Below are 41,078 nucleotides of genomic sequence, written 5' to 3' on the forward strand. Positions count from 1 at the left end.
ATGGTTAAGGTTCCCGGGAGCGGTCTGTTCAGTGCATAGCGGAAGACAACGTCCAACGTGACATGCGCCATCATGCTGGCTACCCCGAACCCTCCGATCAACGCAGATGACCAGACTAGCCAACCGACAATGCGATCGAACCTTTCCATTGGCTTCCCCATTTCTTGAAAGAACACAGGGCAGAGCATCACCTGCTCTGCCCTGCAGAACTCAGCTACCGTGCGCTTCTACGTCGATCTTGGAATACAGTTCATCCCAGTAGAGCTCGGAAAGCGCATCTGCATCCGAAACATTTTGCGTCAAGTTAACCCATTTCTCGAGAATATTGGAAAACTCTGCGATCATTTCCGACCCTCGGCTCACGCCCTTCTCGGCATAGAGAGAAATCAGCGCTTCCTTGTCAACCTCGACAAATTCTGCCGTCTTTTCTTGCACGGCGGCATCCGCCTCGTGCACTTCAACACCGGCAGCTTTGACTTTCTCGAGCACAGCCTCGTGTCCCGATTGGTAAGCCCAAGAGCTTACCGCAGCGGCCTTGGCAGCTGCTTTCATGACCGCTGTTCTTTCGGTCGCAGAAAGCTCCATCCAAGTATTTCGGTTCATATTGGACAATGATGCGACGTAGACACCGCCAGGTGCCCCTAGGGTAATGTGCTTGACGGACTCGCCCATTCCAAAGTTCTGCACATCAGGAACAGAAAGAATAATGCAGTCCAGAACGCCTTGTGCCAGCGCCTCAAGCATTTCATTGCCGGACATTGTTACTGGTGTTGCCCCTACGGCATTCGACCAACGCGCCCAGTTTGCCCCGCCTATCCGCAGCCTTGCTCCTTGCAGGTCTTCCATAGTCACAACGGGCTTGGTGCAGTTAAGCGCGTATCCTGGCGTTCCTGCCGCGCCTGTATAAACTTGGTTTTGAGCTGCGAACTCCTGATTGCATTCTGGACACTTGGTCAGAATGAACTCAGCCATCGCAGCAGAATATGCCAGCCCTGCAACTGACTTCGCCTCGTCACCCATAGTGTTGAGCAACATCGACGCATCGAGGATCATGTTCGTGTGCGGATATTCGGCCGCAAAGTATGTCGACATAACTGCGCCGATATCCGCCAAGCCCTCGCGCAGGCCAGCAGAAGTCTCAGCCATGCTTAGAAGCGACATCGGAAAAACCTTTGCGGTCAGTTCGCCATTCGTTTCCTCTGCCAAAACTTCTGAGAAAGCTTCGCCACCAGCGATCAAGTAACTTCCCGGCGGATGCCCAATCGCGAAAGTTAGTTCTCGTGCTGTCCCTGAAGTCGCAACCGCCGAAAGTAGGGCTGCACCGCCAATTGCGGAAAACAAGTTATTCAGTTTCATTTCTTCCTCCCTGAGTTTGGCGAAAATCGCCGGTTTAATTCATCCAGAATCCGGATGATGTGCTGCGATACCCGAGTGTACGGTAGGTCGCGTCGACCAGCGACTGCCCCCGCGAATTGAGTAGTAGGCCCGGTCCTTGCCTGTTCATCGTGTAGGCGAAACCGAGTTGTGCCTCGGGATCTGCGAAGCCCACGGAACCTCCCGCTCCAACGTGGCCGAAGGCATTCCTTCCAATGATTAGGCTTTCGCCACCACGGTTCTCATGACGGTTGTCCATTCCGAGCATAAAACCCGGTCCGAACCGAGTTGGTATCTGAAGAGTTGCGTCCCTGTTCGTGGCGCTCGACGCCACCGAAAACGACGCGACTTTCGACGGGTTCAGCCCCAGTTCATCGCCGCCGTTTGCGAGTGCTCCAAACAGTCTGGCAAGAGCCCTTGCATTGCCAATTCCGTTTGCTGCACCAATTTCGGCCACGCGACCGGACCGTGTATTCAGGCCACGAACAGCCCAATCGCCGGAATTGAAAACGAATAAGTTCGCTATCGTTCCCTTTTGCTTTGCGGCTTTCATAAAGGCCGTCTCGGAGTCATTTGAACCAGGCCGCCAAACCTCTATTGGAGCCACGCGAGGCTCATGTTCTTCCGAAAGCCCAATATGAAAGTCGATGCCAAGGGCCTTGGCCACACGCTCTTTGAAAACCTGCCCCAGCGACGCTCCGGTCACTCGGCGCACGACTTCGCTTGCCAGAAAACCAAAAGTCAAAGCGTGGTAACCCACCCTCGATCCAGGTTCCCAAAATGGTTCTTGCTGCTCGAGCGCTTTCCGCATCCAATCAGGATCGATCAGCGCGTTCGATGGGGCAGGCACGGTTACGGCAGGCAGCCCGATACTGTGGTCAAGTATCATCCTGACCGTGGCGCGATCACCAGCCGCAAGGAGCTCTGGCCACAAAGCGCTTAGGGGCGAATCCAGATCAAGAAGGCCGTCATTTTCCAGAATATGCAGCACGAGCGCCGTTGCTGCCTTCGTGCAGGAAAAAAGTATGTGTATCGTATCGGAGGACCATGACGGTCCACCCGGCGTCTGTCGACCACCCCAGAGATCCACAACTCGCTGCCCGCCGACCTCAACAGATACCGACGCACCGAGCTCGCCGCGCTCCTCGAAATTCCTTTTGAAGACGTCTGCGACCAGTTCGAACCCGGGGGCACAATAGCCTCCTATTCCGCCCTCAACGCGGCTTGTATCAAGCGCAGTTTCCACGCGCATATCCTCCCATGGCGGCCTTCGATGGTCGCTTTCGATCACGGGTTGACAGGTTTAATCGCTTGTCTAAACCTATCGACTTAAATGATCGTTTTAGTTACGCTAGACATAATGTCGCACCTGGTCAAGGGCTGTGAAGCAAAGGTTCCAGGGCACTCAAAGAAGGCGAAAGAGAGGAAGACATGGACTCAAAAACTGAGGCCAAACCGGTAGCGATTGATCAAGAACTCCTCGCGGAAGCCGTTGAAATAGCTAATATTCCCACGCTGCTTATGCTTCTTGTGCAGATGACCGGCGACTTGGGTTGGCTGCAAGAGCCCTACAAACCGCGTCGTGCGCGGGGCCTCGAAGACAATGATACTGGCAGCCTCCCAGTGACCATACAGGACGAGATTCGTGGGGCCGCTCTGCGAGCAATTTTGGAGTGGTCAGAAGGCAAACCACTTGCGATCGCAAAGCCAGATCCGAAGCTCTTGGTTCAGATGCTTGAAACTGCAATGGATGAACCTGTCCCTGAAGACTACGGCGAGAATATCGCTGCCGGCCTCGGTCTTGAACCATATGCTCGCGAGTTGAAGCCGATAAAAATCCCTCAAGGCTTCAAGGCCATAATCGTTGGTGCTGGGGTATCTGGAATCTGCGCTGCTGTCCGCTTTCAAGCGGCAGGGATTCCTTACACAATTATTGAAAAGAACCCTTCAGTCGGAGGGACTTGGTTTGAGAATCAATACCCAGGCTGCGGAGTAGATACTCCCAATCACCTCTACTCATTCTCATTTGCTCCAAACGACTGGGAGCATTACTTCGCGCTCCGCGATGAGCTTTTTGACTATTTCAGGAGGGTGGCCGAAGACTTCAACATTCCACGCCAAACGATGTTCGAGACCAAGGTCGAGCGCGCAACTTGGGATAAGGAAAAAAAGCAATGGCATGTCGAAACTCATGGACCGAATGGTCGCGAGACTCTTGAAGCCAACATCTTGATCAGCGGCGTTGGAATTCTGAACACGCCGCTTGTCCCGAAGATCGATGGACTGGCAACCTTTGACGGCCCCGCTTTCCACACCGCTTACTGGCCAGAAGATTTGGACATGGCGGGGAAAAAGGTTGCGATCGTCGGCAATGGTGCGACTGCCATGCAGATCGTTCCTGCAATTGTTGACGACGTCGCGCATCTGACTGTTTTCGCAAGGTCAAAGCAGTGGGCCGCGCCTTTCCCACAATTCAGAAAGGAAGTGCCCGACCCCGTGCGCTACCTGTTGAAGACCGTTCCGTTGTATCAAGCATGGTATCGGCAGCGGCTGGCATGGACATTCAACGACAGGATTCACCCGGCTCTGCAAAGAGACCCGAGTTGGCCCGATCCCGAGCACTCTCTGAACGCAACTAACGACTCTCACCGCAGACAGTTCACCGAGTATGTCAAAGCTGAATTAGGCGACCGCCAGGATCTTTTGGAGAAGGTCCTGCCAGACTATCCACCCTTCGGGAAACGGATGCTTCTGGATAACGGCTGGTATCGCACCGTCGCCAGGGACAACGTAACATTGGTCACGGAACGGCTGTCGCAAGTCGACGGTTCGACGCTGACGGCCTCTGACGGCTCGACTCATCAAGCGGACATTTTGATCCTAGCGACAGGCTTCAAGGCAACTTCAGTTCTTTCGTCCATGGAAGTAGTCGGAAGCGCCGGCATTCCTGTTGCGGAAATCTGGAACGGTGATGATGCGCGAGCTTATCTTGGAACGACTGTTCCCGGATTCCCGAACATGTTCACCCTTCTTGGCCCGAATGTCGGTCTTGGACATGGCGGTAGTATTATCTCCAACATCGAGAACCAGATGGACTACGTGATGAGCATCATCGAACAAATGCTCGAAAAAGACGCCTTGGCTATCGAAGTGCGACAGGATGTGCACGACCAATACAACGAGAAGGTCGACGCTGCGCACGAAAAAATGGTTTGGACACACCCCGGCATGGACAACTGGTATCGGAACTCCAAGGGGCGTGTCGTGGCGATAACGCCTTGGAGGAACGATGATTTTTGGCGCATGACCCGCAAGGCAGACCTCAAAGAATACCGCTTACTCACCACCACCGTTGAAAAGAGCGAAATCGCCTAATGCCGATCCAGTGATCGCCATGGCGCTGGCTGACAGGGAAAGCCAGTTAAAACGATATAGGGAGGAAACTATGTTCAAAGTCGCCGCGAGCCCAGAAAGGCCTGAAACTCAAGATCCGCGCGTCCCATCGCGGGACAAAGTGGTTACGCGATACCTGATAGATCGGTTGGCAAACGAACAGCCAGATAAGGTTCTGGTGAAGTTCGACGACAATGGCGAAGAATGGACCTATGCAGCCTTCAGAGAAAAAATTCTGAGGACCTCCATCGGCCTTCAAAGCCAAGGAGTTTCGCAAGGCGATCATGTGCTGGTTTTCGCACCAAATAGCCGCGAACAAGTGCTCGTCTTTTTTGCTCTGAACTACATTGGTGCGGTCTACGTCCCGATCAACACTGCCTATAAAGGCAGCCTGCTTTCGCATGTGATCAACATTTCGGACGCCAAAGTCGCTTTCGTCCACGCAAGCTTGGTCGATCGCCTCGAAGGCATCGACACGCACAATCTCGAGAAGCTGATCGTTGTTGGCGGTAAACCAGCGTCAACCGTGCTACCTTCGGTGACCTATGAGACAGCGCTGCTCCCGGAGAACGGCGAACTCGCCCCTCTCGCGCGACCGATCGAGCCTTGGGACCCGATGTCGATTATTTTCACGTCCGGCACGACCGGTCCGTCAAAAGGCGTGCTGTCCTCTTACCTTCACCTTTTCACGAACGCCGGGCCCGAAAGCTGGCCATTCGTCACATCAGAAGATCGGTATCTTATCAACAGCCCGATGTTTCACATTGGGGGAATGGGGCCGATGTTCTGCATGCTCGCCAGAGGGGCGTCTTTTGCTATGGTTGAGCGGTTCGACACCACAACCTACTGGGACTCTGTTCGGAACACGGAAGTAACGGTAGCATTCCTGCTCGGCGTCATGGCGACATTCCTGGAGAAACTCCCTGAAAAGGATGACGACAAGGACAACCCGCTTCGATTGGTTCTCATGGTTCCTCTGGCGTCGAACGCGGAAAGCTTCTCAAAGAGGTTTGGTGTGGATGTCTACACCATTTTCAACATGACGGAGATTTCCACTCCAATCGTCTCGGAGCCAAACCCGAAAGTGCGAGGGACATGTGGCAAGGCTCGGGACGGTGTTGAAGTTCGCCTCGTGGATGAAAACGATTGTGAGGTGCCCCTTGGGGCAGTCGGCGAAATGCTTGTTCGCACGGATCGTCCTTGGGGTATGAACAGCGGCTACCATAAGAACCCTGAGGCAACTGCAAAGGCCTGGCGCAATGGCTGGTTCCATACCGGCGACGCTTTTACCCAGGATGCTGATGGCAACTTCTTCTTTGTAGACAGGATGAAAGACGCAATTCGCAGACGTGGCGAAAACATTTCTTCCTTTGAAGTTGAAGCTGAGGTCTGTGCTCACCCTGCAGTTCGTGAGGCGGCCGCAGTTGCCGTGCCATCGGAACTCGGTGAAGACGACGTTCTTGTTTGCGTGGCCCCCGTTGAAGGAAACGAAATCAATCCAGCCGAATTGATTGAGTTCCTGCGCGAGAGAATGGCGTATTTTATGATACCCCGATACATTCGCGTTTTGCCGGATTTGCCGAAAACCCCAAGCGCAAAAGTGCTGAAGCACGAACTGCGAGCCGAAGGCGTTACCCAAGATACATGGGATCGTGAAGAAGCAGGCATCAAGGTCAAGGGTGAGAGGTTTACAAAAGCCAGCTGACCGTTCAGTGCCAAAGTGAAAAACGGTCGGCTTTTTGTCGAGCCGACCGTTTTGCTGTCGAGTTTCCGAATATCCGTTCGGAGACGTATGCAATCGCACTTTAGCTTCCTGGTAGAAGGCTGTCAGCAATACTACCAAACTTGCTTTGACCGCCACGGAACGGCAGCCTTTAATGCAAGACGCACACAGAACGCGACAAGCAGCAAGCGGGCATCAAATAGGTAAGTCATGACAAACATATCTACTGGAGGCTGTCTATGCGGCGCTGTGAGCTTTCAAATTATGGGAGAGTTTGAGAGTTTTTTTCTCTGTCACTGCTCTCGCTGCCGCAAGGACAGCGGCTCGGCACACTCAGCGAACTTGTTCTCCTCTCAAGCGGAGGTCAAATGGCTGTCAGGTCAAGAACGCGTAAAGACCTTCACGCTTGCAGGATCCGAGCACTCCAAGAGTTTTTGCGCGGAATGCGGATCTGCCCTCCCAATTTTTCAAGAAAAGAACAACCTACTTGTCGTGCCGGCTGGCTCACTGGAAAGCCAGGTGAAAATAAGACCCAACGCGCATATTTGCTTCTCCAGCCGAGCGGACTGGGACAACCAATTAGCCGATTTGGTCAAGCTTGACGGAGTTCCAAGCTGACAGACTTGGAAGAGAGGCATCACTCCAAAGGATCAGCATCAAAGAATCTTGGACTTGTCTGCCATGAAAATCATTCTTGCAGCGATTGTTTTTGTTGGTTTGTCGCTCACTTCTCTGACGGCGCTTCGTCTGTTAGACCTGCGAGCCGATCAAACTGAGTGGGATAGGCTGGCTGCGCTTCAGCCCAAGGAACTGGAAGCCTTCGATCCTACCTTGGTTGCCGACCTGCCAGAAGCTGCGCGGCGCTACTTCAACTTTACAATTCGGCCGGGCACCCCACTCTTGCCGGTGGCAGAGATCGATATGCGTGGAGAATTCAGCCTCGGTTCGAAGGAGGCCCCCAGCTATCAGCCAATGGAGGCACACCAAATCCTTGCCGCACCGGAAGGATTTGTCTGGTCGATGCGCACGTTTGGCGGCGTGCCCGTGTCCGGATCAGACTCAGCAAGGTGGACCCGATTTTGGATAATGGGCCTGATACCCGTTGCTCGGCTCGGCGGTGATCCTGATCATACCCGGTCCGCTTTCGGCCGTTATGTGGCCGAAGCGGTTTTTTGGACGCCGGCAGCTCTATTGCCGGGTGCCGGTGCAACATGGGAAGCTGTCAACGAGAACACGGCTCGCGTAACCGTCCAACACGGCGCGCTTGAGCAAGAAGTCGAAGTCACCGTCGATGCGGAGGGACGGCCCGTGCAAGTCTCTTTCATGCGTTGGAGCGATGCCAATCCCGACAAAGTGCATCGGCTGCAACCCTTCGGCGGATATATGTCGGATTTCCGCGATGTGGGCGGATATCGACTGCCGTTTCGGATCGAAGCGGGCAATATGTTTGGCACCGACGACTACTTTGCCTTTTTCCTTGCCGAGGTCACTGAAATCAGGTTTCCGGGAGCACCACTGTGACCCTCATGATCTTAATATTCCAGATCGCAATTCCGATGATGCTGATTGGTTGGCTGGCCTTTCTGCCGGCGGCGAGCCTCGTCGGACTCATGTTGCAAGCAATGGGCACAGGTGCATTTCTCTTTGCCCTTGCACGGGTAGCGCAATGGGCGGTTCCGGTCTGGTGGTTCCCTTGGCTGTATGGAGGGCTTTGGCTGGTTTCTTTCGTCATTTCGCTCTCGCGGGTCAGATCGCCCCTATTATTGCCCCTGTTTCCAGATAAACCTCTCGAATGGGCTTTGTTTGCGCTGTCGATTGTTCTCTTGGGTGTCGGAAGCTGGTATGGCGCACGTGCGCTTGCAGGGCGGCACCTTCCACCCGTGGACATCGTGGATATCGCTAATCCGTTCGGACCAGGTCGATTTCTCGTCGGACACGGCGGCTCGAACAAACTTGTCAATGGGCATTTGCGAACTCTCGACCCGGAAGTTGAGCGATTTCGGCCGTGGCGTGGGCAATCCTATGCCGTGGATTTCTTCGGCTTGGGCCCATGGGGATTGCGTGCGGCCGGGTGGCGGCCTAGAGACCCCAATGCCTATGCGGTTTTCGGAGCAGAACTGAAAGCGCCCTGCAATGGCACAATCGTCAGGGCGGAAGACACGCTGCCTGACTTCGAGATTCCTGATCAAGATACGGTTAACCGACTTGGCAACCATGTCATCCTACGCTGCAGTGAAGCAGAGATCGTCTTTGCCCACATGCGGCAGGACAGCCTGAGCGTTGCCCCAGGTGACGACGTCGTGGTGGGGCAGCGTCTGGGAGCGGTGGGAAATTCTGGCGCATCCACCGAGCCGCATTTGCACATTCACGCGCAACGCCCTGCACCAGAAGCTGCGCCACCAATATCAGGCGAACCTCTGGCGCTTCGTATCGATGGACGCTTCCTTGTGCGCGGCGATCGCTTGAATGGAGCAACCAATTAAGTCGAACTTCTATGGCAATGCAATTTCATGAGTGGACGATTTGCTAACCCTATGAGCGAAAAGCTCGCCCTCCTCAGCGCGGCTATTGCCCTGCAGAACTCGTAAGCACACCACTCCCACGGTAAATAGGCTGAGTAGCTATTTCTTGATCGATAAGTTCTGCTTTGAGCCTCTCGGAAGCAGAACCAGCGAAACAAGGCCTGTGCCTGCCAAGATCGATGCAGCGCCAAGCCACGGCCAAAGGCCCGGAAGGATTGAGAACAGGAACAAATAGTCTTGTGCAAATGCCCATATCGGCCAAATCGTCAGTGGAACAGCGATAATACCGGCACTGACTTTCACGACAGCTGGGCACGTCTTCACACGAAACGCGAGCCATACAGAAAGCGCGGCAATAGCGACGGCAAGTGCGATGAACCCGCGCGCTATAATCTCAGCCCATAGGACACGCGCCATACCGACTGGTGCGATGTCGAGGCTATTCGACCAGTCGCGCAGGATCGTTGCGAACAGAGGCCAGGCGCGCTGGCTGTTCGACAGAATAACGATGCCATCACCAGTCTCAGGGATAAGGTGCATATGGCTCATCCAGCCATATCCCTGACCACCGTGCCAAACGGCCTCACGGCCATCCGAGAGTGCCTCGATGAAATGGCCAAGCCCGTAGCTATCGGCGGCGAAGCCAAATAGACCTTTTACTTTCACAACCGGCCGATACAGCGCTGCCCTGCTTTCTGCCGACAGGACGGATTGATCCGAGCCGTTCATGCTCGCAGCGGCGAAGCGTGCGATGTCACTAGCCGTGGTATACAGCCCGCCCGATGCCCGACCGGGGTAGACATAAGGGATTACTTGGCGCCCATGAAGGTCATGCCCAAGAGGCATCGGGGCCCCGGTCCAGTCAAAGCTTGCTGCAGTCATTTCGAGAGGCTTCAGAATCTCGCGGATCATCAGGGCACCGAAATCCTCGTTCGTGCAGTCCTCAATCGCGAGTTCCAAAAGATTGAACCCTGTATCGGAATAGGAAAACCCTGACCCAGGCGGGGCGATAAGCGCGAAGGTCTGCTCGAGGTGCTCGGGCAATGAGGGCCTGGATGCCTCGGGCGGAAAACGCGAAGTGAAGTCACCAAGGCCAACGCCAGCGCTATGACTCAAGAGCAGGCGCGGAGTGATCTGCTCCACGGCTGCTGGCAAACGCCATCGCTTCAGGCATTCATCAATTGGCGCATCGAGATCGAACAGTCCTTTCTCGGCCAGCCGCATGGCACCCCAAGCGGTAACGGGCTTGGCGATGGACTCCACTCGAAACAGCGCATCGGCGCTCATAAGCCGACCAGTCGTTGGATCGGCCATTCCAAAAGCCTTGGTCCAGACAGGATTGCCGTCCTCGATCAGCACCATGACCGCTCCCGCAACATCGTCCCGCTCCATGCGCTGCGGAACGACCTGTGTCAGACGTTCAACAAGCCCTTTATGCTCATCGGCATGCGGCAATGTCGGCTGCGAAACGCTCGCGGCGACAGTCAGAACCACAAAGCCTGCAGCTATGAACGAGTTGCGCATTGGATCACCGGCTCAAGGAAATCGCCAGGTCGGCAAGTGCTGCCTCAATTTCGGTCACGAGATCGCTGGTATCGTCCACAATGCCGATATCGCTATTGATCTGGAAGGCGACAGTCACTCCATGCTCAGGGTAATGACGCAAGCTGGACACATAGCCAGGGATCCAGCCACCATGCCCCCAAACCGGCCCTCTCGGAGTTTGCGGGTATATCGCGATGCCAGCACCATAGAGAATGCCCCGCGAGCTCTGATCGACTTGCACACCATCAAGCAACCTGTCGAGATAGGGAAAGCCCATCGCGTCCCCGTTAAAAAGCACATGCCCCCAGCGCGCGAGGTCAACCGATGTGGAAACAAAGCCTCCACCTGCGAACTCCACTGCCGGATTCCAAAGTAGCCGACCATCAGCGTCGGCAGTGCGTTCCGGCAGGCCGAGCGGGTTTTCGGGATAGGTGTAGCCTACTGCCAGGCCGGGCAGATTCGGGCCATCCGAAGGTTTTGTTCCAGTCAGTTTGAGCGGCGAAAGGAAACGTTCGTAAACAGAGCTCTGCCAGGGCTTCCCGGTTGTTTCCTCAATCACGAGGCCGAGTAGGACATAGCCCGTGTCACTATACGCCCAACCCGTGCCAGCTTCGAAAAGCGGGTCCAAGCCAGCCACGTAGCCGACAAGCTGTTCAGGAATAAGCTCGTTTTCTTCTGAATTAAATTGCGCGAAGGCTTCTTGGAAATCCGGCAGGTGCACGTGATCCGGCAAGCCAGCCGTGTGGTGCAGCAACTGATCAATCGTGATGCTTTCCGCGTTTGGAAGTGCGCCGAACCATGGCCGATCTCCCAGATAGGAAGAGAGACGATCTTTGCGCGATAGGTGCCCTTCATTTTCCAAAGCCAACACAGTTGCGGCAACGAAGCTCTTGCCAATGCTCGCGGCCAGCATTGGCGTGTCCGGGGTCATGACGCGTCCTTGCTCGATATCGGCCAAGCCGGTGGCTGCCGCCGTTATTCTGCCATCCGGGGAAACCACCGCCGCGGTGGCCCCAGGAAATCCATACCGCCTTTGAAAGTCTTCGAGACTTTCAGTCAGGCGGCTCGAGACAGACAGATCCTGCTGCGCCATCGAAGCCGAGGCCATGGAGGCAAATAACAGGGAGAAGAAAAGAGCTATACGCGTGAACATCTGCTTACCCGTCGGCTTGCTTGTCGTGCACAAGCCCAATCGGCAGAACATGAGTGATCGCATCGTCACGCGTGAACATTGCGCGTCGGTTCCACCAGACGACAACCACTGCCAGGACCACCAAAATCCATGTGTCCCAAGGCTGCGCATCAGCCCAGAACGGATTGATCAGTTGCCAGTGGAACAACATCGGCCAGAGAAGGCTACCCCTCGAAGAGTTGAAAATCGGCGTGACCAGAACAGCCAAAGTTACGTTTCCAATGAAAAATGGCACGAAGTTCCAGTCAGCGAAGACGACCCCAGCAAGGTAAAAGGCTGGAAGGTGCCAAAGTCCCCATGTCGCGCCAATCAAAATACCAGCCCAGAATGGCGCCATATGGCGTTGCAGCAAAGGTTGCATGATACCACGCCAACCGAACTCCTCGATCGGTCCAAGAAAGAGCATCATGAACATGACAGCCACAACGGCACCTAGCCCCTCGGGCGGAACAGGCGCCAAAACCGGCCCACCTTTGGCAAGTGACCCAAGGGAGAAAACGAGCGGCAAGACGACTAGGATAAACGCAGCCCAACCCCATTTCCCACGCCACAATAACAGCCTTGAGAGAAACGCACGGACACCCGAAACCCCACCGTGGACAAAGACGACGACGAAGGCTGCTATCGCGGGCGACCACGTCGCAAGGAAAAAGAATGGGTGTGACCCACTGATTGCGCCAAACGCTTCGGCGGCCGTCTCTGGTTTTATGACATAAATTCCGATCAAACCCCAGGTAACGAGGAACGTCACCGTCAGATACAAAACGAGGGCCGAGCTTGGAATCGTCTTTGAATAAAGCCTGGCCTTGATTGGCATCCGAAAGGTTCCGCAGCGTTGTCTTCGTTACGGTAGCTGCATCACATGATACGCGGACATTATGCGATGATCTGCATCAAGCTTTAGTTGTCCAACTTTGCCAGTCTGACGGATCGCATCAAAGCGGGGCACATCCTGCCCAATCAGAACCTCATATTGCCGTCACTCATAGACAACCTCTTCGGCTTCGATCGCTGTTTTCCATCCTTGGTAAGCCGTTTTCTTGACATAACGGAGGACCAATTCCGTTGGGGGGCATCAGTCACCAAACTGGATCAAACGGGCATTCGTTCCCGAACGAGCGTCGTCCAATATGAGCATCCCCATGCAATGACATCATCATTGAAGTCATACTCGGGATGGTGGAGGCCTGCAGACGGTCCGTTACCGATATTGATCATCGCACCGGGGACTTCGTTCAACATGAATGAGAAGTCCTCGCCACCAAGCGTCGGCGGCATGTCGGTTGTAACGTTCTCCTGACCGGCAACAATGCGAGCAGCGGCGGCAGCCAGTTCGACGTTTTCAGCATGGTTCACGGTCACCGGATAGTGCCTGATGTAATCCAACCGGCCCACTGCGCCAAAACTATCTGCGATCTGTGTCACCATACGACGCAAATGCTCTTCGATATGCGTTCTCACTTCTTCTCGAAGTGTGCGAACCGTTCCGGTAATTTCCAGGGTTTGAGGCACCACATTAAACGCGTTGCCGGCGTGTATAGTGCATAGTGAAACAGCAGCGCTATCAAACGGATTAATCGTTCTTGCTGTCATTGATTGAACTGCTTGGATCAATGCGGCTGCGACGGGCAGCGGGTCAATCGTTCCGTGGGGCATGGCTGCATGACCGCCTTTGCCTTCGATCTCGATTTTGATCTCATCTACTGACCCCATGATAGGTCCCGCGGCAGTCGTAAACTTTCCGACCTCCAAATTGGGCCGGTTGTGCATTCCATAGACTTCCTGGCAAGGCCAGCGCTCGAACAAACCGTCTTCAATCATTGCATGTGCGCCAGCTCCGCCTTCCTCAGCGGGCTGGAAGATAACAATGACCGTTCCATCAAAATTTCGCGTTTCTGCCAGGTGGCGCGCGGCCCCAACCAGCATAGTTGTGTGCCCGTCATGGCCACAGGCGTGCATCTTACCGGGCACTTTCGACGCCCAAGCCTTTTCCGTCGCCTCTTCAATCGGCAATGCATCCATGTCCGCACGTAGACCGATCATTCGCCCAGAGGACGTGCTCTTGCCTCTGATGACCCCCACAACACCGGTGCGGCCTATGCCTTCATGGACCTCATCGACACCTGCCTCACGTAGCCATTCGGCCACCCGTGCGGCTGTTCGATTCACATCGTAGAGTAATTCAGGATTGGCATGTAAATCACGCCGAAACTCAACCAACTGCTCTATTTCTCTAGCGACCCAATTCTCAACAGCCATGCGCTATCCCTCTTCACCCTGCTTCATCCGATATCGAAAGTCGCAATGGCTCGCTCCTTTCATGATGGTTTGTGTGCGAGTCAGCTCCATGTCCGGATTGTAGCCGATGCAAAAATCACCATCTCTATTGCAGCTCAGAAGATGACCGATATCGCCCAAACCCATTTCGCGATACATCTCGGCATATCGACACCGGGTTACGTTGAACTCCATTTTCTCTGCAGAAGTTTCGATCGGGTCAATCTGAAGTGCGTCCTCCCGGGTCCAATTGGGTAGGATAGCTGCAAAGTCTTCTAACGTAGGCGGATGATCTAGAAGCGCTGCGAGTTGTTTTCCCTGCTCGATCGCAGATCGTGAGCAAGTCTCTCCGATTACGGCCTCTGCTTCTTCTCGACCGGCACGTTCCGTGATTACATCCAGAACATGTTTCAACAGAAGAGCTTCTATCTTCCTCCGCAACAGGATCGGAATACTGTTAATATCCGTGGCCGACGGTTCGTTTGTATTGGCCTCAGTCATCATCTTCCTCACAACTTTGGTTCGCTCAGGTCTTTACGTCTGAGCCATGCAAGATAGGTGGGCGCCACGCGCCGCACGGCGGAATGAATAGGAAACGGTTTTGGTTCAGTGACCGGCAATGCCAATTCATTTTCGGGTATACCCGTCACCACTCGTGCCAACTCTCGACCCAACGCGGTGCCCAAAGCCACGCCTCTACCGTTACATCCGATCCAGGCCCAACCATCCGGCCCAAGTCGATGCACCTTGGGAAATCTGTCCCAATTCATTCCGATATAGCCTGACCAAACATGCGTCATCTCTGGAACGCCCATTTCTGGGAACGCCTCGGCCAGATTGCGCGCCGCCTTCCTACGCACGCGATTGGCGACGTCATGACTTCCTATCACGGCGCCGCCAGTGATTAAGCGATTGCGAGCATCATAGCGGAAAAATCGTAAATCGCCGCGGGTGTCGGATATCGCTTGCCGGCCCGGTAATATCGACGCACGAAGATTATCCCCAAGTGGTTCGGTAGACATCTGCCAACTCAGAACAGGCACGACCGACCGCGCTAACCGGGGTGCCAGCCCTGGTGCAAGTTCACCGGTATAGGCGTTCGTCGCCAAAATGAGAGCACGTGACTTAAGCACACCGTCCTTCGTTTCAATCCGCCACTGCGCACCCTCACGCCGGAAAGCGGAAACCGAACTGCCTTCGTGGATTTTTACACCGAGTCGTTCCGCCGCCTTCGCCATTGCGCGCGCCAATGCCAACGGATTGATATGGCCGCCTGTCGGATTGAACATACCGCCATACCAAAAATCGGTGCCAAGCAGCTCCTGTGTCTGCGCAGCATCTTTGAACTCGGCCGGGAAACCGAACCGTTGCCACGCGTCAACGCGCTTCTGAGATAGTTTGACACGTCCGGGAGAGTGTGCCGGCTGAAACCAGCCTGTCTGCTCTGCCTCTGCGTCCATGTCATATTCGCGCACAAGGTCAAATAGAATGGAGGCGGAGTTGCCAATAAGACTCACCATTCGCCTACCCGCCTCACCAAAGCGCGATACCCATGCATCAGGTTCCGCGGCTGTGAGTGTGGGAATAACTTGCCCGTTGTTTCGTCCCGACGCACCCCACCCGACTGCGCGCCCTTCCAAAACCGTTACGGAATGCCCCCGGCGTGCGGCCTCGATGGCGGCGGAAAGCCCAGTAAACCCGCCTCCTACGATTGCTACATCTGTCTCAGCTTGTCCTGACAGGGCCGAGGTTGTGATACGCTCTGGCGCCGTAGCGGCCCAAAGCGATGGTGGGAATTCGACAGTCACGCAACATCCTCCGCACGGTCGCCACTTGCCTCATGTGGCAGCCAAAACCACCGCAAGGCCTCTTCTTCCGATGAAAGCTCCGTTGCGTCCACATTGGCTTGCACACGTGCTTTGCGAACAATTCTCTCTGCCTCGGCCAGGCATGTTTCAAAATCAGGCGTATCCAATGCTTTCCGCGCAGAAGACTTCTGCCAAAGCATGGACAGGGTTTCGGGCGGCGCATCGTCTACCTTGGTCGTTGCGCGCCAGACGCCAGACTTCAAATCTAACCGATAGAGAGGTAGAAGCTCAAAGCCACGTTTCGCGATGAACTGAACAGCACGAACGATATTGTCGACGTCATTCTCGGAAAAGAACCAGTTGACGCCCAGACGAGCCCAGCCAGGACGAAACGCAGAATGACCGTGCTCAACAGCAGCCTCATGCCGCCGAGTCAAATCATTGTCGATCCGCAGCAGGCTGTGTCCATAAGGCCCGGCACAGGAGCAGCCACCCCGCGCCTGGATGCCAAAAAGATCATTTAGCAATGCGACCACGTAGTTGTGATGCAGGAAACGTTGCCCGGCTCGGATATTGAACGAGAAGATCCCTATTCGCGGCTCGTGGACGGGGCCCAGAAGTTCAACTCCATTTATTTTCAGAAGCCCGGCTTCCATCTGGGCCGTCCGAGCCATTTCCAGCTGTTCTACCTTTTCTTCGTCCATATCGCGCTTCAGTTGGAGCACCATTCCAGCACGAATGTTTTCGATAATCGAAGGCGTTCCGGCCTCTTCCCGGCGCTCGGCATCGGAAACGTAATTATGCCTTGTAGCGGTTACGTAACTAACAGTCCCCCCACCAGCTACGGTCGGGCGCGAGCTATCAAGCAGGTTGCGGTCGCAAATCAAAAGACCCGAAGCACCAGGCCCCCCCGGGTATTTATGTGGAGAAATGAAAGCGGCGTCGATCCTGTCGCCCGCCCCTCGCGCGGATTCCGCCAATCGCACAGGAATATACGGAGCAGCTGCTGCATAATCGACTACCGCCCAAGCGTTATACTTGTGCAGAATCCGTGCGACTTCCCGTATATTCGTGCGCACACCAGTCACATTTGAGGCGGCAGATACAGCTCCGATTTTTTGGGAAAAATCACGATGTTTTACTAGCGCAGCCTCTAGGCTATCCAAACATATAATGCCTTGTTCATTTAGCGGAATGCGAACGATCTTGGCGCCGCTTTCACGCCACGGCAGGTCATTGGAATGGTGTTCGTAAGGTCCAACAAAGACAACGGCCTCTTCGCCGAACCCCTTCAAACTTAATGCTCGGATCAGCTTGTCTGCAGCTCCCGTGCTTCCAGAACCTGCAAAAACAACTGCATGGCCTTCGTCGGCATCGACTGCCTTGCGCACAGCGTTGCGTGCCATCTCGCGGAGCTGTGTCGAGCGGCGACCCGTGAACGACGTCTCGGTATGAGTGTTGCCATAGAATGGCATCACATGGGTTCGAATTGCGTCCTCAATAAAGCCCAATGAACGACCCGAAGCCACGTAGTCGGCGTAAATAAGCGAGCGGGGCCCGAATGGGCCAGGGATAGCACGACCCTCACCTATGATCGATTTACGGATATCTTCGATATGCAAAGACATGGTGTCCTCAAGCTGCATCGATGCCTCTGACCGGGGGCGTCCAATCCTTGCCCGGGATCGAGGAAAGAAGGTTACGGGTATACGGGTGCTGCGGGTTGGCAAAGACGTCGGCTGTAGGTCCTGCTTCCACGACTTCGCCTTTTTGCATAACCATTATCCGGTCACACAACTGAGCAGCCACGCGCAAATCATGCGTCACAAAGAGCAGCGACAGGTCTAGTCGGTCGCGCAGGTCTGCGAGCAACTGAAGAACTTGTGCCTGAACACTGACGTCCAAAGCCGACACAGGCTCATCTGCAACGATAACCCTAGGTTCTAGTGCAAGCGCGCGCGCTATGCCGATACGTTGCCGTTGCCCCCCAGAGAACTCATGAGGGAAGCGGTCTGCCGCTGCTGGTGACAACTCAACCATCTCAAGCAACTTGCGCGCTTTTTCGCGCGCTCTCTCTGGAGGCACACCATGCACGATTGGACCTTGTGCTATCAAATCAACTACCCGCTTTCGCGGATTCAGCGAAGCCATCGGGTCCTGGAAAACCATTTGGATGTGCTTGCGCATCGCTCGTAACTCGCGCGGCGAGCACGCAAGCAGATCTTTGCCATCTAGTTCAACGGCGCCTTGGTCTGCATCGAGCAGGCGCGTCACGATCCTTGAAACGGTAGTTTTTCCTGAGCCGCTTTCGCCAACCACCCCTAGCGTTTCACCCCTGTGCAGCTTGAAACTCAAGTCTTTGACAGCTGTGACGGCACGGCGCTTTCCAGAGAGCAGTCCGCCCCGTGCACCGAAAGTCTTCTTCAATCCTCGAGCCGACAGAACCACGGGTGGATCGCTTACCGGCTTCGGAACTGGTGGCTTAAGGTCTGGAACCGAGGCAATCAAAGTGCGTGTGTATGGATGCTGCGGGTTGTTCAGGACTTCATCCGCCGGTCCTTGTTCGACAACTTCACCCTGACGTAGCACCACGACCTTATCTGCGATCTCAGCGACAACCCCGAAGTCATGCGTGATGAAGAGCACTCCGGCTCCGTCCTCGCGCTGCAATTCGCGAATGAGCTTGAGGATTTGCAATTGTGTGGTCACATCCAGCGCTGTCGTCGGCTCGTCCGCAATGATAAGACGAGGCGAAAGCGACAGGGCCATAGCGATCATTACACGTTGACGTTGTCCACCCGAAATCTGGTGCGGATATGCATTGTATGCCGAAGGAGGATCCGGGATGTGCACCCGGTCGAGCATTTCCAACGCATGCGCCCGCCGCTCCGCGCGACTTGCCTTCATATGCAGCCGCAGGACTTCGTCGATCTGCCAACCCACCGTCTTCTGGGGGTTGAGTGCAGTCATCGGCTCTTGGAAAATCATAGAAATACGGTTGCCGCGGATGTCGCGCATGGCCGTCTCGGAAAAAGATAGTAAGTCGTCTCCCTCGAATTGTATTGAGCCGCCAGAAACTCGGACCGATGGCTCGGGCAGGAGGCGCATAACAGCGCCAGCAGTGAGGCTCTTGCCAGAGCCACTCTCTCCAACCAGGCAAACGATTTCACCGGACGCCACGCTCAGGCTCAACCCATCGAGGGCATAAGGCCGGTCAGACCCTTTGGGCAGTGCGATGCGCAAATCACGAATATCCAAGATAGCTTCGGTCATTTTTTCTGCCTCGGATTCAATGCATCGTTCAGCCCCTCGCCCAAGAGCGAGAAACTAAGCACAGTTAGAACGATGGCGATGCCGGGTATCGCGGCACAATACCATGCCGTGCGCAAAACAGCCCGGCCCTGTCCAATCATGTTTCCCCAGCTCGCATAGTTTGGGTCGCCGAGCCCGAGAAACGCCAAGGCGCTTTCGAGAAGGATGGCCAAGGCCATAATCACACTGGCATAAACAACCACCGGCGGCATGGCATTCGGCAAGATCTCTCGGAAAATAATTGCGCCATTGCTCACCCCTAAGTTTCTGGCTGCATCCACGAACTCGCGGCCTCTGAGCGACATGAATTCGGCACGCACCATACGGGCAGGAGCGGTCCAGCTCACAATGCCAATGGCCAATGTGATCCATTCGATCTTGGACCCCATAATTGCCACCAGCGTCAGAAGAAGAACGAAATTCGGAATCGTTTGGAACGCCTCCGTAATCCGCATCAACACATCATCGACCCATCCACCGAAATATCCAGCCAGCGCACCGATAAGCACCCCGATAGCGATCGAAATCAGCGTTGCGATCACCCCTATCAGGAGTGAAATTCTAGCGCCGTAGAAGATACCAGCCAGGATATCCCTACCAAGCTGGTCTGTTCCCAAAGGAACGGAAGAGTTCGTGAAGGGCGGCGTCAGGGGGTCCGCGGCTCGCGCAAGTGGATCTCCGGGAGCGACGAGCCCTGCAGTCAACGCCATGATCACAACAATTACAAAAAGACCTAAACCGAGCATCGCAGCTCGATTACGGCGGTAGCGCTGCCAAAATGCGACGAAACGGGACGGCCCCTCGGGCCGGATATCAGTATCCAAAACAGTCATTTCAGTTCGATCCTGCTGTCGAGCCGCGCGTAAAGGAGGTCTGTGACAAAATTCACGATGACCACGATAATTGCGCAAAGGAAGATGATCCCCATCAGTGTGTTCATGTCTCTCTGAACCACCGACTGATAAGCCAGCTGTCCCAGACCAGGCAGGGTAAAGATCGTTTCGACGACGACAGAACCACCAAGGACTGTCGAAAACTGCAAACCTAGAAGGGTAACGACAGGCAACAAAGCATTGCGCATGATATGGTGGAACATAAGGCGAGCCTCTCCAGCTCCCTTGGCTTTGGCCGTGCGAACATAATCTAAATCAGCCACCTCAAGCACAGAGGCACGCATCAAGCGAAGATAGAAGCTGAGATAGATCAACGACAAAGCTGCTGTCGGCATAACCAGATGACGAGCCACGTCCAGGACATGGTCCCAACCAGTGTAAAAACCGGCGATGGTCTTAATTCCGCCGACCGGTAGCCAACCAAGCTTCACCGAAAAAACCAGCATCATCATAAGTGAAAGGAAAAAGCTGGGCGTGGCGTAAAAAATCAACCCAAGCGTGGAGATCACATTGTCCGTCAGGGAATAGACGCGACGCGCTGCGATCGCTCCAAGCGCCACACCAATAGTGAACGCCAACGATAGTGACGTTGCCATCAGAAGCAGTGTGTTTCCTAGGCGATCCAAAAGAACGGTTGCGACAGGCTGTTCGTAGACAAAGCTCCAGCCGAAATCGAAGCTGGCAAGTTTGACCATGTAGCGCCACAGCTGCACCCAAACGGGCTGATCGAGGCCATACTCCGCACGCAGACGCTCGATGAAGGCTGCATCCGCACCTCCCATGTCACCCACGAGCGCATCCACCGTATCGCCCGGCGCAAGCTTAAGGAGCAGGAAAGTGCCGATCATGATCAAGATGACCACCGGGATCGACTGGATCAAGCGTCGCAGGGCATAGGACAAAATTGGAGGTATAGGCAGCGGCATAGAGCTGACTTCCTTAAGACTTGCGAAGTAGTCGGCCGTGCGGAGGCGCCAAAACCACCAACACTTGAAGCCGAAAAATGCGAAGAGAAAGGGTGTCCGAGATGCCCACGTGGGGCACCTCGGATCATCCTATTGATCACTCATCCAGCCACAGGTCATACCAGCTGGAGCTATTCCAACGCGGCGTGTTGTGGTGATTTTTGAGCTTCTTCGACGTCACCGAAATGAATGGGTGTTCGATTGCGAAGATAACAGGCAGCTCTTCCATCGCTCGACGCTGGATTTCATGATACATCGATGCCCGCTTTTCTGGGTCGAGTTCGGATGCGGCTGCATCAATCATGTTGTCGATTTCGTCGGACTGCCAACCAAACTGGTTCGTCCAAGGTGTCCCAACAGGAGAGCCGGAACGAAGCCAAACCATTGTAGAAACTGCAGGGTCGGAACGGAACTGGTGCCAACCGTTTGCCGTATCGAAGTCATGGTCGCGATAAACGCCATTCAAGAACCCCGGAGCATCGTTGGTCAGGATTTCGACGTCTATGCCAATCGCTTTCATCGATTGAGCATAATACTCAGCCCAGAGCTGGGTGTATTCGCCCCAGGGTGCCGGCCTATGCCGAAGCTTGAAGCGGAAACCATCGTCCTTCACCGGGTAGCCAGCTTCATCCAGCATCTTCATCGCCAGATCCGGGTCGAAATCATAAGTTTTCACATCATCGGTGTAGTTTTCACCACCGGCAGACGGAACAGGCCCACGACCGGGCTTGGCAAAACCGCGCATGATCGTCTGGATCGCGTCCTCGATGTTCAGAGCGTGATACATCGCCTGCCGCACCTTGAGATCTGCGAGGATTGGGTTGCGATGATTGAATTCGAGTGTCGAGTGGGCAACGTTATTCTCGTAGCCCTTGGTGCCCACTGTGAAACGGTCATCATTGGACAAACGTTCGATATCGGCCATTGACACGCCGATGAACCCCGACTCGTGCACTTCACCAGCTTCAAGTGCAGCCGCGGCGGCAGACCGGTCCTTGATAAACCGCCAAACAATTCTGTCGAGATAAGGATAACCTTCTCGCCAATAGTCTTCGTTCTTAACAGCGAGGACGTATTGCCCGCGCTCATATTCAACGAACTTGAATGGCCCGGTGCCTACTGGGGCAGTGTTATACTCATTCTTCAGGATATCTGTGCCTTCATACAGATGCTTGGGCATGGGGTGTCCAAGGTCAGGCATCGCCGCGACAAACAACTCCAACGGCATAGGCTTTGAGTAGTTAAAAACGGCAGTATGGGGATCTGGGCAATCGACCGACTCAAGATTTTGCTGCAGAGTCGAGCTGTAATTGAGTAGCTTTTTCCACATCTCCATTGCGGTGAAGCTCACATCCTCACAGGTAAAATCTGCGCCATCGTGCCATTTCACTCCTTCGCGCAGCTTTACAGTGATGGTCAAACCATCGTCGCTACCAGTCCACTCTGTGGCCAGAACGGGCTCATACCCGTCATAGCTTTTGTCGATCAACGGCTCTACGATCTTACCAGAGATGTTGTAAACGCCTGTGGATGCCCGAAGCGCCGGGTTTAGAATTCGTTGCTCGGAAACCATGTGGATGACTGCAGTTCCACCGTATTTGGGCTCCTCCTGAGCGAAAACCGCACCCCCCAGAACGCCGGCTGCAATACTGCTGGCCAGCACCAGACGCAGTCCCTTTGTCGTCTTCACCATGGCAATGTCTCCCAGTTGCAAATGACCGCGAAAATGGCGGCTCTCTTTGGATACCCGGATAGTCCGTTGACAAGATGACGCATGTCAACTGAAAAACTACAATATCCTCAAAACTAGGAAAATCATGCTATGTTTTGAGCAAAAATTGGGATATTGAGTTGAGCAAACAAAATTTCGAGGCACAGAAATGCGAAAAGTCGTTTGGATAACTGGTGCAGGCTCTGGAATCGGAGCAGCCATGGCGCGACACTTTGCAGATGCCGGATACGACCTAGCTATCACCGCGCGAAATCGGCAGAGTCTTGAGGATGTTGCACTTGCGCTGCCCAGTTCGACACGAGTGCTTATTGCGCCCGGCGATGTGAGAGACCGCGATCTAATGGCAGAAACGGCCGCGGAAATCGCACAAAACCTCGGCTCGCTAAATGTGCTCTGCAACAATGCTGGCTTGAATATACCCCACCGCACGTGGGCTGAACTGGATTGGCAGTCCTGGGATGAAGTCATTGAGGTCAATATCACTGGCGCGCTTAACGTGATCGCTGCGACACTACCCGTTATGCGACCCTCTGGTGGCGTTATGATCCACACCTCGTCTTGGGCAGGACGCTTCCATTCTGCCGTCGCAGGCGTCCCGTACGGAGCATCCAAACATGCTCTTTCAGACATTTCTGCAAGCTTGAATTCAGAAGAGGGCAAGAACGGCATACGCTCTTGCGCTCTATGCCCCGCAGAGGTCGCAACACCCCTCATGGAGCGTCGCCCCGGGTATGACCCCAGCATGGCGGCCGAAATGATTCAGCCTGAAGATATGGCCGAAGCTGCACTTTTCGCCGCGGAAATGAACCCAGCGGTCGCGGTTCATGAAATCGTTCTCGCACCGGTCCGCGGATGACTGGCTACATCAAATCATTCAACAGGAGAGAGAAATGAACCATCCGGTTAAAGGCGTCGATCATGTTTTCCTTCTCGTTAGCAACCTCGACGAAGCGGCGAAGCGCTATGCAGAATTAGGCTTCACTATTTCTCCTCGTGGTTTGCATTCTGCTGCAAAGGGATCGGCCAACCATACAATTATGTTTCCGGAAGATTACTTCGAACTTCTGGGGCTTCTGAAAAAAACACCCGGCAATGCCGGGAGGTTTGAGGCGCTAGAGCGTATGGGTGAAGGTCTACACGCAATCGCGTGCAGGATTGATGATGCCAGTGAAGCTTCAAAAGCGCTAGGCGACTTGGGAATTGCAACGGAAGGATTGGGCAGTTTTGAGCGTCCTGTCCCGTTGCCTGACGGAACCGAAGGGATCGCGGCATTCTCCACCGTTGCATTTACATCGGAGGAGGTGCCATTCGGGACGGTATTCATGTGCCAACATCGCACACGCGAAACGGTCTGGCTGCCTGAATTGATCAAGCATCCCAATTCGGCTTGCGGATTGAACGCCATCCTGGCGGTTAGCGAGGATCCGCAACAAGATGCGGACGCGTTCGCAAGACTATGGGCCAATTCGACCGTTGCGAAGACGCCTACAGGTGCACAAATCGAAACGGGCAAGGCGTCTGCCCCATTGGAATTGTTCACGCCGCAATCTTTGAAGGAAACGTATCCGTGGCTAGACGTATCGAGTTTGCCAAAAGGTGCCTTTGCAGGCCTCCGCATAGACGTTCAAGACATAAAAAAAGTCAGAGCTAGTCTCGATGCCGCGAACATTGCTGCGCACCCCACGGCAAAAGGGCTTGCTGTTGCCCCTGTAGACGCTTGTGGAACAATCGTAGAGTTCGTTGCGAAATGACAGGCGGACCGAAAACAGGCGCGGGAAGCCGTAGTCGCCGTGCAGCTGAAAACATTACATTTGACAGCATTGACCAACGGATTCTCGACATCCTCCAACGCGACAGTGAGGCGCCCATAACGGCGATTTCGGAGGAAGTCGGCTTATCCGCAACACCTTGCTGGCGTCGCATCAAGCGAATGGAAGAAGCCGGATTAATAAAAGGCCGAGTTGCGCTCGTTGATCAAAAACGGGCGAATGTTCCCATGACAATTTTTATCGGGGTCACGGCTTCCCGTCATGAAATCTCATGGCTCAATCAGTTTCGCGAACTCATCGAAGAAATACCGGAAATCACCGAAGCATACCGACTAACGGGAACGGTGGACTATATTTTGAAAGTTGTCGTGCCCGATGTCGCAACATACGATCGCGTATACAAGCAGATGATTGAGCGTCTCGAGTTCAATCAGATTAACTCCATGATCTCGATGGAAGAGCTCAAATTCACTACAGCGATACCTACAAGCTATCTCTGAACGACGCAGACTGATAAGCACCTCACTTGGGTAGTATACCTAACCTCACGCCGCCAGCAGGTCCTCCTCCAGCTTGGCAAACAGGGCGACATCTTCTTCCGGACTCTCGAAGAGATGGCCATAAACGTCCATCGTCACGTTGATCGAGGAATGCCCCATCAGGGCCTGGATCTTCTTGGGCGGCCAGTTCTGCTCGATGAACAGAGACGCCGCAGCGTGGCGCAGAGCATGGAAGCTGAACTTGGGCTTTCCCTCTTCGTCCACGATCCCGTTCTCAAGCAGCAACGGCACGAGAACCCGGTTGTGGATGTTCGAGTGGTTCTCGACGTTTCCCTTGCCGTTCGGGAAGACGAGGTCCAGCTCGCCCTTGGGACAGTCCTCGCGCCAGGCCTGCAGCGTGTCATGAACCATTGGCGCCATGGGGATGCTGCGCCGCCCCGTGCGGCTCTTGGGCTTGCCCATCTCGTTGAACCGGTCAGCGCGTTTGCGGATGTGGATCAGACGTGCATCGAAATCGACGCAATCCGCAATGTTGATACGGAAAAGACGACCGCAATCCAGTTCGACAGGCCGCAAAACCACGATAGCTTGTTATAGCGCCCAGCGCAGGCAGGATTAGGACACACTCAGCTCTGAAGGCGGCGCCGGGCCTGTTGAATGCTTTCGCAAAAGGACATGTGGCGCCGACGGAAGCCACCTTGGTTTTTCCGAGGAATCTCAATGCCCTCAGTGCTGTCAAACCACTTCAGAGGTTTGATTGCTGCCATTCGATATCGCCGCGAGTTTGTTCATTTACGTGCATTCAATAAACAAAGCTGTCTGTTTCTTAAGGTTTTCTCTCCACGTATCTCTGCTCCGGCAAAGGGAGCATACGTGCCGTCAAGCCCTGCCTCACAAGAACTTGTCCGCTTCCGATGCATGTCATCCGCTTCAAATAGCGAGGGAAACTCCAATGCTAGAAAACCCCAGCACATTTTTCGGACTTGTAACGTTTGCCGCCGTTGCCTCTGTAACCCCTGGGCCAAACAACTTCATGGTGATGGCGTCCAGTGCTGCTTTCGGTCTGAAAAGAACTCTGCCGCACATGGCCGGGATCGTGGGAGGTTTCGCCCTGATGATTGGTTCCGTCGTGCTTGGTCTCGGCACAGTGCTCGGTGCATACCCGCAGATATTGGCAGTGGTTCGCATCGCAGGGGCAGGTTGGCTTTTCTGGCTTGCATGGCAGCTCGGAAGAGCTGCTTTCGCACCCCAGGCAAGCGAAGACACACCAAACCAGCTGGACACCGAGGCCCGCCCTTTGACCATTTTGGAGGCGGCCATGTTTCAATGGGTAAACCCCAAAGCTTGGACCATGGCGCTTGGAGCTAGTGCCGCTTACTCAGGGGTTGCTTCAGAGCTGCTCATGCGGGCGGGATTGATGGCGGTCACCTTTGTCATGGTTGCCCCTCTTTGCCTGGCCCTTTGGGCACTCGCGGGTAGAGGAATAGGTGCGCTGACGATGAAGGGCGTGTCATCACGCTGGGCGTCCTTCGTTATGGCAGCTCTCGTCGCCTTCAGCGCCCTTTCCGTCTTACTGGACCCAGAGCGTATCGCCAACGCGTTCGGCGCTTTCGGAACCTGACTTCCATTACAGAAATTCTTCAGACTCAAGGAAATCCTATGAAAAAGATCTCTCCTCAGGATTTCACGGGCACGCGTGCCTGGGAGGCCATGAACATCGAGCGGTTCACAGGTGCAACGACGGTGCGCCTCCACTGGACCAACGAAAGTTATCAGTGGCACGTCAACGATGGCCCCGAAGTCTTCGTGGTGCTCGATGGAAAAGTCGAGATGCATGCCAGAGAAAACGGCAAAGTCGCAATACATCCAATGACGGCGGGAGATGTGTTTCACGCGCAAGAGGGGGATGAACATGTTGCTCACCCTATTGGTTCAGCCCGCGTGCTCGTCATCGAGCGCGAGGGAAGCATCTGATGACACAGACCATCATTGAGACAATACCAATCCTGCCCTTCGGCATGGTGAACGCCTTTCTTGTAATCCATGAGAGACGCGCTTTGCTTGTTGATACCGGCCTACCTGGATCGGAGGGGAAGATTGAGAATGCCTTGAAAATGCATAAGCTTGATTGGTCCGATATTGCGCTCACGGTTCTTACCCATGCCCATATCGATCACGCCGGGTCTGCCGCACAGGTGCGCAGGCTGACGGCGCAACCTCTGTTCGCGCATAAGGATGAGTTCCCTTACTGCAATGGATATCCACCAGTTTTGCGGCCGAGCGGAATTTTCGGAAGGGTTTTCCAGAAAACCGGGGCGATCGAACAAGGCTTCGAGTATTTCACGCCAGACCTGCCATTGACGAAAGCTGAGGCAGATCTTTCACCTTTTGGCTTTCCAGCTAGTGCGCTTCACACACCGGGTCATACCCCTGGTTCACTTTCCGTTTTACTCGACGACGGGCGGGTAATAGCGGGAGATCTCCTGGCCTCAGGTATCCTGCTGGGAGGGATCGCAATGCGAAGCCGCCCTAAGAAACCGCCTTTCGAAGAAGACACAGTGGCCGTGGCAGATTCTCTGGACCAGCTTTTGTCGCGGGGGGGCAAGTATTTCTATTTGGGTCATGGGGGTAGACTGCCTGCGTCCACCGTAAGGGCGCACGTTTCAAGGCTGCGTAGCGCCGATCGTCCGGGAGTCTTTAAGCTTCCACGTATTCTACCAAATGATCAGACGTGGATGTGAAGGCACGCCTAGTCTGCATTGAGGAAGCGACCGGCACTGATGCTGCCTCATAATCGCGGAAAGCAACGGAAGCAGATAGTCAAAACACCAATATAGAAGTATCGCTGTCAAAGGCTCCTGCACCCCTTGATGTTCCAACTGGGATCCTGACTTAGTCGGCTTCACCTGCGAGCAAGCGCTTCCTTATGAATGCATTGCGTCTCAGAAAATCCAGAACGGCCCGGACACGGGCCGTTTTTTGAAGGTCAGGATGCACCAGAAGCCACAAATCCGTGTCCATGGCCGGAATGACATTTGTCTGCCTAACTAGCCCTTCCTCGCCCTCAGCAAGATAAGTTGGCAAGAGTGCAATGCCGAGACCTGACCGCGCCGTTTGATAACTTGCAAGGAGCGAGTTCACCTTTAGGCCGACCCTATCCTCCAGCGCATAGTCGCGCAGAACGGAATGGAAGCGATCGTCAGGCATGTCATCTGACATGCCAATGACCGGGCCGGACATGGCTTCTTCCGCTGTCCAAGAGCTGGGACGATAGAAAGCATGTCGGATCACACCCAACCGTTGACCCGCAAGGTTAAGATCCGGCGAGGAGGAAGGCCTAAGCGCGATATCAGCATCTCTTCGTGATAGGTCGAAAACCGTGTTCGATGTCCGAACATCGAGCGTCACCTCGCTGTAGTCGGACCTGAAATCCGGGATGACCGGCGCTAGAAGTCCCATAAGGAGCGTGTCGGTCGTTGTCAGAGTGACACTACCCTCCGGCCGCGTATCCTGTCCCTGGACCTGGCGCTCGGCGTCCAGCGTAAGAGCACGCATGTGTTGCGCGGTTTCGAGGAGAACCAAACCTGTCTCTGTCGGGACATATCCCGTGCGAAGACGATCGAACAAGCGCGCACCCAGTCGGGACTCAATGCCGTTGAGATGGCGCGTCATGGTCGGATGGCTTTGCCCAGTCGCCCGAGCGGCGGCAGTGAGAGAGCCCTCTTCGGCGATGCACAGGACGGTTTCGTAATCAGACCAGGAAAGGGATTTGTTCAATTTTGAATACTCAAAAAACAATTTCGGCAGTTTTATGCATGATCATGGAATGCTAGCTCCTATTCAATGAAAAATTGACCGCCATATCAAACCGAGATCAACATGAATGTTCATATAACTCTCGCTCACCCTGAACCGACTTCATTCAATGGAAGCCTGACATACCGGGCGGAAACCTATTTCAAACGGGCTGGTAATAACGTGACCAAGACCGATCTTTACGCGTCGGATTTCGATCCGGTAGAGCGTGGAGCGCATTACAAAGATCGTTCGAACAAAGATGTCTTCATTCCCTTGGGTGAACAAAGGGCTGCCTGGAAGAATGGAACGACGCCCGAGGATGTGAGAAGCGAGATCGATAATCTTCGGAACGCTGACTTGGTGATCCTCCAGTTTCCGCTCTGGTGGCATGGCCCCCCTGCGATCCTCAAGGGCTGGTTTGACCGCACTTTTCCCAGCGGCGGCGTCTACACAAGTCGCATGCGCTATGATGAAGGCTACTTCAAGGGGAAGCGCGCCATGTTGTCAGTGACCACAGGAGCCCCTGAAGAAGCTTTTGGTCCAGGAGCCCGAGGTGGAGATCCAGCCACAATGCTTTGGCCGCTGCACTATTCTTTGCACTATCTGGGCTTCGAGGTTTTACACCCTTTCCTGGCCCACGGTGTTCAAGGCCACGGATATAGCTACGAAGACCATGGCAAGGCGGAATGCAGGTTGGCACAGAAACTCGACTCTTGGGAAGATCGCCTTGCCGGAGTGTGGAACGAGGCAGCACAATCGTTTCCCGGCTGGCCTGATTGGGATCACCGTGGGCAGCCATTGAGTTGACTGCTGTTACAGCAGAGGTAGATGGCGCCTTCTGCCGTCCAGGGAACATTTCTCAAAGTGCGGCGAAAGGCTGCTGCCGTTACTTCACGATTATCTTGGCAATCGCATACCCGACGGCATGCATATCCGCTAGGTTCACGATTTCGACATCCATGTCGCCATCGCGTCCATCGGGCGACAACGCGGTTATACGTCCGATGCACTCGTTCTTCGAGGTTGGCTCAAAACTTACTGGGCCATAGGTATTCCAACGGCATAGCAGACTGTCTGCAATCGGTTCTCCGGCGCCGAGGACAACCGCTTCGAAGGATTGTCCTTGAGAGACCGGGTTTCTTACATCCCGGATCAGAATGCGGAGATCACTGAACTGATTATTGTAGGGGTAAATACCGTTCACCCGCCCTACCAAAGACCCATTTTCCGCGAAGACGGCAATGTCATAAGGAACCTGCGTCGAAGGAATGGCGTATCCGGCCTCATCACGCAATGGCTCAAACCCCTGATGAAGCCTAAAGGTCGCGCAATTTGACGACACCACACTGAGATGTGACGCATATGGCTCAGATATCTCCAAGCGGCAGGTTGCGTCTTGGGGAACCTCTTTATCTGCATCTTTGACAGATATCGTGATCTCACCCCCAAGCTGGATGGATCCCCCCAAAATTCGGATTTCGAAATCATCTGCCAACGCAAAACGCTCCGCGAAAAGGGACACAACCAACGACAAGAGTAGAAATGTCGGTTTCATTGGGCACCTCCAGATCCGCTGACGACCACAATAGTAGACCCCTATGCGTGGAAAGTCACATTCTCGAAGACTGCGCATACTTGTGCGCGCAAGGGCAAATCCAAAATGAACGCTCGCACTGTCCACGCAGCAAACCTTGGCTCAATTGCTTCGAGCAACGGTGGCCCGTTTGCCGACCCCTGTTAGCGGCGTCTAATTAGCTCCCGACGCAGGGCAGCATGGACGACAACGCATACCGGCAACCAGACAGGTGCGAAAAAAGCCCCTCCGAAAAGGTTCCAAAAGACTGCCTCACCCCCGCCTGCAACACCCATTTTGATACCAGAAGCGAATACCGCCGCAATAAAAGCGGTCAAGCACGTAAACAAAAAAGACATCCATGGGCTCATCGGCATGAGCTTCACAAAAAAGATCGACAGTGCAGCGGAAAGCAGCGCCACAACAATCGAGTAAGGCAACCAGGGCTCACCCAATAGATATTCATAGCCGAACATATCCATATCTCCGACCTTACGCCGGTTTCATGAAAATGTCTCCAAGACGCAACCGCCGCTGATTCACCAAATTGGAGACAACAGCTTCTTCTGACCCCGTAGTCATCCCCTCTGAAAGGTGGATCGCGGAGTGAGCGCCTTGATCGCAAACCCGTAGCTTCTCGAAATCGTCTTTCATCTCAGGAACACAGAACCGCCGCGCCTGAAAAAAGAACCCAAGCTATTCTTTGCCAAACTCTTGAGTCATCATTCGATGGCTCGGATGGGGCGCTCATAACTCGGCTCGATTGTTTGCGGAATTGAAAGAATGGCACGAAAGCAAAAACCAAAAATCGGTCTTGCGCTCGGCAGCGGTGGTGCACGCGGCTGGTGTCACATCGGTATTTTGCGGGCCCTCGAAGACATGGGCGTAAAGCCCGACGTCATTACCGGGGCTTCAATGGGCGCGTTGGTGGCCGCCATCTACGCCGGCGGGGTGCTGGACGAGCTTGAAGAGTGGGCCAGAAAGCAGACGGCGCGGGATTTCTTTGGAATGCTCGACATCAGGTTGTCTTCTGGCGGGTTGGTTGAGGGCACGGAAATCCTCGATGTGATCCGCCGACTGGTAGATGTGGACAGAATTGAGCAACTGCCGGTTCCGCTGGCCATTGTCACGACGGATATGGCCTCGGGCCGGGAGGTCTGGCTGACCGAGGGAGATCTTGCCGAAGCCGTGCGTGCCTCGGTCGCCCTTCCAGGTGTTATAAGCCCGTTCCGGATCGGGGATCGCTGGTTTTTGGATGGTGGTCTGACCAACCCCCTGCCCGTTTCGGCTTGCCGCATACTGGGAGCCGAGGTGGTCATCGCTGCCAACCCCAACGGCCGTTTCGACGGGACATTCTGGGCCGAACGTGAACAACAAATGCCCATGTTCTGGAAATCCTGGAGCGAACGCCTGCGCGATCTACCCACGGCCTTGTCCGGGTTGTTCGAAAGCGGAACAGAAAAAGATCTTACCCCGCAATATATCGATGTGATTTCAGCTTCGATAGACATCATGACCGATGGCATCCGGCGGGCCAAACTGGCTGGTGACCCGCCGCATGTCCTGCTTGATGCCCACCTTTCCAATCTGTCGGTGCTGGATTTCCACAAGGCGAACGAGGCGATCGAAGAAGGGCGTCGCATCGTCGAGGAAAACGCCGAGGCAATCGCAAGGTGCGCAAGACTTTGACAAGTGCAAAGGTAGCTTAGTCTGCTGAACGGACATTAGCTCAGATCGCCGAGACAGACAGTTACGTGGCTTCGGTCGTTTCTCCAAACGAGCCATTTAATACAATCTCACGCCGCCAGCAGGTCCTCCTCAAGCTTGGCAAACAGGGCGACGTCTTCTTCCGGGCTCTCGAAGAGATGGCCATAAACGTCCATCGTCACGTTGATCGAGGAATGCCCCATCAGGGCCTGGATCTTCTTGGGCGGCCAGTTCTGCTCGATGAACAGAGACGCCGCAGCGTGGCGCAGAGCATGGAAGCTGAACTTGGGCTTTCCCTCTTCGTCCACGATCCCGTTCTCAAGCAGCAACGGCACGAGAACCCGGTTGTGGATGTTCGAGTGGTTCTCGACGTTTCCCTTGCCGTTCGGGAAGACGAGGTCCACGTCGCCCTTGGGACAGTCCTCGCGCCAGGCCTGCAGCGTGTCATGAACCATTGGCGCCATGGGGATGCTACGCCGCCCTGTGCGGCTCTTGGGCTTGCCCATTTCGTTGAACCGGTCAGCGCGCTTGCGGATGTGGATCAGACGCGCTTCGAAATCGACGCAATCCCAGGTCAGACCGCGTAGTTCACTGATCCGCATGCCGGTGAAGATGGCTGTCACGATGAGCGGTCTGTGCCGGTCCGGGACGTTCTCGATCATGATCTTGATCTCATCCTTGGTCGGGATGATCCGTTCCTCTTCGTCGCGACGATTGCGCTTGAGCTTCACATCACGCGCCACATTGCGGTCGACCCATTCCAGTTGCATCGCCTTGTCGAGCGCTGAGCGCAAGCTGCCCAAAACCTTCTTGGTCATTGACCGGGACACCCCCTCGTCCTGCAGATCATCGAGGAATTCGGCTACGTCGCCGCGGGTCAACTCGCCGACCAGCAGATCTCCGATCTTCTGGTCAATGTGATGAATGACATGACCGCGATAGCTACGGATCGTGGCGCGTTCGAGATTGTTGCGCTGGCATTCTTTGAGCCAGGCATCACAGGCTTCACGGACGGTTTTGGGGGCCTTCGGCATGCTCACCTCTGCGTTGTTTATGAGATATGAGCATTATAGCAGAGCGGGATACATCCGTCGGGCTGTTTTCCGCTCCAGGAGTGAAGAAATTTCATCAATCACAGGGACTTGAACACAGGGCTCCCCAAGTCTAGACCCCGGTCAATTGCCAAGTTAACGTGATTTCTCATTTACGTTTTTGCAACGCTTTCAGGATGTGCTTATGCGACTTTACTACGCTTTGATCACTCATGGTCCAAACCCGGAGAATTGGCCGGCAAGAAAGCTGGGTGAGCTGCGACCGGTCAGCAACCTGGTTGAGTTTCACAAGCAGAAGGCCGCGGGCGAACGTTTCATCCTCAAAGTCGAATACTGTCGTAATATAAAAAGCCAGGCATCGCTTCCGAAATTGAATGCTCTCCTCGAAACAGCAAAACGGCATGGGGCGTTTGTCACAACTGATGATTTCCGCCGCTTGTTCAGTCGATGCGACGTAGCGTATCGTGCTGATCTGCGCTCCCACCTCAAAGCTTTTGGTGATCATTTCGTTGATCTTCGCACGAGAAAGTCGTTCAGCAGCTTGTCGGAAACAGCAACGCGGCAAATCCTGTTTCACGACGGCCCAGTGACGTTCAAAATCAAGTCGGAAAAGAAAAGGACAGAGCCCACTCCTTGGGGTCGCAACCAGGTCAAAGAAGCAACCAAAGCGTCAGCAGAGGTCAGGGCAAGAAAAGCCAACAAGAAAGCAGAACAACTCAGTGAGATCAGAGCCGAGCTTACAGAGGATCGGAGAACTCCAACCCTGAAAGCAATCGCTGACGAAGCAAACGTCCGAGGCCTGACAACGAGCAGAGGCAACCACTGGACCGCATCTACTGTTCAACGTGCACTTAAGAGACTGCAGACGTAGCCCGTTTTAAAGAGCCTGCAGAGCGACCGTGAGACAGAGCCGGGTAACATAGATCAGACCAGTGCTTCACCGCAATTCATAGAGCGAAGAAAGAGCCTGCTCCCTACAAGGATCAAGATGGGGCAAAGTTGACTTCATCTCCAAAAAGCTCGCCAGAAACCTGAACCTTGGGAGAAAAAGGGACGCAAGCAATCCGGCTACGTTAGGGCTGATTTCAAACAAACGTCCTTCGGGCCTTAATTTTTAGAATCTTTAAGAAGAGAAAATAGAGTAAAAGTAGAAGCTATTAGGGACGCGCATCAAGCTGCTTGGGCGCTGTGACATGAACAGATACGTTTCCCTCATGCCAGCTTAGTGTCTCGCGCGATCTTCGCGTTACAAAGCCTGTCGTCGGCGCGAACGCGGTTTCGTCAAAAAAAGTTTCAACTGGTTCGACGGGCTTCAACCGGTTCGCATCTGGTCAACTCAACACCCACCTTTCTTCCGATCAGATTGGGGCTCTGAGAGCGCGCCTGAGCGGCTCTAAGCGCCCCCTAGTAGCAGACAACAAAAACGGTCTTAGACGCTCCCTACGCGCGCCTCAGCGACCCTGGCGCCCATCCTTTCTTCTGAATTTCTAAACGTGTTATCCTGCAGCCACATTAAGCTGGGAGGATAAAATGAAGACTCTTTCTGCAATCCTCGTCGCCCTGACAACTGCGGGCGCCGCATTTGCACAGAACATCACGACTTATTCGAGTGACGCCAATTTCGAGGACACGGCATTCGCATTGGAAAGTGCCATTATCGGGAGGGGCCTCGTCGTCGACTATGTTAGTCACGTCGGCGCGATGCTTGCCAGAACCGGCGCGGATGTTGGAAGCGATGTCGAACTCTTCGAAAACGCAGATGTCTTTCTGTTCTGCTCGGCCACGACTTCGCGCAACGTCATGGAAGCGGACATCATGAACATCGCTTTCTGCCCCTATGGGATTTTCGTGGCCGACACCGGCGATGAAGTCATGGTGGGGTTCAGGGATTTTCCAAAAGGCCCGATGCAGGAAGTCCAAACACTGTTGGATGAAATCGCCCGCGAGGCCGTAGGCAAGTAATTGGTGACGTCAGCTTTAACCATCCCGCGATTCATCACCTGTTTCGCGGGATGGCACTTTTGAATCTGACCTCATCTTTCACTATCAGTCTTCTTTGCGGAAGTCTGAGTGGCAGGCATTGCAGGTGGCTGCGACATGCCAGGCGGCGAACACTGGACCACCTTGCCTCATCATACCGCCACCCTGCATCATGCCGGGCCCCATCTCAGCGTCTTCCCAACGCTTCGGCAAAGTCCCGCTCGGCTTTCCGCTCGCATTTTCAGCAAGCTCGTTCGACCAGTTCGCAAGCATAAAGGCGTAGTGTTCGAATTGGTCGAAGTCTCGCCAAATCTCTGCGCGTGCCTCGCTTGGCGAACCTCCGGAGCCTTCGGGAAAGAGCGCCGTCATATGCCTGCCGGCGCCGTCGCGTATTTCAGCGGCCGCCCGCCGCACGGCATCCGCGTCGTAACTCAATTCACCATGCATCATCGCAAAAACGCGTTCGATCAATTCCTCAAAGCGCTCCATCGACTCCATGCGTTCTTTCACGACACCCGAGGCATTTTCATGTGCGAAGACAATTGAGCCTGACAAAACCGCAAGCATTCCGATCACTGGCAAGGCTTTCATCACGCTTCCTCCCTGATCTTTCGATTTCGTTCTGACCTTAGCACAATTTCGAGCACGTTTTGAAACGACCGCGATGGGTTGCAGAACGAACATGTGCCAGTCGCGTTTTGAGTATGCCTCGGGCATATGCTCGCGGGCTCTGTAATGATCGCTGGGAGTGCGGCAGAGTCGCTACGAGTGCGCCTAGCAGGCTTAGTCGGCCGAAAAGGTGCCATGCACTCCCTGCCAGCACTTCAGTGACCAGAGCCGGTTTGATGGATGTTCATTATTGTTACTAGGGCTTGTAAGCCGCGTCCTGCTGCCAGCCGTTGAAGCCGGTCTGCAAAACGACGACGTTCGACCTTCCCGCCACACGAAGCGCAAAGGCCGCCTGGGCCGACAGGCTGCCAGTGTTGCAAAAAAGGATCGTCATGCGATCGTCGGGAATTTCCTCGATCCGATCCAGCACTTCACGCCATTCGATATTAATAGCGCCGGGGATCGTGCCCTCCTCGAACTGACCCGCATCGCGGGTATCGACGAAGAGTGCGGTCTCGAACACAGTCTGGTCAAGTTGCTGGGGTAGAATGATGCCTGACTCGTATTCCGAGAACATCATGTATTCCTGCATAGCCTCAATTGCGGCGTCCTCTGCCAGTGCAGGTGCTGCGTGGACGTAAAATGCGACGGTCGCCGCCAAAAATAGGTGCTTCGACTTCATCCGGGGGTTCCTCCGTTCCGGTTTTCAATATTGAGAATTCTTGTGAGCCAGTCTTTCATCGCGCGTTCAAACCAGAAGGCACCTAGGTGATGGCGTTTAATCAACATGTCAGCGCATCTAACTACTCCATTGGAGACGATACTGGCAGAGATCGCAGTCATCGAGCCTGCCGTCACACCGAATTCGGTTTGAGTAAGCGGCGGAATCACCGCGTTCTGCCAACCGATGATCAGGCGATTGAAGGAAACCTGCGCAAGCTGCTCCAGAAACAGGCACAGGCTCTCCTGGACACCCTGCCCACAGGTCATTTTCTGTCCTTCAAGGTGACGCGTGGATCGAGCGCATGGCCTGAGGCAGGACCGCGCAGGGGCTGGATCAGCATCCGATCGAGCCAGAGGTCGCGGCGTGTGCGGAACTGTTCGATACCCACCTCCATTTCCTCATGTCCCTTCGCTGGCTGCGCTACATAAGTGCCCAGAAGCCGGTCCCACCACGGCAGGTTGAAGCCGTAATTGGAATTGGTCTCGCGCGGATCGATGGAGTGGTGGACGCGGTGCATGTCGGGCGTCACAACAATCAGTCGCAGGATACGGTCCACTGAACGCGGCAGGTCGATATTGGCATGGTTGAAGAGTGCGGTCGCGTTCAGGATCGCCTCGAACAAGAGCACTGCGACAGCCGGCGGACCAAGCGCCGCGACTACCGCCAATTTGATCCCCATCGAGATCATAATTTCTACCGGATGAAAGCGCAGACCTGTTGTGGCGTCAAAATCCAGATCGGCATGGTGCATCCTGTGCAGTCGCCAAAGCGCTGGCACGGCGTGGAACATCACATGCTGCAAGTAGATCGCCAGATCGAGCAGCAGCATCGAGACCACGATGGCCAGCCAGACGGGCACGTCGAAATTGTTGAACAGACCCCAGCCACGGTCCTCAGCAAGGACGGCCAGCCCGACTGCGAGGATCGGGAATGACAGGCGCAGAATGATCGTATCAACCAACACCAAGGCGAGATTGTTCGTCCAGCGTATCACCCGCGGGATCTCCCGTCGTCTGCGCGGCGCGGCAACCTCCCACAGCGCCATCGCCGCGAGAACGCCTAGGAAGGCCACCAGACGAATTACAGGTTCGGCGCTGAGGATAGATTGGGACATCGGCGAAGGCTTTGTGGGTTGCGCAAGGCAACAGATTCTCTAACATTCAATTAATCCATTGATTGATCTAGTGTCAGAGGGCCACCTGTGTCAACCAACCCGAAATTGTCCCTTCTCGAAGAATATGCCCTTGTTGCGCGCGCTGTATCTGCCCCTGCGCGGCTGATGCTCCTTGAACAACTGGCGCAGGGCCCTCGGGGGGTGGAGGGTCTGGCGGAGAAGACAAGCTTGACGGTGGCCAACTGCTCGCAGCACTTGCAGCAATTGCGGCGTTCCGGGCTGGTGACCAGCCGCCGTGAGGGAAAGGCCGTAATTTACCAGCTGACGGATGCGAAAACGCTGGACCTGATGGACCTCTTGCGCCTGCTGGCTGAACGAAACCTCGCAAGGGTGGAGCATATCCTGCGCGGTCTTTCGGACGGTGAAGACGCGCCCGAACCCTTAAGTCGTGATGAACTGGCAGCACGACTGGCTGACGGGTCAGTGACGGTTCTGGATATGCGCCCCGTGGACGAATACGAGCTCGCGCACATTCCCGGCGCCCTCAACATAAACTTGGCCGACTTGGAACAGCTGCTCCCGTCTCTCGACGCGAGCAAGGAAATTGTCGCCTACTGCCGAGGGCCTTACTGCGTCTATTCTCATCAGGCTGTGGCCGCCTTACGCAGGCACGGACTAATCGCCCGCCGCCTCGAAGGTGGATTACCAGAATGGAGGGAAGAAGGGCGGGAAGTCAAAACAATCAGTTGGGATTGACCGTCGATCAGATCTTCGTTGACGGTTGCACCGCTACAAGGATCGAGATGGGACAAAGTTAACTTGATATCTAACAAGCTCTCTTTGGATCTGAACCTTGGGAGGAAATGAGGTGGATTTCTCTTGGCGCGGGTCGGACCAAAGCCTCCTGAAACACGCCATGTTTTGAAAAAACCTGCACGCTGACAACGGCGGCATTTATGAAACAAAGCAAAGGTATAGGCCCTAAGGGAAGAGCGCTGTAAGGCGCCAACTAGGTTGCTGCTCAAAAGGATACGTGCGCGCCGAAAATCTACCGAACTTTCGATCTGCCAATCTGCCAGAAAAATGCCGCAACTCGGACAAAAGACTTCCCACCGTGTTCCTTATCACGGCGGTTGGGGGCATGGAAAAGGGCAAGACATCATGAGAACTTTCATAGCTTTGCTGTGGCAGTATCCGGGCACGGTATACGTAACGCTCTTGTGCATTGTGATTGCTCTCTCGATTCAAAGTCTTTGAACTCGCTTGAGCACTAAAAGCTAGGCTTTGGACACGCTTTCAAACCGCCGCAAACCGTTCGAAAAGCCTGAAGCAAAAGCGCCGGAAAGCCCGAATTCGTGAGATTTTCTGTATTTCAGTGAACTCAGAGGTTTAGCGGAAATAACCCCGCCAAAACCCCTTCAAAACCCCGCCACGAAAAGCATGTTCTTTTGGCGGGGTTAGAGAGATCCCATGCTCTGCGCGCAACCGCGCAAATCAGCAACTCATAGCCCTGATTTCGCCCAGTCCCGATCCAGCTTCTTCAGAGCGCGGTCGATCTTCTCGTTCATCTCCGACCAGGAGACCAGCCTGCCCTTCTTGCCGAGATTGGACGGCTTCGATTTTCTCGTCTTCCGCTGATACTGGGCGAGCTGAACGGCCGCGACGGAGCGGTGAAATCTGTCGAGGCCATAGACGCCGCTTTTGGCGAAAACATCTCGCTCCGTTGCACGGATTCTGAACCCGAGCTCTTCCTCGAGACTTGCTCCACCAAATGTCGGCAGGAAGAACTCGAAGCAGAGCCGCCGGATGGGCTTGAAGCGAGATTGCCCAAGATCGCCAAGGGTAGCGAGGCCCATTTCTGCATGAGCGCCGATCTCATTGGACGCCCCCTGGAGCGTCACTTCAAGTCGAGCACGCCGCTCATTGGGAGACAATTCAACGGCAGTTTCTGTAGCCGGGTTCCTGCGATCAGTTATTTTGTTCATCGTCCTCAACATGACGTAGAAATCCCTCGGGCCGATATAGGCCGTGCTGTCGATTTCCGGCTGGGCATGCTTCTTGATGTCGAGCGGCACCAATGCTTCTTGTTCCAAGCCGAGTTTTGCCGCTTGCAGAACAAGGGCAGCGGAGAGATCTGCCTGGGTGGTATCGACAAAGTAGGTTGACCCGCCGCCACCATACTTACCCCCGTAGAAACGCGGGTATCCTCGAGCAGTGTCAGTCAGGATAGAATCTGGCCGTAAGTGGCGTCTCAGGATGTCGACCATTTGCCACCGTCGGAGTCGGGTTTCATGAGGGGCAAAGTGGCGTGAGCTCTTCACGTAAAAATCGACCGAAACCTCAATCCCCGCGATCGGAAGACCCAGGAGCGCAGCCTGTGGCGCATATTTTGCGCACACGGCCGCCATGAGCGTTGGTAGCTCCTTGGGTTTGGGCGCCTGAAATTTCAGAATGAACTGATCACCGATATGTCGCTTTTCCCGGTTGGGTCCCTGCACAAAGACTGTCGAAGACGAGCCCATCTCTTCCAGCATCTTCGTGATGGTGGGCTGCATGTTACGGGCCTGGTGGTGGCTTTGCGTCTCCAGTCGCAATTCGATCCAATCGATCTCTGCCCGGCACGCGTAGTCGTTGAGATCGATCTCGGGAGTGCCCAAGACTCTGCCGCGTAGTATGGGCTGCGGCGCGCGCCCGTTCTTCGTTTCATAACGCGCGATGGCATAGGATATCGACGGTGGTGAGACCTTCTCGGGCCACTCAGGGCGGTCACGAAAGGCGAGCGGAATCATGGTTTTCTCGGTCAGGATCATAGGATTTTCCGTGTTTCAATGAATTCAGAGGGTTAGAAGAATTTTCCCCGTAGTAACCCCGTAAAAACCCCGTAACGAAACGCATGTTTTCTTACGGGGTTAGCGACGTTGGCTTGCCTGTGCGATGCGTGGTGGATTTTGGGAAAGGCGCGCTTTTTGCCTACCGGTGAGCCCTTGGAACTCCGAAGTCCTAGATGTGCCGCGTTGCCTTATGAGGCTCTGCCGCCAGAGAAACCCGGGGTGGATCGGTTCCTTGGAGCGCCGGCCGAGCATGGCGGCGATCACCTTCTGCCAATCACGGTCGTCTGCGCGCTGTCTATCACGAGACAGAGAAGACACTGAACAGAAGGAGCCGTTCATGATCACCAGTCCCACTGCGGCGAAGCTTGCCGCCGCCATCGAAGCATCGGAGCTCACCCAACGCGAGATTGCCGACCGGGTCGGCTTCAAACACGCCAACATTGAGCCTCCCCAACTGAACTGGTCCACCACTATGTTTAGGAAACGGAGGACCGAGAATGGCAAACAGGCGACCCAAGCCCGAAGAGATTGTCTCGAAGTTACGACAGGTTGAGGTGCTGATGGGACAGGGCATGTCCCGTCTCGACGCGATCCGACAGATCGGCGTTGTTGAACAGACGTACTATCGCTGGCGCAAGCAGTATGGCGGAATGGGCGTAGATCAATTGAAGGAGCTGAAGCGGCT

Annotated in this window: 42 protein-coding genes (1 of these 42 only partly in view); 18 read left to right on the forward strand and 24 right to left on the reverse strand. The window is 54.8% G+C overall.

Annotated elements, in window-relative coordinates; translation table 11 throughout:
• The 3 genes in view from BLT50_RS06870 to BLT50_RS06880 are tightly spaced (at most 34 nt apart) and all read right to left on the reverse strand, a layout consistent with a single transcriptional unit that may run on beyond the window.
• Positions 1 to 188, reverse strand: the start of a protein-coding gene (locus BLT50_RS06870; protein ID WP_342706692.1) for a TRAP transporter small permease. The gene continues 352 nt to the left of window position 1, outside the view; the window shows 188 of its 540 coding nt (coding positions 1–188); the start codon lies at positions 186 to 188; its stop codon lies off the left edge, out of view.
• A gap of 22 nt (positions 189 to 210) precedes the next feature.
• Complete coding sequence (locus BLT50_RS06875; protein ID WP_090027890.1) at positions 211 to 1,356, reverse strand: C4-dicarboxylate TRAP transporter substrate-binding protein; 1,146 nt, start codon at positions 1,354 to 1,356, stop codon at positions 211 to 213.
• A 34-nt stretch (positions 1,357 to 1,390) separates the two neighbouring features.
• Positions 1,391 to 2,626: a serine hydrolase domain-containing protein gene (locus BLT50_RS06880; protein WP_090027891.1), complete on the reverse strand. Its 1,236-nt coding sequence runs from the start codon at positions 2,624 to 2,626 to the stop codon at positions 1,391 to 1,393.
• 179 nt (positions 2,627 to 2,805) lie between these two features.
• On the opposite strand from BLT50_RS06880, the gene BLT50_RS06885 reads away from it, so the two are divergent.
• The 5 genes from BLT50_RS06885 (at position 2,806) to BLT50_RS06905 (ending at position 8,973) form a co-directional block, all read left to right on the forward strand.
• On the forward strand, positions 2,806 to 4,749 hold the full coding sequence (locus BLT50_RS06885) for a flavin-containing monooxygenase (protein ID WP_090027892.1): 1,944 nt from the start codon (positions 2,806 to 2,808) through the stop codon (positions 4,747 to 4,749).
• Positions 4,750 to 4,819: 70 nt separating this feature from the next.
• Entirely contained in the window at positions 4,820 to 6,472 is a 1,653-nt protein-coding gene (locus BLT50_RS06890) for an AMP-binding protein (protein ID WP_090027973.1), read from the forward strand.
• Positions 6,473 to 6,700: 228 nt separating this feature from the next.
• Positions 6,701 to 7,108 (forward strand): GFA family protein, encoded by a 408-nt coding sequence (locus BLT50_RS06895; RefSeq protein WP_090027893.1) that lies wholly within the window; start codon positions 6,701 to 6,703, stop codon positions 7,106 to 7,108.
• Between the two features lie 63 nt (positions 7,109 to 7,171).
• Positions 7,172 to 8,011: a DUF6544 family protein gene (locus BLT50_RS06900; RefSeq protein WP_090027894.1), complete on the forward strand. Its 840-nt coding sequence runs from the start codon at positions 7,172 to 7,174 to the stop codon at positions 8,009 to 8,011.
• Positions 8,012 to 8,016: 5 nt separating this feature from the next.
• Positions 8,017 to 8,973: a M23 family metallopeptidase gene (locus BLT50_RS06905; protein WP_090027895.1), complete on the forward strand. Its 957-nt coding sequence runs from the start codon at positions 8,017 to 8,019 to the stop codon at positions 8,971 to 8,973.
• Between the two features lie 138 nt (positions 8,974 to 9,111).
• Here the strand turns inward: BLT50_RS06905 and BLT50_RS06910 are convergent, their stop codons facing one another.
• The 11 genes from BLT50_RS06910 to BLT50_RS06960 all read right to left on the reverse strand — a co-directional run bounded on the left by BLT50_RS06910 (position 9,112) and on the right by BLT50_RS06960 (position 22,697).
• Positions 9,112 to 10,536 (reverse strand): serine hydrolase domain-containing protein, encoded by a 1,425-nt coding sequence (locus BLT50_RS06910; RefSeq protein ID WP_090027896.1) that lies wholly within the window; start codon positions 10,534 to 10,536, stop codon positions 9,112 to 9,114.
• 4 nt (positions 10,537 to 10,540) lie between these two features.
• A complete protein-coding gene (locus BLT50_RS06915; protein WP_245723314.1) occupies positions 10,541 to 11,710 on the reverse strand; it encodes a serine hydrolase domain-containing protein in 1,170 nt (389 codons plus the stop codon).
• A 4-nt stretch (positions 11,711 to 11,714) separates the two neighbouring features.
• Positions 11,715 to 12,566, reverse strand: a complete 852-nt coding sequence (locus tag BLT50_RS06920; protein WP_090027897.1) for a CPBP family intramembrane glutamic endopeptidase — start codon at positions 12,564 to 12,566, stop codon at positions 11,715 to 11,717.
• Positions 12,567 to 12,841: 275 nt separating this feature from the next.
• Entirely contained in the window at positions 12,842 to 14,008 is a 1,167-nt protein-coding gene (locus tag BLT50_RS06925; protein ID WP_090027898.1) for a M20 aminoacylase family protein, read from the reverse strand.
• A 3-nt stretch (positions 14,009 to 14,011) separates the two neighbouring features.
• A complete protein-coding gene (locus BLT50_RS06930; protein ID WP_245723315.1) occupies positions 14,012 to 14,530 on the reverse strand; it encodes an L-2-amino-thiazoline-4-carboxylic acid hydrolase in 519 nt (172 codons plus the stop codon).
• Positions 14,531 to 14,535: 5 nt separating this feature from the next.
• A complete protein-coding gene (locus tag BLT50_RS06935; protein WP_090027899.1) occupies positions 14,536 to 15,834 on the reverse strand; it encodes an NAD(P)/FAD-dependent oxidoreductase in 1,299 nt (432 codons plus the stop codon).
• Positions 15,831 to 17,480: an aminotransferase class V-fold PLP-dependent enzyme gene (locus BLT50_RS06940; protein WP_245723316.1), complete on the reverse strand. Its 1,650-nt coding sequence runs from the start codon at positions 17,478 to 17,480 to the stop codon at positions 15,831 to 15,833. Before BLT50_RS06940 ends, BLT50_RS06935 begins: the two co-directional genes overlap by 4 nt.
• A complete protein-coding gene (locus BLT50_RS06945) occupies positions 17,470 to 19,107 on the reverse strand; it encodes an ABC transporter ATP-binding protein (RefSeq protein ID WP_090027900.1) in 1,638 nt (545 codons plus the stop codon). Before BLT50_RS06945 ends, BLT50_RS06940 begins: the two co-directional genes overlap by 11 nt.
• Positions 19,104 to 19,979: an ABC transporter permease gene (locus BLT50_RS06950; protein ID WP_090027901.1), complete on the reverse strand. Its 876-nt coding sequence runs from the start codon at positions 19,977 to 19,979 to the stop codon at positions 19,104 to 19,106. The genes BLT50_RS06945 and BLT50_RS06950 overlap by 4 nt, the downstream gene beginning before the upstream one ends.
• Positions 19,976 to 20,965, reverse strand: a complete 990-nt coding sequence (locus BLT50_RS06955; RefSeq protein WP_281241621.1) for an ABC transporter permease — start codon at positions 20,963 to 20,965, stop codon at positions 19,976 to 19,978. The genes BLT50_RS06950 and BLT50_RS06955 overlap by 4 nt, the downstream gene beginning before the upstream one ends.
• 136 nt (positions 20,966 to 21,101) lie before the next feature.
• Complete coding sequence (locus BLT50_RS06960; RefSeq protein WP_090027902.1) at positions 21,102 to 22,697, reverse strand: ABC transporter substrate-binding protein; 1,596 nt, start codon at positions 22,695 to 22,697, stop codon at positions 21,102 to 21,104.
• Positions 22,698 to 22,884: 187 nt separating this feature from the next.
• Between BLT50_RS06960 and BLT50_RS06965 the strand changes: the two genes are divergently transcribed.
• The 3 genes from BLT50_RS06965 to BLT50_RS06975 are packed head-to-tail and all read left to right on the forward strand — an operon-like array spanning position 22,885 to position 25,005.
• Positions 22,885 to 23,592, forward strand: a complete 708-nt coding sequence (locus BLT50_RS06965) for an SDR family oxidoreductase (protein ID WP_090027903.1) — start codon at positions 22,885 to 22,887, stop codon at positions 23,590 to 23,592.
• Positions 23,561 to 24,487 (forward strand): VOC family protein, encoded by a 927-nt coding sequence (locus BLT50_RS06970; protein ID WP_245723317.1) that lies wholly within the window; start codon positions 23,561 to 23,563, stop codon positions 24,485 to 24,487. The genes BLT50_RS06965 and BLT50_RS06970 overlap by 32 nt, the downstream gene beginning before the upstream one ends.
• Positions 24,484 to 25,005: an Lrp/AsnC family transcriptional regulator gene (locus BLT50_RS06975; protein WP_090027904.1), complete on the forward strand. Its 522-nt coding sequence runs from the start codon at positions 24,484 to 24,486 to the stop codon at positions 25,003 to 25,005. The genes BLT50_RS06970 and BLT50_RS06975 overlap by 4 nt, the downstream gene beginning before the upstream one ends.
• A 45-nt stretch (positions 25,006 to 25,050) precedes the next feature.
• Here BLT50_RS06975 and BLT50_RS06980 read toward each other — a convergent pair whose 3' ends face one another.
• Entirely contained in the window at positions 25,051 to 25,587 is a 537-nt protein-coding gene (locus BLT50_RS06980) for a site-specific integrase (protein ID WP_245723318.1), read from the reverse strand.
• 370 nt (positions 25,588 to 25,957) lie between these two features.
• On the opposite strand from BLT50_RS06980, the gene BLT50_RS06985 reads away from it, so the two are divergent.
• The 3 genes from BLT50_RS06985 to BLT50_RS06995 are packed head-to-tail and all read left to right on the forward strand — an operon-like array spanning position 25,958 to position 27,746.
• Positions 25,958 to 26,626: a LysE family translocator gene (locus BLT50_RS06985; RefSeq protein WP_090027906.1), complete on the forward strand. Its 669-nt coding sequence runs from the start codon at positions 25,958 to 25,960 to the stop codon at positions 26,624 to 26,626.
• Between the two features lie 38 nt (positions 26,627 to 26,664).
• Complete coding sequence (locus BLT50_RS06990; protein WP_090027907.1) at positions 26,665 to 26,979, forward strand: cupin domain-containing protein; 315 nt, start codon at positions 26,665 to 26,667, stop codon at positions 26,977 to 26,979.
• A complete protein-coding gene (locus tag BLT50_RS06995) occupies positions 26,979 to 27,746 on the forward strand; it encodes an MBL fold metallo-hydrolase (protein ID WP_090027908.1) in 768 nt (255 codons plus the stop codon). The genes BLT50_RS06990 and BLT50_RS06995 overlap by 1 nt, the downstream gene beginning before the upstream one ends.
• Before the next feature lie 151 nt (positions 27,747 to 27,897).
• On the opposite strand, the gene BLT50_RS07000 is transcribed toward BLT50_RS06995, so the two are convergent.
• Complete coding sequence (locus BLT50_RS07000; protein ID WP_090027909.1) at positions 27,898 to 28,803, reverse strand: LysR family transcriptional regulator; 906 nt, start codon at positions 28,801 to 28,803, stop codon at positions 27,898 to 27,900.
• A gap of 81 nt (positions 28,804 to 28,884) precedes the next feature.
• Here BLT50_RS07000 and BLT50_RS07005 point away from each other — a divergent pair, with 81 nt between their 5' ends.
• Complete coding sequence (locus tag BLT50_RS07005) at positions 28,885 to 29,610, forward strand: NAD(P)H-dependent oxidoreductase (RefSeq protein WP_090027910.1); 726 nt, start codon at positions 28,885 to 28,887, stop codon at positions 29,608 to 29,610.
• Positions 29,611 to 29,689: 79 nt separating this feature from the next.
• Here BLT50_RS07005 and BLT50_RS07010 read toward each other — a convergent pair whose 3' ends face one another.
• Positions 29,690 to 30,358, reverse strand: coding sequence for a hypothetical protein (locus BLT50_RS07010; RefSeq protein WP_090027911.1), 669 nt, complete (start codon positions 30,356 to 30,358; stop codon positions 29,690 to 29,692).
• 182 nt (positions 30,359 to 30,540) lie between these two features.
• Positions 30,541 to 30,858: a hypothetical protein gene (locus tag BLT50_RS07015; protein ID WP_090027912.1), complete on the reverse strand. Its 318-nt coding sequence runs from the start codon at positions 30,856 to 30,858 to the stop codon at positions 30,541 to 30,543.
• Positions 30,859 to 31,159: 301 nt separating this feature from the next.
• Between BLT50_RS07015 and BLT50_RS07020 the strand changes: the two genes are divergently transcribed.
• Positions 31,160 to 32,065 (forward strand): patatin-like phospholipase family protein, encoded by a 906-nt coding sequence (locus tag BLT50_RS07020; protein WP_090027913.1) that lies wholly within the window; start codon positions 31,160 to 31,162, stop codon positions 32,063 to 32,065.
• 107 nt (positions 32,066 to 32,172) lie between these two features.
• Here the strand turns inward: BLT50_RS07020 and BLT50_RS07025 are convergent, their stop codons facing one another.
• Positions 32,173 to 33,117, reverse strand: coding sequence for a tyrosine-type recombinase/integrase (locus BLT50_RS07025; protein WP_090027914.1), 945 nt, complete (start codon positions 33,115 to 33,117; stop codon positions 32,173 to 32,175).
• A 202-nt stretch (positions 33,118 to 33,319) separates the two neighbouring features.
• Here BLT50_RS07025 and BLT50_RS18990 point away from each other — a divergent pair, with 202 nt between their 5' ends.
• Both BLT50_RS18990 and BLT50_RS07035 read left to right on the forward strand, forming a co-directional pair.
• Complete coding sequence (locus BLT50_RS18990; protein ID WP_139170484.1) at positions 33,320 to 34,006, forward strand: hypothetical protein; 687 nt, start codon at positions 33,320 to 33,322, stop codon at positions 34,004 to 34,006.
• A gap of 659 nt (positions 34,007 to 34,665) precedes the next feature.
• The gene (locus BLT50_RS07035) at positions 34,666 to 35,097 is read left to right on the forward strand and encodes a DUF302 domain-containing protein (protein WP_090027916.1); all 432 of its coding nucleotides are present in this window, start codon (positions 34,666 to 34,668) and stop codon (positions 35,095 to 35,097) included.
• Positions 35,098 to 35,181: 84 nt separating this feature from the next.
• Here the strand turns inward: BLT50_RS07035 and BLT50_RS07040 are convergent, their stop codons facing one another.
• The 4 genes from BLT50_RS07040 to BLT50_RS07055 all read right to left on the reverse strand — a co-directional run bounded on the left by BLT50_RS07040 (position 35,182) and on the right by BLT50_RS07055 (position 37,562).
• Positions 35,182 to 35,799, reverse strand: a complete 618-nt coding sequence (locus tag BLT50_RS07040) for a cytochrome c (RefSeq protein ID WP_175491418.1) — start codon at positions 35,797 to 35,799, stop codon at positions 35,182 to 35,184.
• A 181-nt stretch (positions 35,800 to 35,980) separates the two neighbouring features.
• Positions 35,981 to 36,406, reverse strand: a complete 426-nt coding sequence (locus BLT50_RS07045; RefSeq protein ID WP_090027918.1) for a rhodanese-like domain-containing protein — start codon at positions 36,404 to 36,406, stop codon at positions 35,981 to 35,983.
• Positions 36,403 to 36,714, reverse strand: coding sequence for a hypothetical protein (locus BLT50_RS07050; RefSeq protein ID WP_090027919.1), 312 nt, complete (start codon positions 36,712 to 36,714; stop codon positions 36,403 to 36,405). Before BLT50_RS07050 ends, BLT50_RS07045 begins: the two co-directional genes overlap by 4 nt.
• Complete coding sequence (locus BLT50_RS07055; protein ID WP_090027920.1) at positions 36,711 to 37,562, reverse strand: sterol desaturase family protein; 852 nt, start codon at positions 37,560 to 37,562, stop codon at positions 36,711 to 36,713. Before BLT50_RS07055 ends, BLT50_RS07050 begins: the two co-directional genes overlap by 4 nt.
• 87 nt (positions 37,563 to 37,649) lie before the next feature.
• Here BLT50_RS07055 and BLT50_RS07060 point away from each other — a divergent pair, with 87 nt between their 5' ends.
• Positions 37,650 to 38,318 (forward strand): ArsR/SmtB family transcription factor, encoded by a 669-nt coding sequence (locus tag BLT50_RS07060; RefSeq protein WP_090027921.1) that lies wholly within the window; start codon positions 37,650 to 37,652, stop codon positions 38,316 to 38,318.
• Positions 38,319 to 39,064: 746 nt separating this feature from the next.
• On the opposite strand, the gene BLT50_RS07065 is transcribed toward BLT50_RS07060, so the two are convergent.
• On the reverse strand, positions 39,065 to 40,372 hold the full coding sequence (locus BLT50_RS07065) for a hypothetical protein (protein WP_090027922.1): 1,308 nt from the start codon (positions 40,370 to 40,372) through the stop codon (positions 39,065 to 39,067).
• A gap of 358 nt (positions 40,373 to 40,730) precedes the next feature.
• Here BLT50_RS07065 and BLT50_RS19245 point away from each other — a divergent pair, with 358 nt between their 5' ends.
• The gene (locus tag BLT50_RS19245; protein ID WP_175491395.1) at positions 40,731 to 40,946 is read left to right on the forward strand and encodes a hypothetical protein; all 216 of its coding nucleotides are present in this window, start codon (positions 40,731 to 40,733) and stop codon (positions 40,944 to 40,946) included.
• The coding region (locus BLT50_RS07075; RefSeq protein WP_139170485.1) for a transposase at positions 40,891 to 41,078 on the forward strand (188 nt) is incomplete at its 3' end. The genes BLT50_RS19245 and BLT50_RS07075, both read left to right, overlap by 56 nt.

Origin of the sequence: Lutimaribacter saemankumensis, assembly GCF_900100005.1 — a bacterium.
Taxonomy (GTDB): domain Bacteria; phylum Pseudomonadota; class Alphaproteobacteria; order Rhodobacterales; family Rhodobacteraceae; genus Lutimaribacter; species Lutimaribacter saemankumensis.

Bases quoted from the DNA above. Each gene is read 5' to 3' on its own strand.
- BLT50_RS06875 (WP_090027890.1), bottom strand. From the start codon at position 1,356: ATGAAACTGAATAACTTGTTTTCCGCAATTGGCGGTGCAGCCCTACTT.
- BLT50_RS06880 (WP_090027891.1), bottom strand. From the start codon at position 2,626: ATGCGCGTGGAAACTGCGCTTGATACAAGCCGCGTTGAGGGCGGAATA.
- BLT50_RS06885 (WP_090027892.1), top strand. From the start codon at position 2,806: ATGGACTCAAAAACTGAGGCCAAACCGGTAGCGATTGATCAAGAACTC.
- BLT50_RS06890 (WP_090027973.1), top strand. From the start codon at position 4,820: ATGTTCAAAGTCGCCGCGAGCCCAGAAAGGCCTGAAACTCAAGATCCG.
- BLT50_RS06895 (WP_090027893.1), top strand. From the start codon at position 6,701: ATGACAAACATATCTACTGGAGGCTGTCTATGCGGCGCTGTGAGCTTT.
- BLT50_RS06900 (WP_090027894.1), top strand. From the start codon at position 7,172: ATGAAAATCATTCTTGCAGCGATTGTTTTTGTTGGTTTGTCGCTCACT.
- BLT50_RS06905 (WP_090027895.1), top strand. From the start codon at position 8,017: ATGATCTTAATATTCCAGATCGCAATTCCGATGATGCTGATTGGTTGG.
- BLT50_RS06910 (WP_090027896.1), bottom strand. From the start codon at position 10,536: ATGCGCAACTCGTTCATAGCTGCAGGCTTTGTGGTTCTGACTGTCGCC.
- BLT50_RS06915 (WP_245723314.1), bottom strand. From the start codon at position 11,710: ATGTTCACGCGTATAGCTCTTTTCTTCTCCCTGTTATTTGCCTCCATG.
- BLT50_RS06920 (WP_090027897.1), bottom strand. From the start codon at position 12,566: ATGCCAATCAAGGCCAGGCTTTATTCAAAGACGATTCCAAGCTCGGCC.
- BLT50_RS06925 (WP_090027898.1), bottom strand. From the start codon at position 14,008: ATGGCTGTTGAGAATTGGGTCGCTAGAGAAATAGAGCAGTTGGTTGAG.
- BLT50_RS06930 (WP_245723315.1), bottom strand. From the start codon at position 14,530: ATGATGACTGAGGCCAATACAAACGAACCGTCGGCCACGGATATTAAC.
- BLT50_RS06940 (WP_245723316.1), bottom strand. From the start codon at position 17,480: ATGCAGCTTGAGGACACCATGTCTTTGCATATCGAAGATATCCGTAAA.
- BLT50_RS06945 (WP_090027900.1), bottom strand. From the start codon at position 19,107: ATGACCGAAGCTATCTTGGATATTCGTGATTTGCGCATCGCACTGCCC.
- BLT50_RS06950 (WP_090027901.1), bottom strand. From the start codon at position 19,979: ATGACTGTTTTGGATACTGATATCCGGCCCGAGGGGCCGTCCCGTTTC.
- BLT50_RS06955 (WP_281241621.1), bottom strand. From the start codon at position 20,965: ATGCCGCTGCCTATACCTCCAATTTTGTCCTATGCCCTGCGACGCTTG.
- BLT50_RS06960 (WP_090027902.1), bottom strand. From the start codon at position 22,697: ATGGTGAAGACGACAAAGGGACTGCGTCTGGTGCTGGCCAGCAGTATT.
- BLT50_RS06965 (WP_090027903.1), top strand. From the start codon at position 22,885: ATGCGAAAAGTCGTTTGGATAACTGGTGCAGGCTCTGGAATCGGAGCA.
- BLT50_RS06970 (WP_245723317.1), top strand. From the start codon at position 23,561: ATGAAATCGTTCTCGCACCGGTCCGCGGATGACTGGCTACATCAAATC.
- BLT50_RS06975 (WP_090027904.1), top strand. From the start codon at position 24,484: ATGACAGGCGGACCGAAAACAGGCGCGGGAAGCCGTAGTCGCCGTGCA.
- BLT50_RS06985 (WP_090027906.1), top strand. From the start codon at position 25,958: ATGCTAGAAAACCCCAGCACATTTTTCGGACTTGTAACGTTTGCCGCC.
- BLT50_RS06990 (WP_090027907.1), top strand. From the start codon at position 26,665: ATGAAAAAGATCTCTCCTCAGGATTTCACGGGCACGCGTGCCTGGGAG.
- BLT50_RS06995 (WP_090027908.1), top strand. From the start codon at position 26,979: ATGACACAGACCATCATTGAGACAATACCAATCCTGCCCTTCGGCATG.
- BLT50_RS07005 (WP_090027910.1), top strand. From the start codon at position 28,885: ATGAATGTTCATATAACTCTCGCTCACCCTGAACCGACTTCATTCAAT.
- BLT50_RS07010 (WP_090027911.1), bottom strand. From the start codon at position 30,358: ATGAAACCGACATTTCTACTCTTGTCGTTGGTTGTGTCCCTTTTCGCG.
- BLT50_RS07015 (WP_090027912.1), bottom strand. From the start codon at position 30,858: ATGGATATGTTCGGCTATGAATATCTATTGGGTGAGCCCTGGTTGCCT.
- BLT50_RS07020 (WP_090027913.1), top strand. From the start codon at position 31,160: ATGGCACGAAAGCAAAAACCAAAAATCGGTCTTGCGCTCGGCAGCGGT.
- BLT50_RS07025 (WP_090027914.1), bottom strand. From the start codon at position 33,117: ATGCCGAAGGCCCCCAAAACCGTCCGTGAAGCCTGTGATGCCTGGCTC.
- BLT50_RS18990 (WP_139170484.1), top strand. From the start codon at position 33,320: ATGCGACTTTACTACGCTTTGATCACTCATGGTCCAAACCCGGAGAAT.
- BLT50_RS07035 (WP_090027916.1), top strand. From the start codon at position 34,666: ATGAAGACTCTTTCTGCAATCCTCGTCGCCCTGACAACTGCGGGCGCC.
- BLT50_RS07040 (WP_175491418.1), bottom strand. From the start codon at position 35,799: ATGTTCGTTCTGCAACCCATCGCGGTCGTTTCAAAACGTGCTCGAAAT.
- BLT50_RS07045 (WP_090027918.1), bottom strand. From the start codon at position 36,406: ATGAAGTCGAAGCACCTATTTTTGGCGGCGACCGTCGCATTTTACGTC.
- BLT50_RS07050 (WP_090027919.1), bottom strand. From the start codon at position 36,714: ATGACCTGTGGGCAGGGTGTCCAGGAGAGCCTGTGCCTGTTTCTGGAG.
- BLT50_RS07055 (WP_090027920.1), bottom strand. From the start codon at position 37,562: ATGTCCCAATCTATCCTCAGCGCCGAACCTGTAATTCGTCTGGTGGCC.
- BLT50_RS07065 (WP_090027922.1), bottom strand. From the start codon at position 40,372: ATGATCCTGACCGAGAAAACCATGATTCCGCTCGCCTTTCGTGACCGC.
- BLT50_RS19245 (WP_175491395.1), top strand. From the start codon at position 40,731: ATGATCACCAGTCCCACTGCGGCGAAGCTTGCCGCCGCCATCGAAGCA.